At 41.2% G+C, this 57,671-nt stretch carries 37 protein-coding genes and 1 pseudogene (2 of these 38 cut by a window edge); 23 read left to right on the forward strand and 15 right to left on the reverse strand.

The window, feature by feature from the left end; translation table 11 throughout:
* From Xvie_RS01770 to Xvie_RS01780, 3 genes are all read right to left on the reverse strand, one after another.
* Positions 1-7,805 carry the 5' portion of a non-ribosomal peptide synthetase gene (locus Xvie_RS01770; RefSeq protein ID WP_086107675.1) on the reverse strand. 3,757 nt of this gene lie to the left of the window's left edge, so the window shows 7,805 of its 11,562 coding nt (coding positions 1-7,805); the start codon lies at positions 7,803-7,805; the stop codon falls past the left edge of the window.
* 890 nt (positions 7,806-8,695) lie between these two features.
* Positions 8,696-10,384, reverse strand: a complete 1,689-nt coding sequence (locus tag Xvie_RS01775) for a condensation domain-containing protein (protein ID WP_086107676.1) — start codon at positions 10,382-10,384, stop codon at positions 8,696-8,698.
* A 499-nt stretch (positions 10,385-10,883) separates the two neighbouring features.
* Positions 10,884-11,717, reverse strand: coding sequence for a MurR/RpiR family transcriptional regulator (locus Xvie_RS01780; protein WP_086107677.1), 834 nt, complete (start codon positions 11,715-11,717; stop codon positions 10,884-10,886).
* 285 nt (positions 11,718-12,002) lie between these two features.
* Here Xvie_RS01780 and Xvie_RS01785 point away from each other — a divergent pair, with 285 nt between their 5' ends.
* Together Xvie_RS01785 and iolD are read left to right on the forward strand one after the other, a co-directional pair.
* Positions 12,003-13,514, forward strand: a complete 1,512-nt coding sequence (locus Xvie_RS01785) for a CoA-acylating methylmalonate-semialdehyde dehydrogenase (RefSeq protein ID WP_086107678.1) — start codon at positions 12,003-12,005, stop codon at positions 13,512-13,514.
* Between the two features lie 7 nt (positions 13,515-13,521).
* On the forward strand, positions 13,522-15,471 hold the full coding sequence (gene iolD / locus Xvie_RS01790; RefSeq protein ID WP_086107679.1) for a 3D-(3,5/4)-trihydroxycyclohexane-1,2-dione acylhydrolase (decyclizing): 1,950 nt from the start codon (positions 13,522-13,524) through the stop codon (positions 15,469-15,471).
* 103 nt (positions 15,472-15,574) lie between these two features.
* Here iolD and Xvie_RS01795 read toward each other — a convergent pair whose 3' ends face one another.
* The 3 genes from Xvie_RS01795 to Xvie_RS01805 form a co-directional block, all read right to left on the reverse strand.
* Entirely contained in the window at positions 15,575-16,096 is a 522-nt protein-coding gene (locus tag Xvie_RS01795) for a peptidoglycan DD-metalloendopeptidase family protein (RefSeq protein ID WP_086107680.1), read from the reverse strand.
* A gap of 240 nt (positions 16,097-16,336) precedes the next feature.
* Positions 16,337-16,888, reverse strand: a complete 552-nt coding sequence (locus Xvie_RS01800; RefSeq protein WP_167376214.1) for a serine hydrolase domain-containing protein — start codon at positions 16,886-16,888, stop codon at positions 16,337-16,339.
* On the reverse strand, positions 16,885-17,316 hold the full coding sequence (locus Xvie_RS01805) for a serine hydrolase domain-containing protein (RefSeq protein ID WP_086107682.1): 432 nt from the start codon (positions 17,314-17,316) through the stop codon (positions 16,885-16,887). Before Xvie_RS01805 ends, Xvie_RS01800 begins: the two co-directional genes overlap by 4 nt.
* Before the next feature lie 401 nt (positions 17,317-17,717).
* Between Xvie_RS01805 and iolG the strand changes: the two genes are divergently transcribed.
* The 5 genes from iolG (at position 17,718) to iolB (ending at position 24,616) form a co-directional block, all read left to right on the forward strand.
* Complete coding sequence (gene iolG / locus Xvie_RS01810; protein WP_086107683.1) at positions 17,718-18,704, forward strand: inositol 2-dehydrogenase; 987 nt, start codon at positions 17,718-17,720, stop codon at positions 18,702-18,704.
* 265 nt (positions 18,705-18,969) lie between these two features.
* Complete coding sequence (locus Xvie_RS01815) at positions 18,970-20,646, forward strand: solute:sodium symporter family transporter (RefSeq protein WP_086107684.1); 1,677 nt, start codon at positions 18,970-18,972, stop codon at positions 20,644-20,646.
* A 183-nt stretch (positions 20,647-20,829) separates the two neighbouring features.
* Complete coding sequence (locus Xvie_RS01820) at positions 20,830-22,734, forward strand: bifunctional 5-dehydro-2-deoxygluconokinase/5-dehydro-2-deoxyphosphogluconate aldolase (RefSeq protein WP_086107685.1); 1,905 nt, start codon at positions 20,830-20,832, stop codon at positions 22,732-22,734.
* A gap of 52 nt (positions 22,735-22,786) precedes the next feature.
* Positions 22,787-23,677 carry a myo-inosose-2 dehydratase gene (gene iolE, locus Xvie_RS01825; RefSeq protein ID WP_086107686.1) on the forward strand — a complete coding sequence of 297 codons (891 nt, stop codon included), beginning with the start codon at positions 22,787-22,789 and terminating at the stop codon, positions 23,675-23,677.
* A gap of 87 nt (positions 23,678-23,764) precedes the next feature.
* Positions 23,765-24,616, forward strand: a complete 852-nt coding sequence (iolB, locus tag Xvie_RS01830; RefSeq protein WP_167376221.1) for a 5-deoxy-glucuronate isomerase — start codon at positions 23,765-23,767, stop codon at positions 24,614-24,616.
* Between the two features lie 33 nt (positions 24,617-24,649).
* On the opposite strand, the gene Xvie_RS01835 is transcribed toward iolB, so the two are convergent.
* The gene (locus Xvie_RS01835) at positions 24,650-25,345 is read right to left on the reverse strand and encodes a helix-turn-helix transcriptional regulator (RefSeq protein WP_086107688.1); all 696 of its coding nucleotides are present in this window, start codon (positions 25,343-25,345) and stop codon (positions 24,650-24,652) included.
* Between the two features lie 406 nt (positions 25,346-25,751).
* Here Xvie_RS01835 and Xvie_RS01840 point away from each other — a divergent pair, with 406 nt between their 5' ends.
* Together Xvie_RS01840 and Xvie_RS01845 are read left to right on the forward strand one after the other, a co-directional pair.
* Positions 25,752-26,366 carry a helix-turn-helix domain-containing protein gene (locus Xvie_RS01840; RefSeq protein WP_086107689.1) on the forward strand — a complete coding sequence of 205 codons (615 nt, stop codon included), beginning with the start codon at positions 25,752-25,754 and terminating at the stop codon, positions 26,364-26,366.
* The gene (locus Xvie_RS01845) at positions 26,350-27,207 is read left to right on the forward strand and encodes a queuosine precursor transporter (protein ID WP_086107690.1); all 858 of its coding nucleotides are present in this window, start codon (positions 26,350-26,352) and stop codon (positions 27,205-27,207) included. Before Xvie_RS01840 ends, Xvie_RS01845 begins: the two co-directional genes overlap by 17 nt.
* Before the next feature lie 680 nt (positions 27,208-27,887).
* Here the strand turns inward: Xvie_RS01845 and Xvie_RS01850 are convergent.
* Positions 27,888-28,754: an AraC family transcriptional regulator gene (locus tag Xvie_RS01850; RefSeq protein ID WP_086107691.1), complete on the reverse strand. Its 867-nt coding sequence runs from the start codon at positions 28,752-28,754 to the stop codon at positions 27,888-27,890.
* Positions 28,755-29,169: 415 nt separating this feature from the next.
* On the opposite strand from Xvie_RS01850, the gene Xvie_RS01855 reads away from it, so the two are divergent.
* Positions 29,170-36,390: a TcdA/TcdB pore-forming domain-containing protein gene (locus Xvie_RS01855; protein WP_086107692.1), complete on the forward strand. Its 7,221-nt coding sequence runs from the start codon at positions 29,170-29,172 to the stop codon at positions 36,388-36,390.
* Positions 36,391-36,551: 161 nt separating this feature from the next.
* Here Xvie_RS01855 and Xvie_RS01860 read toward each other — a convergent pair whose 3' ends face one another.
* On the reverse strand, positions 36,552-36,893 hold the full coding sequence (locus Xvie_RS01860; protein WP_086107693.1) for a heavy metal-binding domain-containing protein: 342 nt from the start codon (positions 36,891-36,893) through the stop codon (positions 36,552-36,554).
* A gap of 79 nt (positions 36,894-36,972) precedes the next feature.
* Positions 36,973-37,224, reverse strand: a complete 252-nt coding sequence (locus tag Xvie_RS20650; RefSeq protein ID WP_139838790.1) for a hypothetical protein — start codon at positions 37,222-37,224, stop codon at positions 36,973-36,975.
* A gap of 129 nt (positions 37,225-37,353) precedes the next feature.
* Here Xvie_RS20650 and Xvie_RS01865 point away from each other — a divergent pair, with 129 nt between their 5' ends.
* Positions 37,354-38,118, forward strand: a complete 765-nt coding sequence (locus Xvie_RS01865; RefSeq protein WP_208612493.1) for an aminoglycoside adenylyltransferase family protein — start codon at positions 37,354-37,356, stop codon at positions 38,116-38,118.
* A 124-nt stretch (positions 38,119-38,242) separates the two neighbouring features.
* On the opposite strand, the gene Xvie_RS01870 is transcribed toward Xvie_RS01865, so the two are convergent.
* The 3 genes from Xvie_RS01870 to Xvie_RS01880 form a co-directional block, all read right to left on the reverse strand.
* A complete protein-coding gene (locus Xvie_RS01870; RefSeq protein WP_086107694.1) occupies positions 38,243-38,458 on the reverse strand; it encodes a hypothetical protein in 216 nt (71 codons plus the stop codon).
* A gap of 294 nt (positions 38,459-38,752) precedes the next feature.
* Positions 38,753-39,505 carry a metalloprotease LoiP gene (gene loiP / locus Xvie_RS01875; RefSeq protein WP_086107695.1) on the reverse strand — a complete coding sequence of 251 codons (753 nt, stop codon included), beginning with the start codon at positions 39,503-39,505 and terminating at the stop codon, positions 38,753-38,755.
* A gap of 853 nt (positions 39,506-40,358) precedes the next feature.
* On the reverse strand, positions 40,359-40,658 hold the full coding sequence (locus tag Xvie_RS01880; protein ID WP_086107696.1) for an antibiotic biosynthesis monooxygenase family protein: 300 nt from the start codon (positions 40,656-40,658) through the stop codon (positions 40,359-40,361).
* Between the two features lie 428 nt (positions 40,659-41,086).
* Between Xvie_RS01880 and sigJ the strand changes: the two genes are divergently transcribed.
* From sigJ to Xvie_RS01930, 10 genes are all read left to right on the forward strand, one after another.
* Positions 41,087-42,013, forward strand: a complete 927-nt coding sequence (gene sigJ / locus Xvie_RS01885; RefSeq protein ID WP_086107697.1) for an RNA polymerase sigma factor SigJ — start codon at positions 41,087-41,089, stop codon at positions 42,011-42,013.
* Positions 42,014-42,041: 28 nt separating this feature from the next.
* Complete coding sequence (locus Xvie_RS01890; RefSeq protein ID WP_167376215.1) at positions 42,042-43,208, forward strand: FAD-dependent monooxygenase; 1,167 nt, start codon at positions 42,042-42,044, stop codon at positions 43,206-43,208.
* A 58-nt stretch (positions 43,209-43,266) separates the two neighbouring features.
* Positions 43,267-44,907, forward strand: a complete 1,641-nt coding sequence (locus Xvie_RS01895; protein WP_086107699.1) for a flavin-containing monooxygenase — start codon at positions 43,267-43,269, stop codon at positions 44,905-44,907.
* Positions 44,908-46,047: 1,140 nt separating this feature from the next.
* On the forward strand, positions 46,048-46,509 hold the full coding sequence (locus tag Xvie_RS01900; protein WP_086107700.1) for a PhzA/PhzB family protein: 462 nt from the start codon (positions 46,048-46,050) through the stop codon (positions 46,507-46,509).
* 108 nt (positions 46,510-46,617) lie between these two features.
* Positions 46,618-47,238, forward strand: a complete 621-nt coding sequence (locus Xvie_RS01905) for an isochorismatase family protein (RefSeq protein ID WP_086107701.1) — start codon at positions 46,618-46,620, stop codon at positions 47,236-47,238.
* Entirely contained in the window at positions 47,235-49,130 is a 1,896-nt protein-coding gene (locus Xvie_RS01910; protein ID WP_086107702.1) for an anthranilate synthase family protein, read from the forward strand. The genes Xvie_RS01905 and Xvie_RS01910 overlap by 4 nt, the downstream gene beginning before the upstream one ends.
* Entirely contained in the window at positions 49,120-49,413 is a 294-nt protein-coding gene (locus Xvie_RS01915) for a hypothetical protein (RefSeq protein ID WP_086107703.1), read from the forward strand. Before Xvie_RS01910 ends, Xvie_RS01915 begins: the two co-directional genes overlap by 11 nt.
* 59 nt (positions 49,414-49,472) lie before the next feature.
* Positions 49,473-50,315, forward strand: coding sequence for a PhzF family phenazine biosynthesis protein (locus tag Xvie_RS01920; RefSeq protein WP_086107704.1), 843 nt, complete (start codon positions 49,473-49,475; stop codon positions 50,313-50,315).
* A gap of 9 nt (positions 50,316-50,324) precedes the next feature.
* A complete protein-coding gene (locus Xvie_RS01925; protein WP_086107705.1) occupies positions 50,325-50,957 on the forward strand; it encodes a pyridoxal 5'-phosphate synthase in 633 nt (210 codons plus the stop codon).
* 426 nt (positions 50,958-51,383) lie between these two features.
* Complete coding sequence (locus tag Xvie_RS01930; RefSeq protein ID WP_086107706.1) at positions 51,384-52,406, forward strand: 3-deoxy-7-phosphoheptulonate synthase; 1,023 nt, start codon at positions 51,384-51,386, stop codon at positions 52,404-52,406.
* A gap of 20 nt (positions 52,407-52,426) precedes the next feature.
* Here Xvie_RS01930 and Xvie_RS25060 read toward each other — a convergent pair.
* Both Xvie_RS25060 and soxR read right to left on the reverse strand, forming a co-directional pair.
* Positions 52,427-52,593 (reverse strand): annotated as a pseudogene (locus Xvie_RS25060) (IS630 family transposase); the annotation flags it as partial.
* 176 nt (positions 52,594-52,769) lie between these two features.
* Positions 52,770-53,231 carry a redox-sensitive transcriptional activator SoxR gene (gene soxR / locus Xvie_RS01935; RefSeq protein ID WP_086107707.1) on the reverse strand — a complete coding sequence of 154 codons (462 nt, stop codon included), beginning with the start codon at positions 53,229-53,231 and terminating at the stop codon, positions 52,770-52,772.
* A gap of 512 nt (positions 53,232-53,743) precedes the next feature.
* Here soxR and Xvie_RS01940 point away from each other — a divergent pair.
* Together Xvie_RS01940 and Xvie_RS01945 are read left to right on the forward strand one after the other, a co-directional pair.
* Positions 53,744-54,880: an efflux RND transporter periplasmic adaptor subunit gene (locus Xvie_RS01940; RefSeq protein WP_425273898.1), complete on the forward strand. Its 1,137-nt coding sequence runs from the start codon at positions 53,744-53,746 to the stop codon at positions 54,878-54,880.
* A 13-nt stretch (positions 54,881-54,893) separates the two neighbouring features.
* Positions 54,894-57,671: the 5' portion of a MexW/MexI family multidrug efflux RND transporter permease subunit gene (locus Xvie_RS01945; RefSeq protein WP_086107709.1), read on the forward strand. Its footprint extends 315 nt past the window's final position; only the first 2,778 of its 3,093 coding nucleotides appear in the window; it begins with the start codon at positions 54,894-54,896; its stop codon lies off the right edge, out of view.

Here is a 57,671-nt window from a genome sequence, read left to right on the forward strand (position 1 = left end):
CTGTCTATTTGGGTATCGTCCCGCAGGCTGAACAATAACGGAATATGATAGACATTATTTTCCGGCATCAACGTTTCGATGAACCAAAGCCGCATTTGTGAAAAAGACAGGGGGCTACGTTGCAAACCTGCTTGTGGTATTTCATCAAGCTGTTCTATATGGCTTGAGTTGCTTGACAGGAAATTACACAGTGATCTGATGGTAGGATGCCGATTCAGGGCGGCTAAAGGTATCTGGCGTTGTAATGCCTGACTGAGACGGTTACTCAGCTGAATCGCCATGATGGAATTGCCGCCCAGTTGGAAAAAGTTATCGTCTATACCGATCCGTTCAGATGGCAGCAGCTCTGTCCAGATATCGCAGCATTGCTGTTGCAAAGGTGTTTCTGCGGGGCAGTATCCCTGTTGTAAATCAGTAAAGGTCGGAGCAGGGAACTTACGGCGATCCAGTTTGCCATTGATGGTCATCGGAATGAGGGGCAATGGGATCAATGCACTGGGCTGCATATAGCTAGGTAGCATGTGTGCCAGCCATTTTCGGATTTCCGCGGGTTCTGTACCACTGGCTGATGTGTAGTAACAAACGATTCGGGGGGATTCTTTGCCATGAATGATGGCGACCGCCTGATCGACACCTGAGACAGTGACAAGCACACTCTCGATTTCACCAAGCTCGATCCGGTGTCCGCGAATTTTCACCTGACTGTCGTTACGGCCAAGGTATTCCAATGAACCTTCCTCCAGCCAGCGAACAATATCGCCAGTACGATATAAGCGTGAATGGTCAGTATGTTGCTGGTAAGGATTGGCAATGAATTTTTCTTGGCTCAATGCAGGTTGATTAAGATAACCGCGCGATAATCCTATACCTGACAGGAATAATTCACCCGGTACGCCGACGGGCAGTGGTTGCAGATTGGCATCCAGTACATAGGCGCCATTTTGAGCCAATGGTTTGCCAATATTGGTAGCGCCATTGTAACGATAAGGGTTAACGGTGGCACATACACTGTCTTCGGTTGGGCCATAACAGTTAAATACCTTGCGTCCTTGCGTTGTATAGTGATCCAGCACATCCTGGGATACCGCTTCACCACCTACAGCCAGCCATTGCAGACTTTCCGGCAATATCGGTTTGAGTTTGAGTAAGGCAGGTGGCAACATCGCATAACTCATTTGGCATTTTTGCAATAACGTTTGCAATTCCTGCAAATCATAACGTTGCGCGTCAGATGCCACGACCAGAGTGTGACCACCGACAAATGCCGGGAAGCTCTCCATCAAATGGGCATCAAATACGAGGGAAGAAAATTGCAGGAAGCGAAGGCCGGGTTGTGCCGTTCCCAATCCCATTCTGGATAGCAGACTGCGTGCCATGATTGCAGGGCCGCGGTGCTCTATCAGTGTTCCCTTTGGTTTGCCGGTTGTGCCAGAGGTGTAAATTACATAAGCCAATTGATTCGGCTCAACCTGCGGTAGCAACGGCGATATATTGTCTATGGTTTCTGTATCTGCCAATTCGCTCAGATAAAGTTGTTGCAGATTAGGGCGTTCAAACAGGGATGACAAGTCCGGCTCAGTCAGTACCAATCGCATTTTGCTGTCTTGTAAAATGTAATCCAGCCGCTCTGTTGGTGATTTTGTATCCATTGGTACATATGCCGCACCAGCTTTTAGAATGGTCAATAATGCGACAATCATATCAATGCTGCGCTTGCAGCACAGGCCAATCAGCTCACCGGAAGCCAGTTCACGCTGGAAACGCTGACGGTATACAGCACGAAGCTGGGCCGCATAACGTGATGAAAGATCATCCAACTCTTGATAGCTCAACGTCCGTTGGTCATCCATTAATGCAGAATGATGTGGTGTCAGTCGTGCTTGTCTTTCCAGCAAACCATGCAGGGTACTGGGTTCCCATGTTTCTGACCCAGGTGCAGCAAAAGCCCACTCTTCCAATAGCTGCCTGCGCTTGTTGTTACTCAGTGCTGATAACCGCTGGTGCGAATAATGGAGATGAGAAGGCAGGCGAGCCAGCAATACGTTTAACATTTCCAAAATGGCATTGGCCCGTTCTGCATTCAGGCAACTGAGTTTGTAAGCCAGAGAAAGTTTCAGGCCTTGTTCTACATCACCTTCTGCAATCAGGTTCAGCGGGTAGTCAGTATCGCCTCTGGCAGCCCTTACACTGGCCTGCATGGTAGCTAATTCTGTTGTAGGGTAGTTTTCATAGACAAAGAGTGTCTGGAACAATTTATCGCCACTGAATGACAACTCGGCCAGAGGCTGGTAACTGTAAGTATCCAAATCAATCATGCGCTGATGAAGGGTACGAAGCTGTTGCAAGCAAGTCAGCTGTGGCTCCCAATCCATCGCCAGAGGTAATGTATTGATAAATAGACCGACGCTATTTTCTATTTCTGCGACAGGATGATTTCGGCCAGACAACGTAATGCCAATAATGGTTTGAGCTTGTTGGCTAAATAGGTGCAATAACTTGTGCCAGGCGAACTGCAACATAACATTGAGAGTCAGGCCATGATTGCGGGCGGTTTCCTGCAATGACAAAGCAACAGCATGGGATAATGTGAGATGAGTGGTAGCCTGAGCTTCTGATGCACCATTATCAGGGGTATTCAACAACAGGGAAATATCGGTACTCTCCCAATGCTGGATAGCGAGTTGCTGCCAGTGATTTTGGCATTCTTCCGCTTGGCTAGCGTAATAACGCTGTGTAGCCAGATAGGCTGTATCGATTTGGATATCTGGAATCTGGCCCGCTTGCAGTTGTTGGTAAGTATGGTGAACATATTCCAGCAAGATCTGATTACTCCAGCCATCAATAATAATGTGGTGACTGGTATGAATCAGGCTGTATCGGTCTGCTGCCAGCTTAACCAGACAAACGCGCATCAGCTCTGGTTGATGCAGGTCGAACGGCTGATTATTTTGTTGTTGGCTAAGTTCAGCCAATGCTTGTTCTGGTGTGGCGTGGGTACTCAGATCATGGTATTGCCAGGACAATTCAGCATGCTGGAACACAACTTGCTGAGGCTGATCCTGCCAGTCAAAGCCCGTGCGCAATATAGGATACTTTTGTTGTGCACATAGCCAAGCCTTGTGGTAATGACGGGGTTCGATAGGCTGTGTGTAATCCAATATAAACTGAAAGTGATAGGTAAAATTATGTGGCTGGCTTAAGTGATGGTGAATGAACCCCTGTTGCAAACTATTGGCCGCACAGACCCAAACAGGTTCTAACCCTGCCGGCAGCCGCACCAGTAAAGCCGGATCAATCCCATGGTCCGTTTCTTTCAGGATGGTATTGGACGGAGAAGCTACACTATCGATTAATCGCATCAACGCAGTCTGGAAGTGGTGATCCAACTGTACAAGCTGTGTCTGGCTCAGCAAACCATCCCAACGATAATGCAGCGCTTGACCGATAAACCAGACATTAAGTGTAAGCAAATCAGTATCACTATTATTGCTTGAATGAATCGTCTGACCCGCTGTTTCAGCAGTGATTTGCCAATCACTTTCGCTTGTCTGTAACTGTCCCAAATAATTGAATACGACAGCCGGATAAGGCAAGGATAATGTGTTACGCAAAGTACCGTATGCAATACCTGAATCCGGTACATTGGCGAGGGTAGCCTGGACTTGTGGCAAAGAAATTGCCTTTTCACCATTTGCTTGCTCACCGTTTGTTTCTCCGCTACCGACAGAAAAATGCAGGGGATACAACGCAGTAAACCAGCCAACAGTGCGGCCAACATCTAATTGCACAGATGGAAGTTGGCGACCATGTCCTTCCAGTAGCAGCGTGTGGTTTGATATCCCGCTGGCATGGCCCAGAGTATGCAGCAGTGCAGTCAGTAATACCTCATTGGGATTGTATTTTTTGGAATTATGTTTGGCGGTACTACTGGTCATGTTTAGCAAACGGACACTGGCTGCGGCTGGCAAAGTTTGCCACAGGTATTGCCGTGTATTGTAGGTTTCCAGCAGAGGGCGATAATCACACTGCGATACACATTGTTGTTGCCAGAATTCACGTTGAGACTCAAAGTGAGGAGTCTGTTCCACCAGAGCGGCTTGCCATTGTCGATAGCTGGCTGTCTTAGAGCCGAGTACTTGATCAAGGGCTTTATTATGATCAAGAGCTTCAGCATGATTAAGAGCTTCAACATGATTAAGAGCTTCGCTATGAGCGAATGCTTCACCATGATAAAGCTGTTTCAAATCATCCAGCAGAATGCGCCATGAGACTGCATCAACAATCAGATGATGCAGGGCACAATAAATACGTGCTGAACCATCTGGATAGCCATCAATATAAGCAAAACGCCACAGTGGGCCATTGGCAATATCAAAATCACTTTGCCAGGAATCCAGACGATGACTGAACTGGCTCTCACTCAATTGATCATAATGGCAAATTTCTAATGCCGTTGGTATCACCTGTGTGAGATCCAGATAACGTTGGCATCCGACAGAAAGAAAACGAGTTCTTAGCATATCGTGTCGTTTTGCCAATGCCTGAATCGCGGCTTCTAATTTTTGTGGCATCAAAGGCGGAACCCGGATCAAGAACGCCTGATTCCAGTGGTTGGAGTGAGTAAATGCCTGTTCGAAGAACCAATTTTGAATAGGATGAAGAGGGAAATCACCCAATAGTATTCCCTGTTCTGCAGGTTGTACCTGAGTTTCGGTTGTTTCTGTCAACTGTGTTGCCAGCTTGGCAATAGTGCGGCATTGATGTAGTAGCTTGGTGCTGCATGGTAACTGCTGACGTCGCATTTCTGAAATCAGGCGGATGACGGAAATAGAATCCCCACCCAGATGGAAAAAGTCATCATCAATGCCAATCTCATCCTGCCCCAGAATATGTTGCCAGATAGTTTGCAGCTTGTGTTCCAGCTCCGTGGTTGCAGCACGGTAAAAGTGATGGTTCTGCTTGAAATCGGGTTCTGGTAACGCTGTTGCATCCAGTTTGCCATTGATGGTCATCGGCAAGGTTTCCAGCTGCACGAATGCAGAGGGCATCATGTAATCCGGCAGAGAAAGCTGTAATGTGCGGCGGAGATTATCTTCGTTCAGAGTGATATCTGACACATAGTAGATAACGATTTGTGAGTGATTTTGCTGACCACGCACTTGCACCGTGCATTGGCTTACCCCTGATGCTGCAATAAATGCCTGTTCAATTTCGGTCAACTCGACCCGATGTCCGCGGATTTTTACCTGAAAATCTTTGCGTCCCAGATATTCCAGTTCTCCATTCGGCAACCAACGGGCCTGATCACCTGTGCAGTAGAGCCGTTGATCATCGGAATGCCGGGCAAAAGGGTTAGCGATAAATGCTTTTGCTGTTAATTCTGGCTGCCCCAGATATTCTCTGGCTAACACCGATCCGGAAAGGTACAGTTCGCCACTCATTCCCATCGGCACTAATTGCAACTGCTCATTCAACACATAGGCATAAACACCCTGAAACGGTTGTCCAATATTGCGATCGCTATCTCCACTCTCTTGATAATGATGCATGGCAACACACACACTGGCTTCAGTCGGCCCATAAGCATTGAACACCCGACGTCCCTGCATTGTATAGTGATCCAAAATGGCTTGTGGAGTTGATTCACCGCCGACCAGAATAGTTTGTAATTTTGCGGGCAATGCTGGTTTGGTTTTCAGGAGAGTAGGTGGAAAAATGGCGCCTTCAACCTGATATTGTTCGATTAATTTTATCAATAGGTCGAGATCATGACGCTCTTCTTCCGAAGCAATGACTAAAGTATGACCAGAGCACAAGGCAATGAACGTTTCAAACACATGAGCATCAAATGCCAGGGAAGCGAACTGCAACCAACATTGAGGTAACCCAATGTTTTCAGTGAGAACAGCATTTTGACCAGCAAGCATAGTCAATACACCGCGATGTTCTAACAACGTTCCTTTTGGCCGGCCTGTTGTGCCAGAAGTATAAATGCAATAAGCCAACGAACGTGACCCTGCGGCTGATTCAGGGGCACAGTCTGGTTGATTGCGATAATTATCCTTGGGGTTATCTAATGACAGCAAAGCCAGATTCTGGCCGTGGTCATGCAATCTGGTTTGGTGAGCCAGTTGCGTAATTGCCAGCCGGGATTGACTGTCTGCCAGAATGTAGGCCAATCGTTGGGACGGTATTTGCGGATCAAGAGGCAGATAGGCTGCACCTGCTTTCATTATCGCCAGCATGGTAATTACCATATCAACCCCGCGATTCAGGCAAATAGGCAGTAAGGTATCAGGGGATAATGCTTGCCCAGTTGCTTGCTGATATCGCTCTTGTATCAGGTGAGCCAGTTGATTGCTGCGTTGTTCCAATTCCGCATAACTCAATTGTTGCTGGTTATCGATCAAAGCAATGCGTTGCGGATATTGTTTTGCCTGTTGCTGAAAACTTTTATGGAGAGTTTTTGTGTGGAGAATTTTTTCAGGAATATCTGTCTGCTTTCCTTGATTCCCGAATTCCAATAGTGCCCGGCTTTGATTAGGGGGCAGAAAAGGAAATTGTTGGAGCGGTGTTTCGGGATTTGTCAGGGCATTCACCAGTAATTGTTGGAACTGTGCCCCCAATACTGCGATTTGAGTTGGATGAAAACGGTCGGGCAGATAGCGAATGCGAAAAAACCATTGATCATCTTGTTGTTGATATTCCAGCACTAATTCTGAATTAGCCAAATCATTGTTGAAACGGTGGTTGTAATGGACTTCACAGCCCTCCAGTTCCAGACAAATATCCTTGAGATGGGCTTGAGACAGAGCTACGTTCGGCTGACAAACAGGGGTAGAACGGAGGACTTTAAAAATTGGCCAGGATGAGAAACGCAGGCCAGGTGCGGCTTTCAGTGATGAGGTGTAATTGAGTGTTTGCTGATAGAGCGACGCAAAAGTGGTGGTATCATCCAGCCGAAGAGGGAAGATGGCGGTATTTATCTGTGCGCCCAGTGAGAGAGATTCACTGCCTGTCAGCGCAAGGGGATAACTGATGTGAGCTTTTTTATCAGGCGAATATTGCGCAATCAATGCTGCCCACAATGTTTTAAATATAAGGAAGGGGATGCCATGTCGCACAGAATGCCTGAGATGTTGCCACTCATTCAACGGCAGACTGAAACGAAATTCTCCGGTCAACGCCTGTTTATCGCCTGTTTTTATCGATAAATAGGGCAATGAGTTGCTGGCATTCATGCCATCGAGACAGGTTTTCCAGAATTGTTCCGGATGGTGTTCCTCTAATATTTCTATTTGTTTGCGATATTGCGTGCATTTTTCTGCAATTTGTTCCCACGTCAGCGGAGAATGACGCAGTGGCCGTTGGTTATAGAGATCGGATATGGCGTGATAAAACTCTTCAGTGCTCTCTCCATCCACTACGATATGGTGCAATACCATGACCAGTTGAAACTGTTGTGTTGCCTGCTGAAATAATCCGAACCGGATTAGCGGCCCTTGTTTTAAATCAAATGGCAATAAAGTAAATTGCCGGATATTTTCTTCATTATCAAAAATTATCAGGGGATTTTCGTAATTAGGACAGGCTTTCCAATATAATTCACCATTTTCTTCCTCCAGTCGAGATTTTAGCAGAGGATATTGGTTTACTAATTCCTTTAAAGACCAGCTCAATTTATTTATATCCAAATTACCATGAATGGTTTGATCAACAACCATATTGTACTTAAATGAATCAGGGTCGAGAGTCCACTCATTCCAAAACAGATAGGTAAATGGAGAGGCCAAAATGTTATCCATACGAATATTTCCTTCGGATCTAGGGTTAAATAAAAATGTGTTCACCTGAGCAAAAATCAGGTGAGAGTTTTTTGAATCAATCCTGGTGACACATTGGAAAAGAAATACCTTAGCTAGCCTTTATGCCTAAATTGGCAGGCTGGCGAATATTGTTATTTATTGTTGTTATCGATGTTCTTGATGGGGTGAGTATTCTGTTTTTTAAGTATCTACATCCCATGCTTACCTGAGGGTAATCCTCTGTTTCTATTTGTTTTTATATTGATTTTCTATATTGATATCGCATCTATTCCAATATTTTTGGAGTTTCCTTGGTATAGGGATATCTTGGCATCGTGATATATATCTTTAAAATTTGTCTGAATTACAGTCGGTTATTGGACTCATAAAAAATGCTTATTTCCGTTAGCAATGTTTGGTGCTTTAATTTCACGATTTTGGTTATCCTGCGTTGTGGAATGAATGTCGGGAAAGAGAAATAAAAATTAGTTACCAATAATTATATTAATTGATAGTTATTATTGTTTTTTGAAACAGTTAGCCTTTAAAAGATACTTTCACGCTAAAATTAAATAAATATTATTTTAAATAATACGAGAATCATAAAATATTTAAATATATAGATAATTTTATAATATGCGCTAATAATAAAAATTTAAGGTTATTGTTTTTATATGTAAATATCACATAAATTAACTAAATGAAGGGGATTTAAAATAATGACGGGAATAAACTAAAATAGGGGCGCAGGATTTTTTAAGGTTTCGAATAATCAACAATAATTTTTCCACTTGCTTGATGCGGTCGTTACTTGGAATGAAGGGATAATTTGGCGCGATCATTATGTCTGTAAACATCACGATCACGCCGTTGTTTCGCGGGTTGTTAACTTAACTCGCTTCTTTCAGTGAATCGCAGTGCGTTGCATTCAGATATTCCAGCTCTCCATTTGGTAGCCAGCGGACTTGCTCGCCAGTACGGTAGAGCCACTTATCATTGGTATGTTGAACAAACGGATTGGCAATAAGCTGCTTGGCAGCCAAGGCTGGTTTTTCCAAATAATTATTGTCCAGTTCTGGCCCTGATAGATACAGTTCACCACTTAGCCCCATTGGTACCAGCTGTAATCGTTCATTCAGCACATAAGCTTGAACGCCTGATATTTCAGCCTCAGCTGATTGTGATAGCCCGGTTGCTTGTTGATAATGTGTCCGTATTAAATCAATCGTCAGGCTGTTGTGCCGTTTAGCTTCTGTATCTCCTAACTGTTTTAGATTACCGTATTCCAATAATGTTTGTGTTTGCTCAGGAGTTAGTAAAGGAAGTTGTGATATCGGAGTTTCGGGATTGGTCAGTGCATTCACTAACAACTGCTGGAATTGTTCACCCAACGCTCTGATTTGTTTTGCATGGAAAAGATTGGGATGATATCGGATACGAAACGCCCAATGATTCTTTTCCAGATGATATTCCAATATCCACTCTGTAACGGCTAAATCATTATTGAAACGATTACCGTAATTAACTTCACAACCATCTAATTCCAGACTGATGTCTTTAAAACTAGCCTGATTGATGCCGACGTTGAGCTGATTTACGAGATTGAGAGGCACCGCCTGAAATATAGGTAAATTTGAAAAACGCAGATCAGGCTGTGCTTTCAATGATGCGCTATAGTTCAACGTAGCTTGATAGAGAGAATTAAAACTGTCGGTATCATGCAAACGCAGAGGAAAAACGACGGCATTGATTTGAGCGCCAAGCGAAAGAGATGCTCCTTCAGGGGCTGCTATGGGATAGATGAGATGAACTCTACCTGATGGAATATATTGGGCTACTAATGTTGCCCATAACGTTTTAAACACCAGGAATGATTTACAGGGAGCTAAAGATTGTGTGAGATTATTCCAATCTTCTAATGGCACGTTGAAACGAAATTCATTAGGTAATTCAGGCTCACCTATCGCTTGTTGAGACAGATAGGGCAATGGGTTACTGGTAGTTACATCCGACAGGCATTTTTTCCAATATTCTTCGGGGTTATATTTGCTCAATAATTTTAATAGTTGGCGATCTTGTTCAAATTTCTCTGACGCTTGTTGCAAGGTCATTGGGGCATGACGCAGAGGGCGTTGGTTGTACAGATCAGATATATTGTGAAAAAACTCTTCTATACCCTGCGCATCACCAGTAATGTGGTGCAGCACGATGAATAATTGAAATTGTTGTTCTGCCTCTTTGATTAAACCAAATCGAATCAATGGTCCTTTTATGAGGTCAAATGGCTGTAGGGCAAATTGCTTCAATTGTTCTTCATTATTAGAAAGGTGCGTAAATTCAACGACATATGGTTTATCTGAGTCAGAAATCCAATATAACTCATTATCTTTTTCTTCAATCCGATATTTGAAAAAAGGATAAAGATCAAGAAATTCTTGGAGAGCCCATTTTAATTTTTCTTCATCTAAACTTCCCTTAATATTCTGTTCCATAACGATATTATATGTAGATGAGTTAGGTTCAATAACCCATGATTTCCAAAAGAACTGAATAAATGGAGAAGCGAGAATCTTATCCATGTAAATACTCCGCTATAATTCTAAATTATATTCAATACAGCTTGAGCTCTGCTTTTTAAGCATATTCAGTCTGTATTTTTATTAGGTGGAAAAATGGCTATTTAAATCAATTACAACTATGAAGTTGATTGGATAAATAATCACTATTGTAAGAAATAACCTATTGATATTAAATATCATTGCAGCATGGCATTTTAGGCTCTAATAGTTTGATTATTTTGTCTGATAGAGGGATGGTTTTTTCTGTTAATGCATTGGTTGATAATAATTTTATTCATTGGTTAATTGTATTATTATTAAACTATTTGTTTTAATAACCATACCTGTAGATTGGAAGCAATTAAATATTATTTTAAATCAATCATTATTTATAAAATGTTAAGCCTCAAAATTTTAATAGCGGTGATTTAATCGTTTTGGTCATGATTGGCGTGATCACTATGGTAATAAGCCATATTGATCACGTGCTACATTTATTCCGGATTTTATGGATAAGTTTTTATCTTGCATCTCCCTGCCGATACGCTAGTGCTACCGTCAATGACTGCACTAAACACAAGGTTGCAGACTGAGAACGGAACGCATCAACCTGTGCTTCCTTCACTACAAAGCAAACATCACTAAAACTCGCAAGTGGGCTAATTTGGCTATCAGTAATCACAATTTGTTTCGCACCTGCTTGTGCGGCTCTTTCACTAACCATCACCGTTTCTTCGGCATACGGTGTAAAACTGATAGATATCACGACATCTTTGGGACCAATCATATTCATTTGCTCGCGGAACATTCCTCCTAAACCATCGATTAACAGAGGACGGCATTCCAGATGACTGAGGGCATAGGCAAGATATGACGCGACACTGAAAGAACGGCGCAGGCCGATAATATAAATATTGTGGGCATTCGCCAGCAAACTCACTGCCTTATTCAAATCTTCTGCGGGTGTGCGGGCTGCGAGTTGCTGCATGGCCTGAGCATTGGAATGAGCAAATTCCTGCAAAATATGTTGAGGCTCTTCTGGTATCTGATGGTTGTTATCCAATTCTTTGAACAACCGTGCCCGATCGGTATAACTGGCTGTTTCTTCTACCAGATTCATGCGGAACAATTGTTTCATTTCATTGAATCCACTGAAATTAAAAGCATTGGCAAAGCGGATCAATGTAGAAGGTGGAACATTGGCTTCTTTTGCAATAACAGCAACAGTATCAAATGCGACACTATTAGTATTATCCAGTACATATCTTGCAACTTGTTGTAACCTTTTACTTAATTCACCATAGCGGGTTCTTACTTGTTCTTGAAGTTCATTCAGATTAGTTGCAGCAGACATCATGCCCCCATAAAGAAATTGTAATGAAATGGATAATTCATTCATCCTCAGGCAATTATGCTTGATACAGGCGAAGATGCTCGCAAGTTGCCACTGTGTAATGAATGTAATTGCATAAAAATAGCGTGTTGATCACATTAATTAAAGGTTATTCCAAATTTCATTGAAAATGAAATATATATTTCATATATCTGTATCACGATGATTCAATGTTTGTAATTCAATCGTAATTTTCTGGTTCAATCGTAATTAGTTCAATCGCAATTGTATTTAGAGAGACTCAGAATGGAACAGATTAAAAACTTTATTGGCGGGCAACTCGTTGATAGTCAAAGTGATCGTATTTCACTTATTTTCAATCCAGCCACAGGGCAGAAAATTCGACAGGTTGCCTTGAGCACAGTTCATGAGACTGAGCAAGCCATTGAAGCTGCTCATCTGGCCTTTAAAGAATGGTCAAAAACCTCTCCATTGAAACGTGCCCGGATATTGTTCAAATTCAAATCGTTATTTGAAGAAAATCGGGATAAATTGGCAAGGTTGATCACTGAAGAACATGGAAAAATCTATTCCGATGCTGTGGGGGAATTAACGCGTGGCCTTGAAGTGGTCGAATTTGCCTGTGGGATCCCTCATCTGCAAAAAGGGGAATACTCTGCCAATGTAGGGGCGGGGGTTGATAGCCACTCCTTGATGCAGCCGTTGGGCGTCTGTGCTGGTATCACGCCATTTAACTTTCCTGCGATGGTGCCAATGTGGATGTTTCCCATCGCATTGGCGACGGGAAATACTTTTGTCCTGAAACCATCTGAAAAAGATCCGTCTCTTTCGATTGAACTGGCGAAATTATTGCAGCAAGCTGGTTTGCCGGATGGCGTGTTCAATATTGTGCAAGGGGATAAAGAGGTGGTTGATGTGCTGCTGACTGATCCTCGCATTCAGGCGGTGAGTTTTGTTGGTTCGACCTCAATTGCGGAATATGTCTATGCCACAGCATCAGCGCATGGCAAACGTTGTCAGGCATTGGGAGGTGCGAAAAATCACAGTGTCTTGATGCCGGATGCGGATATGAATATGGCCGTGAATGCCATCATGGGGGCGGCTTTTGGTGCAGCGGGAGAACGCTGCATGGCATTGTCTGTTGTATTGGCTGTTGGGGATGAGATTGCAGATAAATTAGTGGAAAAACTCCGATATCAAATCAGCCATATGTCTATCGGTATCGGTATTACCGAAGGAAAAGAAAATGATATGGGGCCAGTGATATCTGAGCAGCATAAGGCAAAAATCTGTGACTACATTCGTAGTGGTGTAGAGCAGGGCGCAAAATTGCTGGTGGATGGGCGGGGATATCAGGTAGCAGGTTATGAAAATGGTTATTTTGTGGGGCCGACACTGTTTGATTATGTCACGCCAGACATGAAAATTTATAAAGAAGAGATCTTCGGCCCTGTTCTTGCTGTTGTCCGCGTATCTGACTATGACACTGCATTGAAATTAGTTAATCACCATGAATATGGCAACGGGGCGGCAATTTTTACCCGTGATGGTGAAACCGCCCGCCAATTCAGTGAAGATGTGCAAGCCGGTATGGTTGGGGTAAATATTCCCATTCCGGTGCCAATGGCATTCCATAGTTTTGGTGGCTGGAAGCGTTCCATTTTTGGGCCACTGAATGTACACGGTAATGATGGTGTGCGCTTTTATACTCGCATGAAAACCGTCACTAGTCGTTGGCCTGCCAGTGTACGTTTGGAACATCATGAGAGCCACTTTGTAATGCCAACGATGGAGTAGCTATTTCATGAACAACAGATCAACAAATACGAAGAAAATGACAATGGCTCAGGCCTTGGTTAAATTCCTTAACCAGCAATATGTCAATGTTGATGGAGAGGAATATCCCTTTATTCGGGGTGTCTTCACGATATTTGGTCACGGGAATGTGGTGGGATTAGGGCAAGCATTGGAGCAGGAACCGGGGCACCTTCGCGTTTATCAGGGCTGTAATGAACAGGGAATGGCACATATTGCGACGGGGTTTGCCAAACAGAAAAAACGTCAGCAGATTTTTGCCGTAACCTCTTCTGTTGGTCCCGGAGCGGCCAATATGGTAACAGCTGCCGCAACTGCAACGGCGAACCGTATTCCATTGCTGTTATTACCGGGAGATACCTTTGCTTGTCGTCAGCCTGATCCTGTTTTGCAACAAGTTGAACAATATGGTGATGGCACTATCAGCACTAATGATTGTTTCCGGCCAGTATGCCGTTATTGGGATCGCATTTCCCGACCAGAGCAATTAATGACAGCTATGATCCATGCCATGCGAGTATTGACTGATCCGGCAGATACCGGTGCTGTCACAATTTGTCTTCCGCAAGATGTTCAGGGAGAAGTATGGGATTATCCCGATTACTTTTTCCAAAAACGGGTTCACCAGATTGAACGCCGTCCCGCTTCTCTGGGGCGGATTCAAGAAGCAATCGCACTGATTAAGCGCAAGAAAAAGCCATTGTTGATTTGTGGTGGTGGGGTACGTTACTCCGAAGCACATGCGGCTTTTCGTCATTTTGCTGAAACATTCAATATCCCGTTTGCTGAAACTCAGGCGGGGAAAAGTGCAGTCGTGGCAGTCCATCCATTGAATTGTGGCGGAATTGGCACGACAGGTGGTTTGGCAGCGAATCAGCTTGCCAAGGAAGCCGATTTGATTATTGGTGTTGGTACTCGTTTTACCGATTTTACGACGGCCTCAAAATCTCTGTTTCAACACTCAGAAGTTGAATTTCTTACTATCAATGTAGCGGAATTTGATGCCTTTAAACTGGATGCTGTTGGCGTACTGGCGGATGCCCGTGAAGGGCTGAATGCCATTGCACAGGAGCTATCAAAAACAGCATGGCATTCAGAGTGGCAGCAAGAAATTGTACAGGCAAAAGCAGCCTGGCAGCAGGAGTTAGAACGCTTGTTTTCCATTCAGTATCAGGCCGGATGCAAGCCAGAAATCACAGGGCATCTGGACGATAAGCTGGAAGAGTACAGCGAAACACTGCAAACCAATCTGACCCAAACCCGCGTGCTTGGCCTGATGGATCAATATTTGGAGCCTAACGCCATTGTTGTGGGAGCTGCGGGATCTCTGCCGGGAGATTTACAGCGCATCTGGCAACCTAAAGTACCTGATACTTATCACCTTGAATATGGTTATTCCTGTATGGGATATGAAATTGCTGCATCGCTGGGGGCAAAACTTGCCTGTCCAGAACAGCCAGTTTACGCAATGGTTGGTGATGGTTCATATCTGATGTTGAACAGTGAATTACAAACGGCTATTCAGGAAAACATTAAGATCACCGTACTACTGTTTGACAATGCAGGGTTCGGTTGCATCAATAACTTGCAGATGAGCCAAGGTATGGGAAGTTTTGCTACGGAAAATCGTTATCGCAATCAGCGAAGCGGGAAATTGGACGGTGCTCTGATACCCGTAGATTTTGCTAAGAATGCGGAAAGTTACGGTTGCAAAAGTTATCGGGTGCATGATGAGCAACAATTGATTGCCGCTTTGCAGGATGCGCAGAAGCAGACATGTGCAACGTTGATTGATATTAAAGTACTTCCCAAAACGATGACTCATGATTATGGATCATGGTGGAGAACAGGAACCGCACAGCTTGCTGATAATCCAAAAGTTACTGAATCGGCGGAGAAAATCAGGGAATATGTGGAGAAAAAAGTGCGTCAGTATTAATCGGTACTGGATATTTATTTAATCAGGGCCATGCTCAAAAACCTCACGTACTGTATGTACGATGTACGTGAGGTTTCTGCGCGCAGTCTATTTGAAAAACGGCTCAAATTGGTCTTTTTTTATCATGGTATGGTTTATTTGGGGGTAACAATTTTCGTGGATCAACAGAGATTCCATTTTTCCTGATTTCAAAATGCAAGTGTGCTGAAGAAGCATCTTCTCCTATGGTGGCTATCTTATTCCCACGTAAAACGGTATCTCCTTCATTGACCAATACAGTGTTATTGTTCGCATAAGCACTAAGGAAAGTATCATTGTGTTTAATCACAATCAGATTCTTGTAGCCTCTGAGATCATCGCCTACATAGACCACCTGACCATTTTCGGCAGCCAAAACATCTTGACCACGCTCGCCTAATATATTTATTCCCGGTTCATTTTCATTAAACTCTATTTTTGTTCCCAACGTTGGCCATATCCATTGGTTAACTTCAAGTGCTTGATCATATATATCGGATTTTTTCTCTTCTGCCTTATTTTGTGCACATGCACTGATTAGCGCAGAAATGAAAACTAGAAAAACTATTTTTTTACAATTCATTAATACATTAAAAACATTTTTCATTTTAATTTCCTTTTCATCAATTTGTGGAACACATTGTTTACCTTGTCCATATTATTGTAAATCTACGGCAGCAGATTATTTTTAATATTCCCAGAAAGTTTAATTTCGTTAATAATCCTCACATAATATGTGTATATTTTGTATAAAAATACATCTAATATGATGGCTGATTGCCATGCCAGGCATGGGTAAAATCAATAAAATACTATGTCAATAAAATGCTATGTCAATAAAATAATACTATAATTTCTCTATCAGCTTAGGAAATATATTTTCCTCCAACAATGAAAATAAATTTTTCCATATGTTAACTTTATTATAACGGCCACTGAAAATAACAATAGTAGACTCTATTTCAGGAATAATTAATAATATTTGTCCACCATTTCCAAATGCAGCATACCAATCATATTGATGACCATTTATAGGGGAGGTATATTTATCAATATACCAAAGATAACCATAATACTCTGTCCCTGTAAAAAATCGTGGTTTAAGGGATTCTTTTATCCATGTGGCATGGACTATATTATTTCCTGCCCATTTGCCTTCATTTAATATCAATTGACCTATTTTTAATAAATCTCTTGCGGTTAGGTGTAATCCAGAATCCGCAGATGCGACCCCATCTATTCCTTTATGCCAATGAAAATGCTTAATACCTAATTTTTTAAACAATACTTCATTGGCAAATTCAGGCAAAGGGCAATCTGTGTATTTTTCTATTATACGACCTAAAATAGCCGTACTTCCTGCTGAGTAACACCATGTTTTACCAGCTTTATCTATCACTGTTTTGGAAAAAATATATCCATACCTATTTCATCATTTCTGATATCGTGATAAGAACAATCTTCACTCCATTCTATGCCCATTGTCATAGTAATCGCATGTTCTATATTGATATGATCAAAACTATCGTTCTTACGATATTCGGAAAAGTGTTCGATTATAGAGCTTTCTAAATGAGGAACATTCTTATACTCCAAGGCCAGCCCATATAAAATAGATACAATACTTTTTGTTACTGATCTTATGTCATATAAGGTATCTTGATTGAAATCTATCTTACCAATATCTTTTCCCCATAATTCGTCATGACCTGAGAAATATCCTTCTGTTAATAATATTCCTCTCTGGCTAACCAGTAACGCATGTACATGTTCAAAAACTTCGTCATTTGGAGATAAACTTATTTTGTTTATTAGAAAATTTCTCATACATATCCTTAAAAGATATTTTTATGGAAATCTAGCTTTTTTAATTTATTAAAAAATCATATTTACTAAAAAAAACGATAATTTACTCAAAATGACAGAGATGGAAAATAATTAACAATGATAACAATTCATTTTCACTTATAGCTTTCTGATGACATCAAACTTGATGATGAACAGGTTGTCGCTGGTTATACCAGCCCTCACTTCTGCTCCTTTTGTGATTAACCCGACTGTTCTCATAAATCATGAAGGAAATTGACGGTAAGTTGCCCTCAGATGAAAGTTATATGAGCCAGCTCTAAAAAATAAAATTTTCAAATAAAACAAAATTGAAATAAATATTTTATTTGGTATGTTTTTATCCACACCAAAAGCAGATACTGAGGTATCAAGGAGCATTCATGTTCAACATTGCATTATTTGGCGCAGGGCGAATTGGGCAGGTTCATGCTGTGAACATTGCCAATCATCAAGAAACTCATCTTTATTCTGTGATAGATCCACATCTGGCAAGTGCTGAAGCATTGGCATACCAATATCAGGCCAAAATACAGACTGCCGAAGAAGCGATGTCAGATCCTGAAGTTCATGGTGTTTTGATTGCATCAGCAACAGATACTCATGCTGATCTGATCGAATTGGCTGCCCGGCACAATAAAATGATTTTCTGCGAGAAACCGGTTCATCTTGATCTTGAACGGGTTCATCAGTGTCTTGCAACGGTAAAAGCGTGTCAGGTTCCTCTGTTTGTCGGGTTTAATCGTCGTTACGATCCGCAATTCCGTCGGATGAAAAACCTGCTTGATGCTGGTGCGGTTGGCAAAGCGGAATCTCTGCTCATTACTTCCCGTGATCCTTCCCCTCCATCCACAGATTATGTACGTGTGTCTGGCGGCATGTTCCGGGACATGACCATTCATGACTTTGATATGGCGCGTTTTATCATTGGCGAAGAACCATGTGCTATTTATGCTCATGGCAGTAATCTTGTCGATCCGGCCATTGGTCTGGCTGGCGACATTGACACTGCGTTTATTGTCATGAAATTCCCATCAGGAGCAATGGCGGCCATCACTAATAGCCGCCGTTCTGGTTATGGCTATGATCAACGCTTGGAATTGCATGGCGAAAAAGGGCTTTTGACTGCTGGAAATATTAAAGAAAACAGTGTGGAGTTTTGGGGAGAAAGTGGTTGTACCACAGCCAAGCCAGAGCATTTCTTCTTGCAACGTTACCGTGACGCATACATTGCGGAATGGAGCCATTTTGTTGATGTCATGGCTGGCAGGGTAATACCAGAAACCAGCGGCATCGATGGAGAACGGGCTTTATACCTTGCAGACAGGGCGCTCGAATCCCTTCAATCCGGTAAAGAAATCAAACTATAACGATAAGATTCAAAAATACTATTGCTGGAATGTTTATTTCATAAAAACAACATGTTTGTTCCAGCATTCATAACAACCATAACCGCGGCAGACCGTTTCTATGCACAATAAACTTCGAAGTATGGCATGGCGGTAAAGGAAAAGATCCTCAGGAGCATCGTTATTTCCACAAAATAAGAACAGGAAGATTATTTTCAATAAGTTGTTTCCAATAGCTTGGTCTACTCATTGCTGTTGAAAACGGTTAATCAGGGTGGAGGGATATATGTCATCTTTTCTTTCTTTCATTGGTTTTACCTTGCTGGTAGCGGGATTTGCTTATTACAAAACGCGAAACAAGCATTTAAGTGATTCGACCGAAGGTTATTTTCTTGGCGGGCGTTCCCTGACCGGAATATATATTGGCAGCTCCATGTTACTAATGAATTTGTCTACAGAACATTTGGTCGGCTTAAACGGATTGGCGTTCAAAACCGGGTTTATTGTTATGGCTTGGGAAGTGATTGCAGCTTTAACTATTGTCTTATTTGCCATTTACTTTTTACCAAAATATTTGAAATTAGGCATTTCTACCATCCCAGAATATCTTGAACGCCGATTTGATAAAAATACTTTACTGATTACATCAATTCTATTTTTGGCGATGTATGTGATCTCATTATTACCCATCGTTTTGTATACAGGAGCTATTGCTCTGGAAAGTCTGTTTCAGGTTTCCCAAGTTTTTCAGGTTGATAAAACCACCGCGCTCTGGATCATGGTTTGGGGAATGGGAGGGCTTGGGGCTATTTACGCAATCTTTGGCGGAATCAAAGCGATTGCGGTTGCTGATACCATTAATGGTGTTGGCTTGATTGTGGGCGGCCTGATGGTAACTGTGTTTGCCTTATTGTATGCAGGGGATGGTAGTGCATGGAAAGGTTTAACTGATGTTTATCAGGCTCATCCAGAAAAATTCAATTCTATTGGCAGTGAAGACTCACTTGTTCCGTTTTCGACTCTGTTCACGGGGCTGATTGTCTCCAACATGTTCTTTTGGTGTACCAATCAATCCATTGTACAAAAAGCATTGGGTGCCAAGAATCTGGCGGAAGGACAAAAAGGCGTAATGCTGTGCGCCTTATTTAAACTCATCATTCCTTCCATCATTATTTTACCGGGGATAATTGCATTCCATATTTTCAACGGTCAAATGGATAATCCAGATAACGCTTATCCTGCATTGGTGCAATTAGTATTGCCCAAAATTCTGATTGGTTTCTTTGCTGCGGTTGTTGTGGGAGCCGTATTCTCAACATTCAGTGGTGGCCTGAACTCTTCCGTAACATTATTTACCGTCAATATCTACAAGTCACGGATCAACCCAAATGCCACTGAAACGCAGGCTGTGGCTGTAGGTAAATATCTGGGGATCGGACTCGCATTGGCAACTATGATCATTGCCCCACTTGTCGCTAATGCGCCTGACGGTTTGTTCTACTTGATCCAGCAGTTACAGGGCATTTTCAATGCCCCGATCCTCAGCGTGGTTCTGGTTGGATTGATGGCAAAACGTGTTCCCCCGATCGCAGCAAAATTGGGACTGTTGTTCGGTATGTCGGCTTACATCATTTGCAACTTTATCCTGAACATCAATATTCACTTCTTCCATCTGGTTGGCATTCTGTTTGTCCTGAATATCATCTTCATGTTGACGATTGGTTATTTCTTCCCTGCTGAATCTTATCAAGAATTGTATACAGAACAGGTGGATATTACTCCTTGGTCGATAGTGAAACCGATAGGATGGCTAATTACACTGGCTGCTATCTCCATGTATGTTTTTCTTGCTGAGAACGCGCCAACTTATGTGATGGCTCTTTACTGTGTATTTGCAGCCAGCATTTTGAGTTATGTCTTCTACCAGATAGGCCGGACATTGTTTAAATCGGACATTGTTTAAACGTCCAGTGGCGGTAAATACATCGGAAAAAGTAAATGCATCAGAAAGATAGAAAATTCACCACAAATCTCAATTGGTTATCTGGAAACCTATCTAAGAACCTAGATGAAATTAATTAAATTCTGGTGTTAAGCAGAATCAAAGGGTTAACGAAATATACCCTAATCCGCTAAGAGGTGAATTATGGAGCAGCATAGAAAGTTTGATGTTATCTGCATGGGACGTATCGCAGTTGATCTGTATGGCCAACAAATTGGTTCCCGCTTGGAAGATATGGGAAGCTTTTCAAAATACTTAGGTGGGTCTTCGGGAAATGTCGCGTACGGAACCGCACGTCAGGGATTAAAATCCTCAATGCTGGCAAGGGTTGGCGATGAACATATGGGACGCTTTCTACGTGAGGAACTGAAGCGGGTTGGCTGTGATACCAGCCATTTGATCACCGACAAAGAGCGGTTGACAGCTTTGGTTTTACTCGGCATTAAAGATAACAAAACTTTTCCGCTGATCTTTTATCGCGATAACTGTGCAGATATGGCAATCACCCGAAATGATTTCAGCGAAAATTATATTGCCTCTGCCCGTTGTCTGGCGATTACCGGAACCCATCTTTCTCACCTACAGACTCGTGATGCTGTCTTGACTGCACTGCAATATGCCCGTCGTAATGGTGTCAAAACCGCCATTGATATCGATTATCGTCCAGTATTGTGGGGGCTGACTTCACTTGGAGACGGTGAAACCCGTTATATCGCTTCAGGGCAAGTAACAGCGCGATTGCAGGAAGTACTCTCTCAATTTGACTTAATTGTAGGGACGGAAGAAGAGTTTCACATTGCTGGTGGATCTACGGATACAGTCGAAGCCCTGCGTCAGGTTCGGGAGTTGACGGCAGCAACATTGGTTTGTAAGCGTGGCGCTTTGGGATGTTCGGTATTTACTGCCAATATTCCCGACACCTTGGATGAGGGGATTACCGTACAGGGTGTTCAGGTAGAAGTCTTGAACGTTTTGGGGGCGGGTGATGCCTTTATGTCTGGTTTATTGCGCGGCTACCTTAATAACGAAAGTTGGGAACAGGCTTGCATCTATGCCAATGCTTGTGGCGCTTTGGTTGTTTCCCGTCATGGTTGTGCGCCCGCCATGCCAGATAAAACGGAGTTGGACAATTATCTAATGCGGACAACAGAAGTGCCACGCCCTGATTTAGATTCACATCTTAACCATCTGCATCGGATTGGTAACCGTCACAAACAATGGGATGAATTATGTGTTATGGCATTTGACCATCGCATCCAGTTTGTCGAAATGGCTCGCAAGGTAAATGCCAGTCTCGATCGAATTCCACAACTGAAAAAGCTCTTATTCCGTGCTAGTCAGGAAGTCAGCACAGAAGCCCGTTTGGAAGGAAAAGCGGGAATATTGTGTGACAGTAGTTTCGGTCAAGACGTACTGAATGCCGCAACAGGGAAGGGGCTATGGATTGGCCGTCCGATTGAATTGCCCGGTTCCCGACCGCTTTGTCTTGAACACGGCAATATTGGTTCCCAGTTGGTTAGTTGGCCGCAGGAACATATCGTGAAATGCTTAGTATTCTTTCATCCAGAAGATGACCATCCATTACGTTTAGAACAGGAAAAAACCGTACAGGAAGTCTATGCCGCTTGTTGTCAATCCGGTCATGAAGTGTTGCTGGAAGTTATTTTGCCAGTAGACATGCCCCATTCTGATGAGCTTTACCTACGTGCACTCCAGCGTTTTTACAACCTTGGCATTAAACCAGACTGGTGGAAATTACCACCAATGCAACCTGCAACCTGGGATCAACTCACTGTATTAATTGAACAACGCGATCCTTATTGTCGTGGGGTAGTAATTCTTGGTCTTGATGCCCCTGAAACGATCTTGAAGGCCAGTTTCAATGCGGCGGCAGGTAAATCAATCGTCAAAGGTTTTGCCGTTGGAAGAACGCTGTTCGGTCAGCCGTCATTGCAATGGCTGGCGGGAAAAATTGATGAGGAAACGCTTATCCTGAAAATAAAAACCAATTATCACAACCTGATTCGCTACTGGCGTCAGCGCGGATAGGAAAAATAAATAGCCATAAAAAATCACTTTTTTATCCTACAGGAGAGCTCTAATGGCTGTTCAACTTGGCATCAACCCTCTGACATGGACTAATGATGATTTGCCGTCTTTAGGCGCTGAAACACCGTTGGAAATTTGTCTGACAGAAGGTCGGCAGGCCGGATTTGCAGGTTTTGAGTTGGGCAATAAATTTCCTCGTCAGGCACAAATTTTGGGGCCTATTCTGGTTGCCCATGATTTGAAACTGATATCGGGCTGGTATTCCGGTGAACTGCTGACTCGCAGTGTTGAAGAAGAAATTGTCGCAGTACAGCCGCATTTGTCCTTATTGCGTGAACTTGGGGCTACTGTAATGGTGTTTGCTGAAGTAACACACTGCATTCATGGCAATCAGGATAAGCCAGTTCATCTTCGCCCACTGTTTCCAGCGGAGCGTTGGAAAGAATATGGTGAAAAACTGACAGAATTTGCCCGTTATACACAGTCACAAGGAGTACAGATTGCGTATCACCACCACATGGGAACTGTGATTGAGAGGGCGGAAGACGTCGATAACCTGATGGAAAATACGGGCAAAGAAGTAGGCTTGTTATTGGATACAGGGCACCTGACCTTTGCAGGGGATGACCCATTGGCAGTGGCAAAGCGTTGGTGTACACGCATTAATCATGTGCATTGCAAAGATATTCGCCCAGATGTATTAAAAGATGTCAAAAACCGTAAAACCAGTTTCCTTGATGCTGTATTAAGTGGTGTTTTTACTGTACCCGGAGATGGTTGCGTTGATTATCCGGCTATTTTTGAAGTTTTGAAAGCGAACAATTATAACGGCTGGTTGGTGGTAGAAGCAGAGCAAGATCCTGCCGTCGCTCATCCATTGACTTATGCCACGATGGGATATCGCAACTTGCATAAATTTGCCAAAAAAGCGGGATTGGTTTAAACGCGGAAATTGGGAGGCCAAATGTCTAAGTTACAGTCAAAATACCCTTTATTGTCAAAATATCCTCTATTGTCAAAATATCCTCTATTGTCAAAATATCCTCTATTGTCAAAATATCATGCACCGGATCGAGACAAACGGACGCAACATATTACGCCGGAAACAGCAAATTGGGGACATATTCATTTTACTGTTTATGAACTGAATACGGGGGAATCCATTACTTTACCTGCCTCAAAAAATGAAACTTGTCTGGTATTGGTGGCAGGAAAAGCCACGGTAGTGACGTCCCAGCAACGGTTTGAAAAAATTGGAGAGCGCATGAATCCATTTGAGCGTAAAAAGCCTTATGCCGTCTATGTTGCACCTAATGAAGCGATGGAAATAGTTGCTGAAACTCAACTTGAGTTAGCTGTATGTCAGGCGACTGTATGTCAGGGAAAAGAGAAAGGAAGTTATCCTACCCGTTTAATTGCACCACAGGATATTGGGGCTGAACAGCGTGGTCATGGTAATAATCGACGCTATGTTCACAATATTCTGCCAGATGATCAACCCGCGAATAGTCTGCTGATTGTCGAAGTTTATACTGATGAGGGATGCACCAGCTCCTATCCCAGCCACAAACACGATACTGACAATGAGCCGCAAGAAACGTATTTAGAAGAGACTTACTACCATCGCTTGAACCCATCACAGGGTTTTTGTGTACAGAGAGTCTATACTGATGACCGCTCGTTGGATGAAACAATGGCGGTTTATAATAAGGATGTAGTGATAGTGCCAAAAGGGTATCACCCTGTGACCACTATTGCGGGTTATGACAGTTACTATCTAAATGTCATGGCTGGCCCGACTCGCAGGTGGTTATTTACATGGGAAAAAGATCATCAATGGGTTAATGGCGAAGAATATGCAGAGAAACATACGAGCCGTTAAGTATTGCTCCCCAAATGGGGAGCAATAGCATTTTTAGAGAAATAGGACGCCTTTTTCAATTAGACGTTCAGGTATATAGCTATCTAATTGTGAGTGTCTGCAAAACTCCTCGAATTGCTGGATCGAATGGACATCCGCTTTTTGATAGATGTTATAAACTCTATTTTCTATCGTTTTATGGCTAACGCTGTATATTTGGGCGATTTCTTTATTTGAGCGTCTTTGCAGCATAAAGAAGATGATATCTAGCTCACTTCGAGTAAACAGATCTATGGCAGCTTCTGTAGTAAGTACGCTGGGCTTGTGGCGATTAATGTACTCTAAAGGAGAGAGGTTGCTCAGTGGCTTGGCATTCCAAACTATCCCGATGCATTCTTTTTCATCGTTGTACACGGGAAATTTGTCACTAATGAAAGGAGCCAAACTGTTTTTTCCGTACCAATAATGTGTTTCGATAATGGAAACTCTATCTTTTGATTCTTTAGTTCTCTTGTCATGCTCTTTGAGATCTTGTGAAAATTGGTCGTCAGACCAATTTGTGGGAAATTCACAGTCTAGCTTACCTGCAACATCAAAGCCTTCTGGTGTGTTGGTGTAAAGATAAGCTGCTTTATTCATGTAGATATGTCTGGATTCCAAATCCTTAATTCCCCAAGGATCGCTGAGATGTTCCATCATGGCGATTAGCCCCTTTAAATAGGGTTCATTATTTTTATAGGATAAACTCATCTCTATCTCATATAATTTATATGTTTTAATTTGAATTTTTAAAATAATAACGTTTATTTTAAATTCCTGCTTTAATTTATTCCATACTCATCAAAGCTAATTTCCTAAGATAATTGATGGATTTAAATCAAAAATACTGAAATAAGTAATATTTACTCTATTTTGAGCTGTTTTTGTACTATTTATTATCTGTTTTTGTTGGTTTTCGTAAAAATATGTTTTATTTAATATTTTCTATATTAAATAATTTTGATATATTATTAAATAATTCCACTCAAAATAAAATTGCTACCACTTTTATTATTTAATGACAAGAGTGTTTTTCACCCTTTATTGATCTTATAAAAAGTGTTTAGTCTAAAAGTTCATATAAATTATTTGGTTATATATTTTTCTGGGCGTTAGTATGTATAAGAAACAAAAAATGGAACACCTGAGAAAAAATTTGCAATATTTGCTTGATTCCAGAGGAGAAACAAGAGTATCGCTCTGTGATAGAACAGGGCTTAACCGTACAACCATCTACAATATTTTAGATGGCAGGGTTCAAAGTGTTCATTCTTCCACAATACAGAAAGTCTCCAATTTCTTTGGCATATCATATAGTGAAATAGAGGCAACTGATATCGCAGAAAAAGAGCGTTTGGATGGGATTGTCTCTTATGAAGGAAACATGAATCCCTGCGCTGTTCCGTTATTTATGCAATCTGAATGCATTACTCCTGAATTTTCCGACGGCAAGATAGGCTCTCTGATTGTTGAAAGAAAACTGACTTATTATTTTGGTACAGGACCTAATATCGTTGCTGTTCTACTTGAGAATGATTTTTCAGGTAAATATAATGCAGAAGATTTATTAATAATCAAGAGAGGTAATTATCAGAACAACAATCCAAAACTATGTTTCGATCCAAAACAGAAGCAGTTTCATATCAAAGAATTTAATAGCGAAAGTTTTGATAATTTGATGGTGATTGGGGATATAATGGAAGAACGGTTCGGATATGGGAAAAAAATATAAGTTATTGGGGTTTAATAGTCAGGATAATACAGCTAACGTATTAATTTCATCAACTGGAAAAGTATTAAAAATAAACTTAAAGGAGCTTGAAAAGAGTGAAATAGCTGATGATCTCGACAATCACGAGATAAAATCGCTTTACAGAAAGATATACTCTAGTTTTCCAAATACTCCCTCAGTTTATGAAATTGAAGAGCGTAATGAAAAATCTTGGGTCGTTTATTCATTTCTCGCATTATTACTAACAATCTTCTACACATTCAGCAATATAGCGGCAGCCAAGCCCGTTTACATCGAATACCTTGATATTATTGTTACCCCTGGCACCTTCATCTACCCTTTTTCATTCTTAGTTATTGATTTACTGAGTGAATTTTATGGATTTAGGCTGGCACGAAAAGCAATATATATGTCATTAATTTCAAACCTGATCATTGTATCTCTGTTGAGTATTTCAACAAGTTTGCCCGCCATGCCAACTTGGGATTTGAATGAGCAATATAATGCACTAATGAATCATATTCTGTCGGCAATTTTTGCATCCTCTCTGTCATTTTTAGTTTCGGAATTGGTCAATTCTTATATATTGTGCAAGCTAAAGGATATGACAAATTCTCGCTTTTTGGCATTGAGAGTATTCTTCAGTACATTTATTGCATCGGTGATTGATAGTTTTGTTTTCTGTTTTGTTGCATTCTATGGCAAACTTCCTATGAATCAAATTATTGCAATGATGGTTGTACAAATATTAATTAAAATCTTCTTTGCATTGTTTAATGTTTTCCCTGCTTACGGCTCCCGTTATTTATTTAATAGGTGGGTTGTTAAGAAAGCACATTAATGAACCGCATGGGGGCTTCCCTCATGCAGTTTTCTCACTAATATTGACTTCATGTTTATAACAAAATCATATTTTAGATTGTGTTTTTATATTATTTTATGGTTCTGGATTATCATCACATAAATTGGTTATGTGAATATTTATGTAATTTGATGGTTAAAAACCTTATTATTTTTAAGGTTAACAATGTCATTGGCTTTCATCTTGCTAATGAGAGTTTATAAATTATACTCTAATTTATATTTCATTTAATATCAGTTGGTTACTTCGTTTTTGATTGTTTTTTGTTTGTTTTTTATTAAAAAACAACACATGTATTCATCATTAAAATCAACGTTTGTGTTTTTATATGTTGATTTTAATATTTGTCTGGTGTATTAATTCCATCATCAAAACATAAGTTAAAATTTATATTGTGTCTGGACGTTAGATCAGGGAGACATGTCTCCTTTTATGCAGACAAAATATTTTCATTATTTTGAATTATAATTTTACTCGCCTACACCAGGGCAATATTAGTTCGTTTTTTGAACTTAATGGTAGCCAGTCTCTTAGCCGGAAGTTTCTGGTTAAGAGACTGGAACTATCATCTAGACAATAGATTACAAGCTAACATAGCAAGTATTCTCAAAGTTATCATTTGCAAGGTGTATCCTTTGCAGGATATGAAGTGTGATCTTTTACGTCAGAGGCAGATAGATATCAGTTACAGCCTCAATTTCGGTTACAGTAGGGAACAATTTTACTCGTTCAAAAAATAGTGGGAAATCTCGCACTTTTTGATTGTGTTCCGATAACCAATTTTTATACAAATAATTGACTATGGAGGTTATTTCATCATCTGAGCCGATGTATCTAACGTAAGCACATTTTCCTGATGGAATCTTTTTCAGCGTGATTTTTGAATTTTTAACCTCGAAATTTGGCGAAACTTCCACACATAAGTCAAACTGATACTCTTCCGGTTCAATGTTTGCGGGATCTGCGTAAACAAGATTGAAAGTTCTGTAACGTTCTGGGGGTAATTGATGATTTATCCTCCACTCTTTGAACTTTCTAATTGTATTGCCAATATTTGATGGCGAACCTTTGTGCTTCATGACTGCAACAGAGGTTTCTGGGAAATTGATGATTTTTACTTCAACAGAAGATAATTTCTCATTCATAACATTAGCCCTAATATCATTTATAATTTGGTAGTGACTATGCCAGATAGACCAATCAGGTTTTTTCCTGAACTCAATAGGACTTTGCCCAACGGAATCTTTGAACGCTCTGGAGAATGCCTCTGGGCTTTCATATCCACACGCAAGAGCAATATCTATAACTGAACTGTTGTTATACGCCAGATCATAAATAGCTCTCTTCAATCGAATTTGTCTGATATATGCAGCAACACCGATACCATAAGTTGCGGAAAACAATCTGTGAAAGTGATATTTAGAGCAAGCTGCAATATTACTCAGGTTTTCTCCATCCATATGTGTATCGATATTTTTATCAATGTAACGAAGAAGGGTGCTCAATCGTTGTTTAATCATAGTCATATATTCAACTTATCTGGTACAAGAGCATGCTATAGAACCTTTTGTGACAAGACATGATGAAAATTGCTGACTTACGATTTTATCTTTTAACACTAATACCTTCACTTTTTCCCCGAATGGAAGATAAAACTAATTGTTTGATCTCAACATTTACTGAGTGTTGAAGGGGCACGCGTTTCTTTTCGTGAAATTATATAAAAATAAACAAAAACAATCTGATAACAAACATCAAACAAATATTACGTCGCATGTCAATTTATTGATTTTAAAGGGAATTATTTTGTCAGAAATTAATTGATAATGATTATTATTTTGATAATAATTATCAATTATTATTTTTATCTTTGGGTTATCTTAATTTTGTAACCCATAAAATTATCAAGTAGGACAGTAGGATTTTTTAAGGAGAATTATCATGCCCAATAATAGCTATCAATCTCTGCTTGTGTCTGCACAGGCGACTCTTAAAGAGATGCAGCGAAAACCGGATATCAAGACATTGATCCAAGCTATCAAGCAAGGGTTTAGTGAAAGTGATCACAAGTGGACTCCTGAGCTGCTAAATAAGCATAAAATACTGGCAAAGACGCTGGAGAGGGATGCTTATATGCGCTACAGCAATGACAAACCAGTTGGTGTCAGCAGTCTCAATGAAGGTGAGCAACAGTCATTTGTCAACTATATCAAAGCACTGGCAGCGCGCATCACAACGGTTGATATTTTGGTACAAGGCAGTGAGAAGACAGAGTTGTCTTCTCAATCCAATGCCATTTTGGGCAATGCTGATGCTTTCCGAGTGCTTCCCAAGGATTTCAATCAACGCCATAGTATCCGGGAAAAAACGGGTGCAAGACTAACTATCAACGTTGACAAAGCACATTTCAACTCGCTTGCTAATGCGTTGACCCAATTGTTCAACGATGACAATCGCGGCTGGTTGGAGCAGGCTAAAATCATGGGGCCGAAAAATCTGGGCCGTCGTACTGATCAAGCCGTTATCTACCTTTCCAGCGCAGGGGTTAAACATGCTCATACTATTGGCAATAAGCTCAATGAACTGTTACCGGTAACGGCTTTTATCGAACATACCCCGACAGGCATGTATCGTGTAGGCAAAGGGATTGCTTATTCTGAAACGGTTGAAGGTGAATCGAGCAGCCATGGTCAGTCCCGGGCACAGTTGATAGCGGCTGCGGGCACAGAATCCTTGCTTACCAAGGCCCCGATCGAGCGAACCTTGTCGAGAACCTTGCAGGAGCGTGGATATGATATCCAAAATCCCGCACTACTGGCGCAAGCGGTACGGGATCGCGAACTCAAAGGGGGGCTAATACCCATAAGTGGTGGAGCCGAGTCCCGCGAGGGCAGCGCTAATATTCAGCAGTTTGCCAACAACCCTAAATTATTCGCTAAATCCAACACTATCAGCGCCGAGACATTGGTTCGGGCAGGACGACTCCCGGCAGAGGGGCGTGCCCAGTTGGTGAAGATTAAGAAAGGTTTATACGAGGTCGAATACTCTGCTCAAAGCACGAATAACGTTGTTGAAAGGGAAACTAACAGCGTACCTGCCTATTTCCTAGGCTACAACGGAGCAAATCAGGCCAATACCTTGCCGGCTTATGTGGATATTCCTAAACATGCGGCTCCGGGAAGTTTTCTGTTCACAGGGTCGTTGTCGGGATGCTCGATTGTGGTAACCAACCTTGATGCGAATACTTACCGTGTCTACCACGATGGCCGGGTCAACAGTTCGCTGCTGTACGACAATGTGGTCATGGCAGTGGATTATAAGGATTATCAAGTCGTTGGCACTGCGGAAGGCCTCGCAGCGGCGTACATGCAATACGTTAGTGATGAGTGGCAACTGGTATTCCAGCGTCAGGAGTATCAGCGTGATGGTCAGATGCTCTGGCCGAGGTTACGCAATGGTGAGGAGCCAATATCGATCCAGATTGCTGACAATCAAAGGGCTGAGCGTAACCAGACCCAATTCACAACTTACCGTGAAAGTATTCATCAAAAACTCAAAAAGATTGCTACCCAGTTCGAAGTACCCGTCGATGGAGTCTCTGATCGTGTATATGAAGAGGGAGAATTTTCTCCTCATCATCCGGCGATTGCTGCGTGGATTGAACTGCGTGACAAGGTTCAAGCCAAGATTACAACAGATACTCAGAAATTGGTGGACAAGCGAAGCGAACTCTATAAGACCAGAAGTAGTACCAGAGACGAGCAAATAAAACAGCTCAATATCACTCTGGAATTTTACAAGGAACAATACGATTCAGTCTTGCGTGAAGTGCTCTCCGTCGAACAAAGCTGGTTATGGCAGCAGATTAAGTCCAAGGACGGTATAGATGCAGTGTTGCAGATTAATGATACATCTATTCAAGGTGGTGGCCTAAAACGCGAACATAGCTTGGGCGAGCGTTATGCTATTGCTGAAGCTTATCAACGAAGGGGGCCGAGTACCGAGTTTACTGATGGTCTGCGCAACTTCCAAGATATTAATATCCCAGGGTTTAATGATGGGATGTCGACTCTGGAGATGAAAAGCCTGTTTTTAGATAGTCAGCTTACCCCTAAGCAACGAGGAGCTTTGAGTGGACGTATTACTGAAGCTAGCCGGGCTGAGTATATTGATAAAGTATTAAAGCAGACAGCGGTGTTCAGCGAGGATTTTCAGCATGCCGGTAGCAGTTTCAGTCAACTGGCACCACAAGACTTTTATCTGTCATTGGTCGGAGATGTTTCCGGTGGTCGTTGCTATCCCTTAGTCAGAGCTATGGCAGTGGCAGTGGCCAACTCTGGCAAGGCTGGGATCAACCGTCTGGTGGAAAAACTCTTTTTGGCTGCGGCTTCTCCTCAGGATGGCAGTTCCACATTGTTAAAAAACAGCCTGGTAAGACTACACTCCAATATTGAGGCTGTGCAGGCATCGACGGCACGAGGGACGTTTACGTTACAGAATGTTGTGTCTCTGTTGAAGGAAAAGACCGGAACTTCGATGTTCGCTCTCAATACCCGGAATCACTCGATGATGGCTGGAGTCACTATCGGAGATGAAGGGCGTCGTTACTATTTTTATGATCCCAATGTCGGGATTTTTGCATTCAACAATTCAGACAATTTCTTTCAAGCCATCAGTAAACATCTGGTAAAGCGCAAAATGGCTGTTTATTACGGTTCGCTTGGCAGTGAGTCGAACCCTGAATTTAATTTGGTGGAAATCGATCCGGATAAGATGGCAAGAGTGTCGTTGGGTAACGGGCTGGATGTCTCGGACTTGAGCAGTACCGATGAACTGGCTACTGTCATAGAACAGAGGCAATTGGTCAAGCAAACAGTCATTGCCCAAGAGAAGCTTACCAAGGATACCCAGTTACGCACTGCATTGGTTACTCTTGATGCGGAGCAGTGGGGAGCAAAATTCGATGAAGCTATTACAAGGCTTGCTCAGGAAAATAAACTTGACCAGCATTGGATGCCAATAATTGGCAATATAATTGACAATACTAAGGAACCGAAAGAAGGCCATTATCTCATCCAATTCATCAATCGTGATCAGCCTGAAGAAATTCGTTGGGTAAGTAGCAACGATGCCACCTTTGTGAAGTTCCGCCGCTTCGTTGATGAACATATATCCACTCTGGGCCAGCATTTCACACTCGAACATGGCCAGATACGGCCTAAAGGCGGTGTCAGTGAGGGAGCTCCGGTTGATGGGCTGAATGCCGGATTTGCGGTACAAACATTGATCCAGTGGTTTGCCGACAAGAATCGTAACGATGCAGTACATGGGGTCGCTTCGCCCGATCTGGCTACCGCGCTCAAGATCCACAGTTACCTGAATTATGCTCAGATGGCTTACAGTAGCTTAAATGATATTGCCAATGTGACCAAGCTGGTGACCACTGCATTGCGCGGTGGAGTGGTAGGCGCTAAGACCTCACTTCATGAATTTTCTTCGGCTCTGGCTCACACCGCCAATGAAGGTATAGGCTTACTTTTTGGTGGCGCTTTTGTTGGACTGGATGCTTATGAATTGGCTCATGCTGAAACAGATACGCAGAAAGCGGTATATGGAACTCAGTTAGCTTTTGATTCGGCCAGCTTCGTCACGGGTGCCGCCGGAGTGGGGGCTGGATTGGTTGGCGCCTCGACAACAGCGGCTGTACTCGGTGGGGCTGGAGTGATCCTTGGCGGTCTTGCGGTGGGCTTTACGGCGCTGGCTCAAGCTTTTGGTGCTGTAGCTGAGGATGCGAAGGCAGTAGGCCGTTACTTCGATATGCTCGACAAGGCTTATAAGGATCATGGCTATCGGTATGACAGTGAGAAGGGAGTATTGATTCCTCTACCTGGGGCTGTGATCAAAACTCTTGATCTGCGCAATGGCCGGATCGGCTTCGATAGTCAGTATATTTATCGCACCCATTCTGGTTCTACTGGTTCAGGGGAAATCAATTATTTCTTCTGGATTGGCGATTTTCCAAAGATGGTTCAGGACCGTGATCAAGCGATCGAGGTGCGCAGCGGAATCGGTTATAAGGAAACTTCCCATAAACTCGACCACAGTGACAGCGATGTGCTGATCCTACCGGGCACACCGAAATCTTACATGCGGTACGAATACATGGCACTCCCTGGTGCAACTACGCGTCATGATACTGGTTTCGATGTGATTCGAAGGCTCGAAAAGGACAAGCGCTTTGACTACGACTTCTACATCTTTCCGAGTGAACAAACGATCCGCAGGATACATCAGGAATATGTGAAAACATCGATCGAAGTGATACTCGATCAGAATGACAGAAAACTGATAGTGCCTAAGCTGCCTGAGGAACTGCATGGTTACCTGAATTACGAGATCAAAGGCGCAGGTGGGAGGTACTTGATCGGGCTGAACAAAGGCACCAGAGTGACGCTTACGAGCGATGTTCCTAAGGCGGATGGTAGTAACAATATTAGTGGTGACAATATTAATAGTGGCAATATGTCTTCGCGCTGGATTATCGATAGCAGCCAGCTTACCACTAAAGATAAAGATATTATCAAAGTCTCAAAAAACCAATTGGAAGTCGATGGAGTGGTCGTTGAGCTAGATCCGTCCCAGAACGGGCAGATACTGATAGTTAACGGCAATAACGAAGTGCGCGAAGTCGACTTCTCCAATTTGACAACAACAGTGGTAAGCGAAGATGCGAGCAAATGGAAAGTATCCGGCCAGAAAATTGAGCAGCATCTAAATGATCTGGCTGATGCACATCAGTTGCATGGGCAGTATGTGGTAGTGGAGAACTACAAGCACAACGAGCGTGATGTTGGTCGAGCTTTCTACGACGTAACCAAGAAACGGATGCTGTTTACCGACACCACTATCGAACAGGCCAGACATGCCCAATTGGGTGCGGTGGTGGGTGATCATGCTTATTTCTATGACGCCGACAATGCAGTTGCGTGGCGGGTAGATATTGCCACTGGACAAGTCAATGCCCAGTTTGAGCCATGGTTCAACGACAATGAGGGTAAGATCAGTCACCTGTGGCAAGAGGGGAATGACGTTTATCTGGCGCGTCGTTACCGGCTGAAAGAGGGAGACGCGGAATTAAGCTACCGGATTATTGGTGACCGAATGGAATTGGTCAGTGCTGTAGGGGATGATGATCTGCTCCAGCTTTCGGCGCGCACTGTTCAGCATGATAGTGATCTTAAGTACGTATTCCGAGGCTATGAGAGTAATCGTACTCAGCGTGAGACTCTGAAGTATACGTTAGGTACACGGATAATCCAGCCGACTAGAGAGGGGGCGGAGTTGGTTACTGTGTTCGGCAAGGATGCGGATGGTGTAGCACACCGCTACTGGATACGTACCAGTGATGGTACGCTGATCAAGCCAAATCTGGCACCACCGAAAGAGCAGGATTTGCACTTTAAAGAGTACGGACAGAACCACAGCGCATGGCAGATCCCTGCCGATCTCGTATTAGCAGGCAGTATTTCCCGACCTGCTGACACGGAAGTGTTCTTCTTCTACAGTAGGAAAGAAAAGGCTCTGTTCCGTCAAGAAGGCCCGGGTCAGGCAATGCTTGATGCTAACCGTCCTACGGCGTTGCTCGTCAGCACTCCACCGTTGGCTAACGTGGTCAACCTGAAGGGTAGCTTGATTGCCGTCACTGAAGATGGTCGTGTGGCTCAGCTTAATGAGCAAGGGGTGCTTAGTTATGAAGCGGTCAACGAGCATTGGCTCAAGGGGCGAACCCACTGGTGGAAGGAGTTGGGCAACGTCACCGATGGCAGTGCTACTCTGGCTGTGTTTGGGGTCAAAGGTTCTGATGGCAAGAGTCTGCTTCCGGTATGGTATCACAGCGGACAGGTGGTGGTGGCTTCGGCGGCACTACAAGACAAGTCACTGCAATTCCTGGGATTTGAAGCAAATGGCACCTCCGCACGGCTTTTCGAGCCTGAAAGCGGTAAGCTGTATCTTCAGCCCGTCATGACCGACGATGCGTTGGCCACCGCTTTTGGGACTGACCAAATGCTGAGTGCCTCAGCGCAACTTCCCACTGCCAGAGAATTAATGTCTGGCGTGCATTTCAAAGCGGTGCAACAGGTTGATACCGGTATGCGCCTGACTACGGACAAGGGCGAAATCCTGTTACGAGCCAATAATGGTGAATTGCGGTTAGTGGGTGTTGGCAAAGACTGGAAGCAGAGCAATATGCCCGACCTGCCACAAGCACTGACTAAACTTGCTAATCAGTGGCAGCAGGCCAAAGGAGTGCTGACCTTACAGGACAGTAATATGCAAAGTTGGTTCGATATTGGCAGTGGTCAGATATTTTCAGGTAATGGAATCCCTGCTTCGAACAATCTGCGTTTTATAGGCACCAATGCAGAAAGTCAGACGGCATATGTGTATAACCAGACCTCAGATAAGCTATATGAAATCAATGGCAGCAAGGTAAAAAGGCTCAATAGTTTCACTGGAATGGAGCGCATCAATTCGTCCCTGCTAATTCAAGGAGGGAAGGATGCTGACAATCTGACGCTGCCGCTCATTGACGGTGTTGATAGTCTGGTGCTGTATGGTGGGGCTGATGGAGATAGCTATCGACTCAATAAGGAGATGTGGAACCACTACCGTACGGTGATCATCGATAATGACGATCCTAGCCAAGCCTTAGATCATTTGATCCTGCCGATAGCTGATCCAGAGAGCATTCTGGTGAGCCGATACGGTGATGATCTGATGTTGACCGATTCTGGTAATGGAACGGCAGTAGTGGTGCGTCAAGCATTTGGTAAGCAGGCCACGAATCATCAACATCTGCATATCAATCTGGACGGGATATCAATGATTGACGTAAAACACTTAGTTGAGAGCATGAGCAAGCAGAGTTACACCAATAGGGGAATTATGGAGTTATCCTGGGCCAGTAGGCAACCAGACATGACAGCTAATGCAGTGACCACGGAGCCAGAAGCTGAAAGCCTGAGTCTGGCGAATTTGATTGGTGCTATGGCTTCATTCCCTGATTCCGGCAGCTCCCATGAGAACCTGCTGCAAGGTTTTAAACCTGCTAAGGCTGAACAGCAGCTTTTGTCACCTGATATCAACTCAATCATAAAGTAATTACCAGAAACAAAATTACCTGAAACAACAGGTGGGGGCACTGGCCCCTCCTGTTTTTGCTTATATTCCGGTTCGTCAGAATACACATAATTGCTCGGAATGCAGCAACTTGAAAGATGAAGGGGATATATAATAGATCCCATCAGCAAACTATCACTTCTTCACTTAAAACGATCTTCATTTAAAACGCTCTTCACTGCCGTTCCTGATACTGTGACCATCAACATGCCGCCATTTTTACCGACGGTTTCATAGTCAATATCAATTCCTACAACCGTATTGGCTCCCAGCGCCTGAGCCTGTGCATTCATTTCCGCGAAGGCGATTTCCCGTGCATTTTTCAATTCTTTCTCATAAGCACCAGAACGCCCGCCGACGATATCTCTCACTCCGGCAAAAAAATCCTTAATAATATTGACCCCAAGAATCGTTTCCCCTGTGACGACACCCAGATACTCAGTAATAGTATGGCCTTCCAGTGTAGGTGTAGTGGTATTTTTCATCATCGATCTCCGTTTGACATCACATCACTTTGATTTTTTTGCACTCAGATGGCCTTAATTGCCACCTGAATTTACTATCTTACCTTGGGATCATCTTAAACACTTTCTTATTTTGTCCGATATATCGCGCAGCGAGGCGTTGAATATCTGCGAGTATCAGTGCATCAATTAAAGTTGCTTCGGATTCAATTCGCTGATATTGCTGATCATCGCTGGCGCTGAGCATGACAGGAAAAAGAAGAAAAAGCTGAACGGCGGGTGTTAATGCGGGAACATCAATGCAGTGAATTAGAAGCGACCATTTTGGTTGCCAGAAAAATGGATGTTGCACGGATTTTTAGAAATAAAATTGAGGATATTTAGAAATAAAGGGTATTAGGAAAATCTGGTTGACGGAGCCGCATGGGGCGATAGAATCCTCAAAAACATCATGCTGACTATATCCAAGATGAGCTGTTTAGTGACTATTCCTTCTGAAGAAAATAACGCGTTGTTGATCGTCCAGAAGCGATTAGCCGAATCGCTGGTAGCTGTCTACCTTCATGGTTCGGCTGTGGTTGGTGGTCTTCGCCCCCGCAGCGACGTAGATTTACTCATGGTCATTGACCAGCCGATGACGTCTGAGGTTCGGGAATGTCTTGTTGCTGATTTAATGATGATATCAGGTCAATATCCTTCTGATCCTGATGGACGTCGCCCTGTTGAACTGATTGTTTTCTTGCGCGACGATCTCGTTGCATCGCTTTATCCTGCCCGAAGCGAATTCATTTACGGTGAGTGGTTGCGTCACAAATATGAGACGGGAGAAATTCCCAAGCCTGTTTGTGATCCAGAACTTACCTTGGTGTTAGCTCAATCACGACAGGAAGCGATACCTCTGGTCGGCCCGAACGCAAGCAGTCTTCTGCCCGTTATTCCAAGATCGGACATTTACCGGGCTATTAAAGATGCCCTGCCAGATTTAATTGAGACGCTACAGGGAGATGAACGCAATGTTCTGCTAACGCTGGCGCGTATGTGGCGAACATTAGTTACTGGAGAGTTTGTCTCTAAGGATGTTGCTGCCGATTGGGCGGCTGCCCGCCTTCCAGCCATACAGGCCTCAGTGTTATCCGATGTGAGGGAGACCTATTTGAGAGGGCATGAAGAAGATTGGAGAAATCGTCAGCAAGAACTTCAGCTCACGGTAAGTTCACTGCATGATTGTGTGCTAACGAATCTATGACACTCCCATCATGTTGCCGCGATGTGTTCACAATATAAGATAAGCCTCATATGGCCGAAATGCCCGATCCCATCATTTGTGAGGAATGCGGAGTTCCGCGCGGTTCGGCAAGCGGTCACCCATATCATATAGCTATGGCTTGAAGTGTTCTGACCCAATAGTGAACGGTACTACAAGCTTCCATGACAATGGCAGTCTCAGACGGAAAAATCTTTATGGTATCCAGCCGTTTTTGCCGGAAAATTTTTCTGTGCCAGTCCACAGAACCGTCTTCTATCCAGATACAAACCTGAAAAACGTTTTTGGCAAGGTCAATGCCAACTACTTTGGTTGTATCCATGAGATGTTCTTCCGAAATTCAGTGCACCGGATAAAAGATGTTACTGTTTACAAATGAAAAGGGGGCGTTCATCACATCACAATATCAAGACTTTTTGAACTGAACCAAGGGGATGCCAACAGACAGGCTGCTGTTGGTCAGTTCAGACACCACTACTGGCTTTCACTCATCATCTGACTCCTTACATCAACACTGCCCTTGAGTGGCCTCTTGAAGTCTGACGGGTTTGTCAGATTTGTTGGGCAAATAAAAAAAGCGGTGCCACTGACACCGCTACAATCTGTACAGAATTTATTATTTCTTGTCTGCTGCGATACGATCACGAACATGTTGAGCGCGCTCCTGAGAAGGTGGGTGTGAATCAAACATGCTAGTTTCACTACTGCCCAGTTTAGCCAGTTTCTCGAAACTGGTGACTAAACCTCCAGTATTGATACTGCGTTTTTTCAGCAGATCATAAGAGAAATCATCGGCCTGACTTTCCTGATGCTGTGAGAATTGCGATTTGATTAATTTTTCACCCAGTGCTGCAAGCTGAGAATCGCTCAGCTGTGCAGCTACGCCACCAGCTGATGCAGCTGCGGTACGTGCAGCAACTGTGGCATAAGCAACCTGCATTGCTTTACGGGTGTGGCCCAGTGCAACGTGACCCATTTCATGACCCAGAACGCCTTCGACTTCATTGTCGTTCATCATATTCATCAGGCCACTGTATACACGCACACAACCGTTAGCCATTGCCCATGCATTCACATCATTAGTCAAATAAACTTTATAGTTAACCGACGTACCATTAACTTCGCTACCTAATGCTTTGGCGATTTTGTTCAAGCGTTTAGTGTATTGGCTGGATGCCGGTGCAATTTTATTCTGTGCATCCATATCATTACATGCTTGGTCAGATAACTGTTTGACATCAGAATCACTTAGTGTCGCAGCTTGGAATAATTGCATTCCGGAGTTAGCCAGCATTCCCTGATCAATATTCTTACAACCTGTCAGAATTACAGCAGAAACTGCTACTGCAACAAGAGTTTTAATTTTCATAATGTTGTTTTTTCCTTTGCAATACATGCAACTATCATACTTTAAGAGTATTAAAAGACCGTGAATTTTGCTAAAAATAACAATAGGAATAAACCCCAATATTTATGATTATGTGAATTTGGTAACATTTTAAATAAAAAAATCAAATCATAAGCAGAATAATTTAACTTAAATTTACTTAACCAAATAGTTTTTCGTCTATTTAAATGAGTTCTCAAAATGCTAGATCAAGTGACGACTAATACATGTTAGCAGTGGCCGGTTTGTTGTGACGTATTCGAATCAAGTGTAATTGCCCGATAATCTCACCTTGTTTTGTCAGATAACAGGAAAGTGGGATTTTAACTGAAAGTGTTCTCAGGCTAGGGCAACAGTTCACTCAGTCGGTTATTCGGCCAAAAAGACAGTCGGGTGAGAGCATCCCTAACTAGGAACTTGGGAGCGGAGGTTCCTCTGTGCCACCCGATACTCCCTATACCAACGTTTAACTAAAAAAACTTGTATCTTTAGACACCATTTTTGGGAGCTAAAAATAGGCCATGAGTCCACCCAACACGGTTAATAGAATTATTAAAGGATAAAGTATTTATTCGTTGATATTATTTTTCATAATATTTACAGAGGATGATGAAATAATAAATTAATATGATTATTTAAATAGGTTATCACATTGGGTTATTATAAGAATAATATTAAACTCTCTGGGGTCTAGTTAAAACCGACCCCAGAGAGTTTTATGCTTTTGTATTCATCTATGACTTAAAATAAGTAGCCATATTAATTCTATCAATTAATAAATATTGAAGACATTGGAACCTAATGTCATTAAGCTCAGGTCTTTATAATAAAGAACTCAACTGGAGTAATGCCCAACAATGTCATAAATCCCTGGGCTAGCTTTAGCTAGCTCTGCGGTGCGTTTTACAAACTCTATTGATGCTGGATCAGCTTGAGTTGCCTTAATGTCCTCAATGCTTTTCCATTTTGCAATATTTACGACTCGGCTACCATCTTTGCTGGCTAGCAAGGTAACTGAAATGAAACCAGGTCGTTTACTAATGACCGAATCAGTTCCCTCTTGCAATAGCTTGATGACTTCAGCTTGCTTACTTGGATCGACTTCGATGACATTAATGAATGTAACTTCAGACATTACACGTTCTCCTTAATGGATAATAGGTTATGCCAGCTTTTTGCAGGCAGAGACTCACTAGCTTGTACCTTGTTGAGTCTAATACATAGACGATTCAGCAGTTCAATATGTCAGGTCATTCGAAAAAAAATATTTATTTTCAGATTTTGTACCTGACATTTTCACTGCGTTTCTCGTCATTAGATTCTAGAACATTTTTAGAGGGGGGCTTAGAAATTGTTACTACTTCACATATATACGTATATAGATGTTTTATTGTATACACTATATAAATATTTAATTACCCATTAGATTAGATTCTATGTTCTATACAAATCTCTTTCCTTCTTCTAAAAAAATCCCGTGTCAGTATCAGTTGCTGGCATTATGAAGTTGGAGGAGAACAATATCTAGGTTGTTTTCCTCAGAATTGAGTCAAGAAAAATAGAATGAATAAGAAGAAACAGGTGAGTAAGCTGGGGGGAGAAAATCCAGCCCATATATATTCTAACCGCTCCAAACTTGAATCGCTGGCGTATAGATTTTTGGGAACTATCCCAGATGCTGAAGATGCCGTACAAGAAACCTATCTACGATGGCACAAACTGACTCAAACAGAACGTGAACAGATTGTGTCTCCCATAGCTTGGCAACGAACAACACTCACACGTATCTGTCTCGATAATCTTAAATCGGCCAAGTCAAAACGTGAGATCTATATTGGCGAATGGTTGCCTGAGCCTGTCTCACAAGACGAATGTTGGGTATCTACGGTTGAGTCACCTGAAGCAACCGATCCGGCCGATAATCTTATCTTTGCACGTTCGGTTTCTATGGCATTGATGATAGTTCTGGATAAGATGACCCCTGCTGAACGTGTCAGCTTTATTCTTCATGATGTTTTCCAATATTCGTTTGAAGAAATCAGTGAAATTGTTGACAGAACCCCACAAGCATGCCGTCAACTTGCCTCATCTGGGCGAAAGCGAGTCAATCAAGAATGTCATTCTGCGCACTCTTCAGAGGAGCATCGGCGTGTTAATAATGCTTTCAGGGTTGCATGGCTCACAGGCAACATCAAGGAACTGGTTGCAGTCTTAGATGAAAGAGTTTGTGCCATCACTGATGGCGGTGGTCTTGCCAGCGCAGCTACCGAGCCATTATATGGCCGGGATGCAATTATCAATTTTTTCCTTTCAGCATTTGAACGCCAACACAATCTTCAGATCGAGGAGCAGCTTGTTAATGGTGAGTCAGGGCTTGTCGGTAAGGTGGCAGGTCACACTGTTACAGTGATCTCCACTTATATAAAAGAAGGACGGATCAAAGATATTTGGGTTATGCGTAACCCAGAAAAATTGACTGTCTGGCATTAGCCAATTGATTTAAATGAGGTTATTTACTATGGCGGCGATAACTGATTGTTCAGGTAAAGTAGTAATCGTTGGTGCTGGAATTGGGGGGGTAACTCTTGCGGCTCTGCTTTCTTCGTCTGGCATAGAGTGCGACATTTATGAACAGCGGATGAAACTCTCTGAAGATGGGTTTGGCTTGAATATTCAACCTGAAGCTGTATCAGTCCTGTATCGTTTGGGGCTTGCTGAAAAGCTGGATTCTTGTGGGATCCAAACCAGAGCACACCGCTATGTTGACCATTTAGGAACAACTCTTTTTGAAGAAGCAAGGGGCATAGATGCTGGTTTTGATATTCCACAGATATCTATATCTCGCTCAAAACTGCTTGATCTAATCTTTGCAACAGCTAAAACAAAAGCAACCTTTAACTTTGATGTGAAGTTTCCTGCTGATTTTTTATATAAAACGCAGTGGGCAAGAGATCTGATTGTGGGTGCCGATGGTGTCAATTCTGTAATGCGCCAAACCTTATTTCCAGATTCTATGCAACTGAATTCCGGTGGCATGATGTTATGGAGGGGTATTACCCCTATGCCAAAACTTCTGGATGGTCGAACAATGATTATCGCTAATAGTGGAGAAGGGGTTCGTCTTATCGCATATCCTGTTTCCAAATCCCATGATCTGCGTGGAGAGAGCCTTATTAATTGGGTTATCCTTGTTCCTATGTCACTTGATAAACAATTTGATACAACAATCAACCGTTTTCAAGCTACAGATTTCCTGCTCAAACTTCTTAAAGGATGGCATTTTGATTGGTTAAATCTCCAAACATTAATAACCATGAGTAAAACACTTATGAGAACCGAGATGGTGGATCGGAAACCATTAAATAAATGGAGCCATAACCAGTGTGTTCTAATTGGTGATGCTGCTCACCCGATGTTTCCAATCGGCGCAAATGGGGCAACTCAATCTATCATTGACGCCGGAACCCTCACCTCTGCTATATATGATTCCCCTGACTTCGGATCAGCAATAGCGAAATATGAGCATGTACGTATACCCGCTGTATCCAAGATCGTAATGGCAAATCGGGAAATGAATTCTCGCGAACTTGCTAGCCAAGCTCTTAATCAACAAGAGCGAATTCAAGAGCTTGTCATCACTGCGACCAACTATAAAGCCGAAACGACAAGGACGCGTTCGGATTGACTCTGCTATCTCACTAATAATAACCCCATAAATGAATCTATAGCACAGGAGTTTTGAAATGAATGAACAATCTTCTCTTCCCCAATTCGATGCTATTGTCATCGGTGCAGGTCTTTCTGGTCTTTTTGCAGCCCACAAAATTCATAATGAGTTAGGATTAAAGGTGCTTGGGCTTGAAAAAGGTAAGAATGTCGGCGGTACATGGTATTGGAATCGTTACCCTGGCGTTCAGGCGGATACCGATGGATTTGTCTATCGCTACTCTTTTGATCGAGAGGTTTCGCCACAGTGGGATATGTATGCTCGATATCAAACTGGTGAACAGATGCGAGATTATTTGGAGAATGTTGCAAGTCGCAACAATATTTCGCAGCTGTTCCGTTTTGAAACGAGTGTTAGCGAAGCTATCTATGATGAGGCCAAAAACATCTGGCAGGTTAAAACTACAGATGGAGATATTTTTACAAGCCGATATCTGGTAAGCGCTGTCGGAGTATTGTCTGAACCTGTTTTTCCAAAAATCAAAGACCTCGATAAGTTTAAAGGACAAATCATACATACTGCGCGTTGGCCAGATAATCTGAAAATCGATGGGCTACGTGTCGGAGTATTGGGGACAGGATCGACGGGAGCACAGCTCATCGTTGCAGCAAGTAAGGTTGCATCCCATCTGACGGTATTTCAACGGGCGGCTCAATATATTGTACCGGCGGGGCAACGTCGCTTGACGACAAATGAAGTAGAGAGTTATTGCTCGAATTTTGAAGAACAATGGAAAGAATGGAGAAAAACTCATCTGGCATGTGGCTTCGACGAACCTATTATAGGTACGTTTGATGTGTCCTCGGAAGAGCAAAAGGCCGCCTTTGAACGTGCTTGGAACGAAGGTGGGGGATTCGGTTTTATGTTTGGCACCTTCAATGATCTTGTTATCAACCCAGACTCTAACCGCGCCGCCTGTGAGTTTATAGCCGAAAAGATCAAAGATATTGTCGAGGATCCTGATACGGCACGCCGCCTTACACCGACAGAACTATATGCTAAGCGGCCTGTATCGGTTGATGGATATTATGAGGTATATAATCAGCCCAATGTTCAATTAGTGAGCTTGTTAGATACACAAATAGTACAAGCAACGGAAAAAGGCCTTCTCACTGCTGATGGTGTTGAACATGAAATTGATATCCTTATCTTTGCTACAGGATTTGATGCGGTTGAAGGTGCTTATCGGAACTTCAAGGTGGTTGGGCGCAATGAGCATACCCTTCTTGAAACATGGGGTGAAAACCCGGCCGCATATCTTGGTGTTTTTACACCCGGCTTTCCAAACCTCTTTACCCTTCTTGGCCCTCAGGGGATATTTTCCAACCTAGCTGCGGGTATTGAAGCTCAAGTAAACTTCATCGGCGATATTATTTCGTGGGCTGAAAGTTATCCAAAGACTGTTATTGAGGCTACTCCCCAAGCACTCTCAGATTGGTCGATACATTGTGAACAATTGGCAAATTATACTGTCTTTGCTCAGGTGAAATCTTGGATATTCGGGTCAAATCTACATAGTGCTACCCCTCGTGTTTTCTTCTATTTTGGTGGCCTTAAGGAATATATTGCGGTTTTTGATCGTGAACGTAGCAAAAATTTCCCTGGTTTCAATAGCAAAAGTTTGATTACAGATAAAAAAGTTACGTATCCACTTTGAGGAACAAGTAGAAATTTATGAACATGAATTAATATGATGAGGTATGACGAAATAGTTGAGAGCCATACACATATAGACCAGGATTTTTTAAAGTAGTATGAATTGTTCGCGCCAAACGGGATAGGTGGTTTGGTAAATGGCCTTTAAATTAAACTTGATTAAGTAAAATGAGTGCTCCATGCAAGCTAAATTGTGCCAGAATGAAATAGTCACATTTATTATTTTGGAGCATTCATCATAAATTAAAATGAATTTTTTCCTATTAACGGTTTAGTCTCACAATTAATATACACATTATTATAAATATTAGTATTAACTAGTTAATATAACTGCATTGGAGTTTATTATATTTTGTTGTCAGTTATCGAAAAATATTTAACCCTAGAAATGTAATGACATAGTAATCTGAGTGGTTTGAAGGTAGATATATATAATAACTTTCAAGGGATAGGTAATTATTCCTCATCTTCCCATTAAAATACTTTTCAACGATGAAATTTTATTTTTTATTAATTGTGATATTAAGCACACTTCTGTATTAAATTCAATTTGTCCATTTACATTTTATTAACTTGCATACTAATATTTGGATCTTACCAAGATCTTTATTTATGTTTTTATTGTTTTTTAATGTTAATATAAATTTTATCTATATTTATATTCTTGAGGTTTAAAGTTTCACTGAGTAAGTATATTAATTTTTGTTAATTTAATCTAATGTTTAAATTGTATGTTATTTCTGCTTTTTCTTCTTTGTTATATTTTATATTACATATTTTTACATAGAGTAATGAATGAGAAGTTGATTGTTTAACATGTTAAATTTAATGGATGTTAAAGATGGGGCGTACAATAAGTAATATTTTTTAATAAGGTGATTTTTAAATTAAAACTACTTATATGAATTATATCTGAAAGAAGCCATCTGGTGTTGAGTGTTTTGATATAATGTACTTAAAGCCTATTAGTAATAGTAGCCCTCATATCAGGGAGCTTCATAAGGTTTCATGAACACTTTTAGAATAAAATATTGTAACTATGGGTTTAATTTAAACTAAATATTGATATTGAATTAATTTAATTATCATTCTTTCTTATTGTCATTTGATTATTAGTGTTCTCGATTGAGGAGATAGTACCATGATTCAAGATAATGAAGTACGGCAACATAATCGATTGATTGTCGAAAAATATATGAACACGAAAGGGCAAGATAGGCTGAAACGACACGAACTATTTACTGAAGATGGATGTGGAGGGCTTTGGACTACTGATACAGGAGAGCCAATTATGACCAAAAGTAAGGCTCGTTTGTCTGAACATGCTGTTTGGTCTTTGAAATGCTTTCCTGATTGGTGTTGGTACAATATCGTTATATTTGATACTCAAGACCCAAATATTTTTTGGGTTGAATGTGATGGGAAAGGGATAATTAATTTTGAAGGTTACCCTGAAGGTATATATGAAAACCATTTTATCCATTATTTCGAGTTTGAAAATGGAAAAATAAAAATTCAACGTGAATTTATGAATCCATGTCAACAGTTCAAAGCATTAGGTATTGAACTTCCTAAAATTAATAGAAGTGGCATTCCTACCTGATTAATTTATTTGAATTATTTTAAGTAATTTAGTCATAAGCCACAGATAGCCATATTAATTATAATAATGGCTATTTTGAATATATTTTTTTTGCAATGGGGCAGAAGTATGAGTATTCCTAAAATTGAGAGTTACACACTCCAATCACCTGAATTTAATGTAGTAAATAGCGTCAAATGGAAACACGATAATAATCGTAGCATATTGCTTATACATGATATGCAAACATATTTCTTGGACTTTTTCTCTTTGGATTTGAAACAAGAATTGGTAAAAAATTGTCAGAAACTTGTCTCTTACGCTAGAAAAAACAATCTACCTATTGTTTACACTGCTCAATGCGGTGATATGTCTGAAAAAGAACGTGGTCTTCTTTATGATATATGGGGAAAAGGTATGAACAGTAAAACTGAACATACTGATATTGTAAAAGAAATAGCACCACGGGAAGAGGATACGGTTTTAACTAAATGGAGATATAGCGCTTTTCATGCCACACCTCTTGATGAGATTTTCATTGAAAAAAAACGCGACCAAATAATTATTTGTGGCGTTTTTGCTCATATTGGAATACAGACAAGTGCTGTTGATGCTTACTCAAGAGATATTGAAGTATTTCTTGTACAGGATGCTATTGCTGATTTCTCAAAACAAGCTCATTTACAAACATTAATATATGCTACTGAATGTTGCGCCAGTGTATTGCCAACGGAAGAGGTTTGCAAATGACTACATCTCTTTCTTTTGAGACACAAACAATCTTGCAAAAAGTCGTTGAAGGTCATTTCGATGCCTATGCTTTAGTGTATAGACCAGAAAGATTTAAAAAGGCAACACTTGAGGTACTAATTGGTACAGAACAAATTATTGAAAATCTAAAAGAGTTAGATCAAATTCAAAAAGAACAACGGGAAATGGGTAATAAAGGTGTTCTTCTTGTTGCACCTTATCGCCAGATTAAAGAGCGTGGTTTCACTATCATTGAAGATAATACACCTTTTCGTGTCCTTTGTATCAATGATTATGAAACGCTTTTACTTGAAGACGCTATCGATATTTTACCTGATGTACCAATAAATCTTAGCAATTCTTATTTCAATCCAAATGACGAAAATTATGAAAAAATTGTCAAAGAAATAATTGCGAATGAAATAGGTACAGGGGAAGGTGCCAATTTTGTCATTAAACGTACCTTGAATGGCTCTATTACAGATTATAGTGATCATGTTGGAATGACAATTTTTCGTAACTTATTGGAACAAGAAAAAGGAGCTTATTGGACTTTTTTTATTCATATGAATGAAGTGACTTTAGTTGGTGCTTCACCAGAAATGCATATTAGTCTTAATGTTAAATCAGTCTCAATGACACCAATAAGTGGTACATATAGATTTCCTGCTTCTGGTCAAACTCAAGACGGACTTCTGGAGTTTTTACGTGATAATAAAGAAGAGGGAGAGTTATCAATGGTTCTTGATGAAGAACTAAAAATGATGACTGATATTTGTTCTTCTGATGTTAAAGTATGCGGACCATCACTTATTCGTATGTCAAAATTGGCGCATGTCTGCTATAGCCTTAAAGGTTCTACAGAACTACCTATATCTGAAATCTTAAAGCGCTCAATGTTTGCACCAACTGTAGTCGGTAGTCCTTTAGAAAATGCAACTAGAGTAATTGCACGCTACGAAAATTATGGGCGTTCTTACTATAGTGGTTTTGTTGCTTTAATTGACGACCTTAATAGTGACCCACGATTAGACTCTGCAATCCTTATTCGTACTGCTGAAATATCAAAAGATGGGAAAATACAGGTGGGAGTTGGGGCGACTTTGGTTCGTGATTCTAATCCGCTTTCAGAAGTGCAGGAGACTATTGCTAAAGCTGCCGCTATTCAAAATGCTATGGGTATAACTGCTTTTGATACTTTGCCTAAAAAAGAAAACATTGCCCAATTACTTAATAAGAGGAATGAACGACTCTCAATTTTTTGGTTCAGAGATACTGTTCACTCCTCTGAATATTCACTAAATTATATAAATAAACCAGAGATTGTCATCTTAGATAATGAAGATACTTTTACATCAATGATGGCATATCAACTACGTGAATTAGGTTTTAAAGTTGAAGTTAAATCATATTCTATAATAGACGAAATTAGCAATTCAAAGTTACTTATTATAGGACCTGGTCCTGGTGATCCGTGCAAATTAACTGATTTAAGAGTTATAACAAGCCGGAATGTGATAATGAACGCAATCGCACAGAAGCAACCTTTTGTTTCGATTTGTTTTGGACACCAAATTTTATGTTCATTACTTGGTTTATCTATAGAACGTCTTTATCCACCAAATCAAGGGATACAAAAACAAATATCTATCTTTGGAAAAACAGAATCTGTTGGATTTTATAACACTTTTGCGGCTATTTCGGAATCAGAGAATATAAAAAGTCCTATAGGTGATGTTGTGGTTTATCGGGATGCTCAGTCAAAACAAGTTCATGGATTAAAAGGGCCAAATTTTTGTTCAATGCAATTTCATCCTGAATCAATTTTGACTAAAGAGGGTCATAGAATATTAAGAGATGCTATATTTTCGGTGACAACGAATGAAAATTGAATTAGCTTGGTGGGATCTTGATGATAATGATCCTAATGTAAATATTTTATCTGAAAGTTTGACAAAGCAAGTTTTAGAAGAGTGGGAAAATGTACCTAATTTGACTAAAAAATTTTGGTTTACTTCAAATGAAGGAAGGTGTTGGGGAGCTTTGATGATTTGGAATGGAGATAAACCCGATATTTCAGTAATGCCAAATAATATATCAGGAGAGGCTATAGGAAGAATGCCAGATCATAGAGTTATATTTGATGTATTAAATGAAATAAATATAGGTGATTAAAAGTCCGAATGTTAATCAAATATTTTTATGTTTAATCAGTATAATAATATAGGTGAAATATGCATAAGTATACTATTGTGAACTCTTTTGGGAATGAATTATTTACCGGAAATCCAGTCGCTATTTTTTTTAACTGTGACGACTTGGATGACTATTATATGCAAAAATTGGCTGCTGAACTTAATCTTTCTGAAACAACCTTCATTCGCTCTCCTTTGAAAGATGGTGATGCAAATGTCAAAATTTTTACTCCAGTCAATGAATTAGGTTTTGCAGGACATCCATTGCTCGGCACAGCGTTAGCTTTAGCACAAGAAACAGGATTGTCTGAAATGAATATCGAAACACAAAAAGGAGTTTATCGATTTTCAGTTGATTTAGTAAAAGAGCAACCTTATACAGCTTATGTACAAATGGAGCAGCCAAAACCTGCTATTTCTCTCTATGAATATGGACAAGAATTGCTTGAAGCGCTTGGAGTGGAGAAAAGTACATTACCAATAGATATGTATGATGTAGGGCCGAGACATGTATTTGTTGGTATTGAAAACGTCGATATACTCGCAAAAATTAGCCCAGATCTAAAAAAACTTTCTCAGTTTAATAACATGGCTGCTTTATGTTTCTGCCCAAATGGTACTGATGGTTGGCGATTACGTATGTTTTCTCCTGCTTACGGAGTTGCGGAAGATGCAGCAACAGGCTCGGCTGCAGGCCCTCTGGCACTGCATCTTTGTCGATATGGTTTAGCTGAGTTTGGGAAAACTATAGAAATAATGCAAGGTGTTGAAATGGGAAGGCCATCCTATATGAAATCCATGGCTAAAATGGAGAAAGCGGAGTTTTACCTTGAGGCTGGCGGCTACGCATTTCAGATTGCAACAGGTCAATATTTTATTTAGGGCAAAAGCATGAGCAGCATTTTTGAAAGTATGACTGGAAAATTGGATTATGTCTTTCCTGAATATGATTCCCTTACTAATGATCCTATTGGGTTAGGGAGAAAATGGTTACAAGAAGCAATTAATGAGGATGTCCGTGAACCTCGTGCGATGGTTTTAGTGACCGCAAATCTTTCTGGAAATATGTCATCCCGTGTAATGGCTATATTAGAATTCACAAATGAAGGTATTGTGTTTGCTACACATAGCTGTAGTCGAAAAATAAAAGATGTTAAAGATAATCCTTTTGCTTGTGGACATTTTTATTGGCGTGAACTTGGTCGCCAGCTTTCCATAAGTGGGACGGTTAAAATGCTTACTCGAGAACGAGCTGTTGAGGAATGGAATAAACGTGCAATACCTTTGCATCCAATGTCAACAGTTTCCTATCAAAGTGAGCCTTTAATATCGTATGAACAGCTTCTTATATCAGCACAAGATCTTGATGGTACTGGGGCATTACCTTGTCCGAGTGGGTATACTGTTTACCTGCTTGAACCTCATGCTATCGAGTTTTGGTCTGCAAGTTCGAACCGTTTACATAAAAGGCTGCGTTTTGAGCATACTCAGAACGGATGGAAGAGCTTAAGATTGCAGCCGTAATTAAATTCTTTTTTCTCGTGGCATTGGACTATGCTTCTTTGGAATTTCCAATAAATTTCATCATAAAACGATTTATTATTTATAAAAAAAAAGGAAATTCAAAAGAATATTATTGGTAGGCACTAATAACTTAGTTAATAAAATAATGTTTTGAGTATAATACCATGATATGGATGCTAGGAATGCCACTAAAATAACACAGGTTATATTATTAAATTATTTTGAAAATTAACCCCTCTTAATAATATTAAATTGGAAGTTGTTTTATGGGTATTAATGATTTACCAAAAGATTTTAAAGTATAAGAATGCTTACTTAATTAATTGTTGAGGTAATGTAATCCTGCTTTGTATTTATTCCACAAAATTACGGTGTTTTTCAAATAAACAATCATGATAATTATAAAAATATTGTTAGAGGTTAGTCATGAATCAGAATTTAAAAACCTTACCTATTCCCAATCAACTTTTTTCTGAAATAAAGCTCAGTCCTCAGGTTTTGCTACATATTGATAATAGTAGAAAAACGATTGAAAATATTTTCAAAGGAAAAGATAAACGGTTATTAGTCATTATTGGTCCATGTTCTGTTCACGATGAAGATGCATGTCTTGACTATGCATCACGGTTGAAATCTATACTAAAAAAATATCAAGATTCACTGTTTATTGTAATGAGAACATATTTGGAAAAGCCTAGAACTACATTAGGGTGGAAGGGGTTTATTTCTGATCCTGATTTGGATGGCTCTGCTCACTATAAAGATGGCTTATATCGTTCGCGAAAGCTTCTTTATAAGATTAATCAAATGGGAATAGCAACAGCAACAGAGATTCTCAGCCCATATCTGTATATCTATTACTCTGATTTGATCAGTTGGGCAGCGATAGGAGCAAGAACAACAGAATCACAGCCACATCGGGAGCTTGTATCTGCGTTGCCTTATGCTGTTGGTTTTAAGAATAGTACTGATGGTAATGTTCAAGTGGCTATTGATGCAATTAAAGTGGCTAATCATTCGCATATAACTTGTTCTATTAATAATGGTGGGAAATTATCATTGATATCTACTTTAGGTAATCAGTATGCTCATGTCATTCTTAGAGGAGGAAAAGAGCCTAATTATCATGAAGTTGATATTTCACAACTTAATGAAAAACTTCAAAATCAAGGGGTTAATAGGAGTGTTGTGGTAGATTTGAGTCATGGTAATAGTCAAAAAAACCATAAACAACAATTGGTAGTTGCAGAGTCTATATGTCAACAAATAAAAAAAGGTATGGAAGTTATAAGAGGTATAATGGCTGAAAGCTTTATTGAAGAGGGTAATCAATCTCTGAGTCATCCCTTAGTTTATGGGCAATCCATTACTGATTCTTGTTTGCATTGGCAAGACACTATAGTATTACTCGATAAGTTTAATGAAGCAATGCTAAATAAAGTTTCATAATAGTGATACACCTGCTTTTTTCATTTTTTATATAGCTGCCATGAAGTTGATTCCATGAAAGCTTCAACATATCTAAATAACTGCCAAAAAACTCACAACAATGGTTCCGTGTTACTGTTTCATGCAAGAATAGCCACAAGCATTTAATTTTATTCAATCAAGTTAAGTAATCAGGTAAAAATAATAGTTATAACTTGTTGTGAACAGAAATTTACTTATGTATTAAGCTGTGTGGATGGATATATCCCACGGCTTTCTTGTTTTTATTAAATGGAAATCATGTTCACTTTGTTATTATATCATTTTAATAATTTTTCAAAATAATTAATTTGATGTTGGTAATAAAAATTGGTGGAATTATTTTTAATCGTCTTCTAAAATTCTCGGCCCTGCTCCTTTTTTTGCCAAAATATCATTTGGATTACGCAAAGGACAGTCTGTTAGTGAAAGGCATCCACATCCGATACAACTACCTAAATTATCACGCAAACGGATTAGTTTCTTAATGCGTTGATCTAACATATCCTGTAATTGTGAAGAAAAATTTATCCATTGCTCTGCTGTCAGTTTATTATTATATGGGAGCTGGTTTAATATTTTATGTATATCTTTCAATGGAATGCCAGCGCTTTGTGAAGCCTTGATAATTGCAATATAACGTAACACAATTGAAGGAAAACGGCGTTGGTTACTTTGATTACGTGAACTTTTGATTAAACCTTTAGATTCATAAAAATGAATTGCTGATATCGCAATTCCACTACGTTTTGATACTTCTCCAATCGTCATCGTCCTATTAAAATCAATCTCTTTATTTTTATTCATCTCTCTTGACCTCAAGTTAACTTAAGGTCTTATAATGTATGTTCGTTATGCTCGTCAATCAGAAAATGCCATACTTTTACTCTGATATGCTGGAAAATAGTGTCTTTATATAAAAAATGTGAGAGTAGTTTATGCGATGATTTGATGAAAGTAAGTTGAAAGTTTCTAGAGTATAGGGTTTTATTCTATTATTTTTCTACTTATCTTCATTTCATTGAAATCTGCCAAATTTATAAATTTTGATGGCAGTCTGTCAGAAATGTGTACTAAAAGTTTGCGTCTGAATTATTTTTTTATATCGCATCAGCAATTGACTCACTTCTATTAACCATTTTTATAAGCCATACTTTTGGGGGTTTCCCTAGTAAAAGCGAAAAAATTCATCCTACTTTGTACTTGAATATACAACGGTTATTGGGGATTGTTGGCAATGGGAATACAGAAACGAATCACTTGAGAAAAACTCAAAGTATAAGCAAATATTTCACACAATGAAAAGGTTGATATAAATGATAGGAAAAAAAATCGTTGTTGGCCTAGGAATCGCTTTATTGTTAGTGGTTGGAATTTTCGTTTATAAACTAAATAGTTCAGCTAAGAATGAATCAGGATATATGGCCTACCCACCTGTGAAGGTGGCTTTGGCGAAAGTAAAAGAAACACATCTCCCTAGAATATTATATGGTGTTGGGGAACTTGAGGCTGACAGACAAATACATTTGGCGTCGGAAACCAGCGGTAGAGTAATTAGTATTGAGTTTCAGTCTGGTCAATATGTGGAGAAAGGCCAGTTACTGGTGCAAATTAACGATGCAGTTGAACAGGCTGAACTTGTTCGTTTACAGGCTCAGTGGAAAAATGCTGACAGGTTATATCAACGCACCAGCAAATTATTTACCAACAAGGTTGCCGCCGCCGCAGAACTGGATAATGCGCTGGCAGAGCGTGATATGGCGTTGGCTGCCATTCGTCAGACCGAAGCACTCATTGCTCAGAAAGCAATTCGGGCACCATTTTCAGGCGTAATGGGAATTCGACAGGTGCATGTAGGACAGTTTATACATGCGGGTGACTCTATTGCTAACTTGGTGGATGCAAAAAATCTTAAACTGAACTTTTCGTTGAATGAACAGACGAGTCCTGAGTTGCATGTTGGGCAGACAGTAAATGTATTGGTTGATGCTTATCCGAATCAGAATTTCCCCGCCAAGATAAGTGCCATTGATCCCTTGATTGGTAAATCCCGTACTGTGCAAGTACAAGCACTTCTAAATAATCTTGATGGGAAACTGAAAGCAGGAATGTACGCCAGTATCCAAGTTGTACGTCAAGATAATATTCCAGTTTTGACTGTACCAGAAACAGCTGTGACCTATACCGCTTATGGGGATACTGTATTTGTGGCACAAGGTACAGAACAAGGCGCGGAAAAACATGAAAAAACAACTGAACAACAGCCTATGACGGTAAAACGCGTTTCCATTGAAGCAGGACAACGTTGGAACAGCATGGTGGAGATCAAGAAGGGATTGTCTGAGGGAGAGTTAGTTGTGACATCAGGCCAACTGAAATTAAATGATGGCACACAAGTGGTCGAGGTTGCTGATGATACATTGAATACAGCGAAATCATCTGCAACGGGTTCTTAATGGAGACGGAAAAATGACATTTACTGATCTTTTTGTTCGCCGACCCGTGCTTGCTCTGGTAGTCAGTACATTGATCCTGTTGTTGGGTTTGTTTGCCCTGAGTAAACTTTCCATTCGGCAATATCCACAATTAGAAAGTTCAACAATTACTGTCACAACGGAATATCCGGGTGCCTCATCCGATTTGATGCAAGGGTTTGTCACTCAGCCTATTTCACAGGCAGTTTCTTCTGTAGAAGGGGTGGATTATCTCTCTTCTTCCTCAGTGCAGGGCAGAAGTACCGTGACCATACGTATGGAGCTTAATCGCGATTCCACCCAGGCCTTGGCACAGGTGATGGCAAAGGTGAACCAAGTCAGATATAAGTTGCCAAAACAGGCTTATGATCCTGTTATTGAACTGTCATCCGGGGAATCAACGGCTGTTGCTTATGTGGCATTTTCCAGTGAAACCTTACCCGCATCGGCTGTGACAGACTACCTTTCAAGAGTGGTTGAACCCATGTTTTCTTCCATTGAAGGTGTCTCAAAAGTACAAGTAATGGGTGGACAACAACTTTCTATGCGCTTATGGCTGGATGCCGATCGCCTTGCCGGGCGTGGATTGACGGCAGCGGATGTTGCCGCAGCGGTCAGGCAAAATAATTATCAAGCCGCGCCAGGTAAAGTGAAAGGAGAATATGTTGTTTCAAATGTGCATGTTAATACCGATCTCACGAATGTTGAGGAGTTTCGTGATCTGGTTATCCGCAATGATGGCAATGGGTTAGTTCGCCTCAAAGATGTTGGCACAGTGGAACTGGGTTCCGCAGCAACTGAAACCAGCGCGATGTTAAATGGTAAGGCCGCTGTGCACTTGGGGCTATTTTCAACGCCAACAGGTAACCCGCTTATTATTGTTGATGGTATCAAACGCCTGTTACCTGATATCCAAAAAACACTTCCTCCAGGAGTTAAGGTTGACTTGGCGTTTGAGACTTCTCGCTTTATTAAAGCTTCGATTGATGAAGTTGCCAATACGCTGTTAGAAGCATTGATTATTGTGATGGCAGTGATCTATCTCTGTCTGGGGTCATTGCGCAGCGTATTGATTCCAATTGTTGCCATCCCTTTGTCGATGCTCGGGGCAGCAGGACTAATGCTGCTATTTGGTTTCAGTATTAATTTATTGACGCTATTGGCAATGGTATTGGCAATTGGTCTTGTGGTCGATGATGCGATTGTAGTCGTTGAAAACGTACATCGTCATATTGAAGAAGGAATGTCGCCTGTTGCAGCCGCTTTAACTGGTGCGAGAGAAGTAGCAGGTCCTGTGATTGCAATGACGATTACTCTTGCAGCCGTTTATGCGCCGATTGGTTTGATGTCAGGGCTGACAGGTGCCCTGTTTAAGGAATTTGCTTTAACGTTGGCAGGGGCTGTTATCGTATCAGGTATAGTGGCTCTGACTTTATCGCCAGTAATGAGTTCTTTCTTACTACAGCCGAAACAGCAAGAAGGCAGAATGGCACTGGCGGCTGAGGCATTCTTTGATAAGTTAGCTCACTATTATTCCCGTTTGCTCAATATTTCTCTGCGTTATCGGTGGGTAACAGGGGTGTTTGCTTTACTCGTCGTTATAAGTTTGCCTTTACTTTATAAGCAAGCACGTCAGGAATTAGCTCCAGTAGAAGATCAGGCAGGTGTGTTGGCAGCAATCAAGTCACCACAACATGCTAATTTGGATTATATAGAGCGATTTGCCCATAAACTTGACCGAGTATTTAATGAAGTTCCAGAGATGGTTGGTACATGGGTCATTAATGGGACTGATGGGCTTTCTTCAAGTTTTAGTGGAGTGAACTTGACAGAATGGAGTGAACGTAAGCGCACGGCCTCGGACATTCAGGCACAATTACAAGCGGCAGTGGGAGAAGTAGAAGGGAGTAGTATTTTTATATTCCAGCTTCCGCCATTACCTGGCTCCACTGGGGGACTGCCCATTCAGATGGTACTGCGTAGTTTGCAGGATTACCCCATCCTATACCAAACAATGGAAGAAATTAAACAGCAAGCACGTGAGAGCGGATTATTTGCTGTTGTAGACAGCGATCTGGATTATAACAATCCAGTAGTACAAGTGCGGATTGATCGTGCTAAAGCCAATAGCTTGGGGATTAGAATGCAAGATATTGGTGAATCACTGGCATTGCTGGTAGGAGAAGGCTATATCAACAGATTTGGGATGAATGGTCGTTCATATGACGTCATTCCGCAAAGTATACGCAGTCAGCGATTAACGCCAGAAGCATTGGCACATCATTTTGTGCGAACCGAAAACCAAAAGATGATCCCACTTTCTACAGTAGTATCAATCTCGACGAGAGTTGAACCCAATAAACTGACTCAGTTCAATCAGCAGAATGCAGCAATTTTTCAGGCTATTCCTGCGCCAGGAGTGACCTTAGGGCAAGCTGTAACTCTCCTTGAGGGAGTACTGGATAATTTGCCAGCAGGATTCAGCTATGATTGGCAATCTGATTCCCGTCAATATAAACAAGAAGGCCATGCTCTGGTTTTTGCTTTTTTGGCTGCGTTGATCATCATTTATTTGGTATTGGCTGCTCAATATGAAAGCCTTGTTGATCCCTTGATTATCTTGATCACTGTACCACTTTCTATTTGTGGCGCTCTGATACCGTTAGCTATGGGATATATTACACTTAATATTTATACTCAGATTGGATTGGTAACACTAATAGGACTTATTAGTAAGCATGGTATCTTAATGGTGGAATTTGCCAATAAGTTA

It is taken from the genome of Xenorhabdus vietnamensis (assembly GCF_002127535.1).
GTDB classification, from domain to species: Bacteria; Pseudomonadota; Gammaproteobacteria; order Enterobacterales; family Enterobacteriaceae; genus Xenorhabdus; species Xenorhabdus vietnamensis.

Bases quoted from the DNA above. Each gene is read 5' to 3' on its own strand.
- iolE (WP_086107686.1), top strand. From the start codon at position 22,787: ATGGCTGTTCAACTTGGCATCAACCCTCTGACATGGACTAATGATGAT.
- Xvie_RS01820 (WP_086107685.1), top strand. From the start codon at position 20,830: ATGGAGCAGCATAGAAAGTTTGATGTTATCTGCATGGGACGTATCGCA.
- iolD (WP_086107679.1), top strand. From the start codon at position 13,522: ATGAACAACAGATCAACAAATACGAAGAAAATGACAATGGCTCAGGCC.
- Xvie_RS01780 (WP_086107677.1), bottom strand. From the start codon at position 11,717: ATGTCTGCTGCAACTAATCTGAATGAACTTCAAGAACAAGTAAGAACC.
- Xvie_RS01855 (WP_086107692.1), top strand. From the start codon at position 29,170: ATGCCCAATAATAGCTATCAATCTCTGCTTGTGTCTGCACAGGCGACT.
- Xvie_RS01880 (WP_086107696.1), bottom strand. From the start codon at position 40,658: ATGTCTGAAGTTACATTCATTAATGTCATCGAAGTCGATCCAAGTAAG.
- Xvie_RS01860 (WP_086107693.1), bottom strand. From the start codon at position 36,893: ATGAAAAATACCACTACACCTACACTGGAAGGCCATACTATTACTGAG.
- Xvie_RS01840 (WP_086107689.1), top strand. From the start codon at position 25,752: ATGTATAAGAAACAAAAAATGGAACACCTGAGAAAAAATTTGCAATAT.
- Xvie_RS01890 (WP_167376215.1), top strand. From the start codon at position 42,042: ATGGCGGCGATAACTGATTGTTCAGGTAAAGTAGTAATCGTTGGTGCT.
- Xvie_RS01930 (WP_086107706.1), top strand. From the start codon at position 51,384: ATGAATCAGAATTTAAAAACCTTACCTATTCCCAATCAACTTTTTTCT.
- Xvie_RS01915 (WP_086107703.1), top strand. From the start codon at position 49,120: ATGAAAATTGAATTAGCTTGGTGGGATCTTGATGATAATGATCCTAAT.
- Xvie_RS01920 (WP_086107704.1), top strand. From the start codon at position 49,473: ATGCATAAGTATACTATTGTGAACTCTTTTGGGAATGAATTATTTACC.
- Xvie_RS01850 (WP_086107691.1), bottom strand. From the start codon at position 28,754: ATGACTATGATTAAACAACGATTGAGCACCCTTCTTCGTTACATTGAT.
- loiP (WP_086107695.1), bottom strand. From the start codon at position 39,505: ATGAAAATTAAAACTCTTGTTGCAGTAGCAGTTTCTGCTGTAATTCTG.
- Xvie_RS01815 (WP_086107684.1), top strand. From the start codon at position 18,970: ATGTCATCTTTTCTTTCTTTCATTGGTTTTACCTTGCTGGTAGCGGGA.
- Xvie_RS01925 (WP_086107705.1), top strand. From the start codon at position 50,325: ATGAGCAGCATTTTTGAAAGTATGACTGGAAAATTGGATTATGTCTTT.
- Xvie_RS01775 (WP_086107676.1), bottom strand. From the start codon at position 10,384: ATGGATAAGATTCTCGCTTCTCCATTTATTCAGTTCTTTTGGAAATCA.
- Xvie_RS01895 (WP_086107699.1), top strand. From the start codon at position 43,267: ATGAATGAACAATCTTCTCTTCCCCAATTCGATGCTATTGTCATCGGT.
- Xvie_RS01910 (WP_086107702.1), top strand. From the start codon at position 47,235: ATGACTACATCTCTTTCTTTTGAGACACAAACAATCTTGCAAAAAGTC.
- iolG (WP_086107683.1), top strand. From the start codon at position 17,718: ATGTTCAACATTGCATTATTTGGCGCAGGGCGAATTGGGCAGGTTCAT.
- Xvie_RS01785 (WP_086107678.1), top strand. From the start codon at position 12,003: ATGGAACAGATTAAAAACTTTATTGGCGGGCAACTCGTTGATAGTCAA.
- soxR (WP_086107707.1), bottom strand. From the start codon at position 53,231: ATGAATAAAAATAAAGAGATTGATTTTAATAGGACGATGACGATTGGA.
- Xvie_RS01805 (WP_086107682.1), bottom strand. From the start codon at position 17,316: ATGAGAAATTTTCTAATAAACAAAATAAGTTTATCTCCAAATGACGAA.
- Xvie_RS01835 (WP_086107688.1), bottom strand. From the start codon at position 25,345: ATGAGTTTATCCTATAAAAATAATGAACCCTATTTAAAGGGGCTAATC.
- Xvie_RS01795 (WP_086107680.1), bottom strand. From the start codon at position 16,096: ATGAAAAATGTTTTTAATGTATTAATGAATTGTAAAAAAATAGTTTTT.
- Xvie_RS01905 (WP_086107701.1), top strand. From the start codon at position 46,618: ATGAGTATTCCTAAAATTGAGAGTTACACACTCCAATCACCTGAATTT.
- Xvie_RS01870 (WP_086107694.1), bottom strand. From the start codon at position 38,458: ATGGATACAACCAAAGTAGTTGGCATTGACCTTGCCAAAAACGTTTTT.
- sigJ (WP_086107697.1), top strand. From the start codon at position 41,087: ATGAATAAGAAGAAACAGGTGAGTAAGCTGGGGGGAGAAAATCCAGCC.
- Xvie_RS01845 (WP_086107690.1), top strand. From the start codon at position 26,350: ATGGGAAAAAAATATAAGTTATTGGGGTTTAATAGTCAGGATAATACA.
- Xvie_RS01900 (WP_086107700.1), top strand. From the start codon at position 46,048: ATGATTCAAGATAATGAAGTACGGCAACATAATCGATTGATTGTCGAA.